A 57671-nucleotide genomic window follows, 5' to 3' on the forward strand; every position below is an offset into this window, starting at 1 on the left:
ATGATGTTGGCTTTGCAGTTTTTGTTTTTACGCTCGATACAAAGCAATAGGGTTGAACGCCAAAAATCCCCCAGTTAAAAATCAAAATAAATTAAAACTTTTTGGAGAAGGTCATGATATCAGCGACTTACAAAAAGCGAGAAGAATAGAATCAGGGCGATATCTTCTTCTCCCAACCCTCTTTTTAGATTCTTCAAAGCTTCGGTCAGATGGTTTTCAACTGTTTTAGGAGATATATTCAATTGGCTGGCGATTTCCTTTACCGAAATGCCCTCTTTTTTCTTTTTAACAGAATTTTTCATCCAAATTTTAAAACACTAATGAATAGCAGAATAAAAAAGCCTGGTCTCATTTTTCAACTAGCATATTTTATTTTTTTGAACTTGCACTGTTAATCGTTAAACTTCAATATTCATAGCTGCCACTTTTTTCAGGTGGTTCTCGTCCAATTCCAACCCAAAGCCTGGAGCAGGTTTTAAGGAATAATAGCCATTGACGTCTTTGGTGGTTGCGGAACTGATGACGCAATCTAGGTAGTCTTTAGAATCTTCCTCTTTCTCGATGGCTTCCACCCAAGTTGCACCGGCCCCTATGGCGATTTGCTGCCACGCTGTACAGGCTGGCCCGGCCAGACTATCATCACCAATCATTACTTTAGCGCCGATACGCTGTACTTTGTTTGCCAAAAGGGCGGTATGGCTAAAGCTCCCCATTGTTGAAGGATGTAGATTGACAATTCTTCCCATTCCTTGCTGGAGTGTTTTTATACCTTTCCAGGCTGGGCGCATAGGTTCATCGGGAATTAAGACTAACTCTCCCGTCATTTTTTGTAATTCTATCCATTCTTCCATAGTCAAACGTGCTGGATCTTCAATAGCATTCAGGCCATTATCTTTAAATTCATTTAAGATCGCAGCCAGCTCATCAAGCGATTTCCATTGTTTATAGCCCTCGTTTACATCGGACATAACCATGGACTTCGAGCCAAGTACCTCACGGATAATGCGCAATATTTTAAGGTCAATTTCCCTATCGCCGTACATTTTAAACTTCATGTGATGCGCTAAATTTTGCTCGATACTCTTTTCAGCCTCAGCCCTTACTTTTGCTTCATCTTTGTGTAAGATGCAATACAAACCAGGTACTGGCTCACGCTGAGTTAAACCCAATAATTCAATCGCAGGTTTTTGCTGTAACCTTCCGGCCAAATCCAATAAGCCCATATCCATTAATTCCAACTCTTTTAGCGACGTTTTAGTTCCTAAAACCTGCTGAGATTGCAATAGTTTTTGAGCATCAGCGACGGTTAGTCCTTTGAATTGCCTAATATACTCAACCCACGAGCGAAGGTCTTCATCGGGGTTGTTTCTGGAGGCTGGTATTTCTGACCAGCCATAATATTCTCCCGACGATATTTTCATAAATAGATGCTGCCGATTGAGCCAGGTACCAAATGAAAAATAACGAGGGATATTTATATCGTACCTGAAGAATTCAATCTTTGTGATTCTTTCGTTTAGTACTTCCTTTTTGTCATTGCTAATGCAAGATGATAGTAAAGAATAGGTCGCCCCTAGCACACCAAGGGCTGACATCTTTTTTATAAATGTTCTTCTGTCGCTATTCATAGTCATTTTTCATCAAATTGGCACTCAAACAATTTATTGTAAAACCCAATTACATTGATCAGAGTATTCCTTGTTTTTACTTTTTCCACGAACTTCAATTTCATTCTTACCATCATTAAGAATGACATTTTCCCACTCAAAGATTCCATAATCACCGGAAGTTTTCCCATAAGCTTTCCCGTTGATAAAAAGCTCAACTTCGGGACAATTGGAATACACTCTTACGTTTGTTTGTTTTTTTTCACGCACAACAAAACGACGTTCTGTTATGTAAACAAACTTATCATCAGGGTTCCAATTAGCCTTGTAGAAATAGAAAGCATCCTTTTTGATCTTACGATCAAATGTTACAAGGCCTTTATCATTTTTACCCACGACTTCGCCTTCCGAACGATGAGTTGCTCCAAAATCAAACATATTCCAAATGTAAGTGCCCCAAATATATGGGCGTTCATTGATGACCTTCCAATATTCTTCATGATAATGAGATTGCCACTCTTCGGGATGCCACCTACCAGGTGCTGTGGGTTTAATTAGTTGATTTTCGTGATGAAATGCACTGGCTCCGGCTCCATATTCGCTGAGTCCAATTTTAAAATCTGGTCGCTCTTTATGCAACTCATCCATCCAGGTACCAATATCAGAAGGAACACCTCGATACCATCCAAAATACCTATTCCATGCAATAAGGTCGGATATCTCGTGCAATTTATGGTCGCCGCTGTTACTTGCGGCCGTTGTTATTCTGGTTGGATCCTCGGCATGTGCCAAAGCCTTGAGTTCTTTCACATACTCAATAGGGTTATCACCTGTGGTATTTAACTCATTATACAAACCCCAAAAACAAATGGATGGATGGTTGTATTGTTGGCGAATCATTTCAATCAGTTGTTGTTTTCCATTCTCTTTAAAAGACTCCTGGTCCACAAAACCTTTATCGCGATAGCCACCGGGGCCTACAAAAGGGATCTCCGACCAGACAACAAAACCAGCATTATCAAGTATTTGATATACGTACGGATGATTGGGATAATGCGACAAACGGATTGAATTGACTCCCATCTCCTGCATCATCAATAAGTCTTCGTCGTGATGCTCTTTGCGTAAAGCATTACCAATTAATGGCCTGTCCTGATGACGACAAACGCCCTTCAGCAGTAGGTGCTCGCCGTTAAGGAAGAAACCATCATTTGCATCTACGTGGTAATACCTTAAACCCAAAGGCTGCGATATGTTATCCACTGTTTTCTTTTGATCCACGACCCACACTTCCACTTGGTACATAAATGGATCCGTTACACCATTCCACAAGTGTGGATTATTGATTGTAAACGGAATTATTAGCTCGCTCTGGTTTGCATTTAGATCAGCTAGCTTCTCGAATACCGTGTTTTCACCATTCTTAACCTTCAAACTAAGTTGAAGCCCTGAAATCTTTTTCGGATTTGAAATTTTCACCAAAGCTTCTACTTGCGCCTCTTCTTTTGTTACCTTTTTTTGAGTAAGATAAACACCTGATGAAGCATAATCCAATGGACTGATGATTGCTTGATCGGTAATCAGCAACTCAACATCACGATAGATACCACCATAAAAGTTAAAGTCACCTAAAAGCGGCATAATATCTAATTGTGGAGCATTATTAGCTCGTACCAAAATGGTATTGTTTTTTCCGTACTCCACCTTATCAGTAAGCTCAAAAATAAAAGCCGTATATCCACCTCGGTGTTCACCAATATGCTTTCCGTTGATAAATACATTGGCAATGGTGTTAACCCCATAAAATTTCAGGAATAAGCGTTTGCCTATCCATGCACTATCAATAAACAGTTCTTTTTCGTAGTTTCCCAATCCCCGGGAATAGTCGGGTTTACCTGAATTAACATCAGCAGCATTCCATGTATGAGGAATATCAATTCTTTCGTCCACATTCTTTTTAACCTCGTAACCGTATGTAAACTTCCAATTGTAGTTTAAAAGTTTGGTCTTTCGCTCTGCACTTAATGTAAATGCAATCAGAAGTAAAAGGCAAATAATCTTTACTTTTTTTAGTATCATTTTTAGATATTTTGAATTCAATTTCACCATGGATCATTCATTGATCTCAATAAATCAGCCAATTCAGTTTCCAATTTTTTATCAAACTCAGGATTCTCGCCCCAAAGGTTTTTCATTTGGTAAGGATCTTCTTTATCATTGAAGAGGTAATAAAACTTCTCCCCTTTATCATCTTTAACCACCGCGAAGGTGTAGTCGTCACTTCTAAAACCTCTTGCACCTGTATCGATATTCATTGGTTTAGTTCCAAAGTATAATTGTTTTGTCGGTCTTTCCACCGGCTTTTCAAAAAACACATTGGAATAGTCCTTACCCTCAACACCCTCAGGCACCTCATCACCTAAGCCCATTAAGCCCAGCATCGTAGGCATGTAATCAGGTACACTCAACATCAAATCATCTGTTTTGGCACTGATGCTTTTCGGATAGTGGACAATAAGCGGAATATCCATCGCCTCACGGAACCACACGTTTTTGTGCATCAATCCTTGACTGCCCAACATCTCACCATGATCAGCCGTGAATACAATGATTGTATTTTCATATAATCCAGATTCTTTCAAATGTTCAATTACTCGCCCTATCTGATCGTCAACACCATCGACACAGGCAAAATAATCAGGAGCCTGATTCAGCCTCGCATCAACACCACTATCCCCTTTTTTCCAGGTATGATTATCGGTAAACTCAACATTCGGACGATTCAACACATCTCTATAATCCATTCCTTCGTATTTTTCACGATACCTTTCAGGCACCTGATTAAAAGGCGTGTGAGGTGGATTAATCGACCAAAATAAAGCAAATGGTTTATCTTTCTCTCTTTGCTTTTCAGGATTGTCTAAGTATTTCATAATCACCTCTGCCTCATGCTCTGGTGACCATTGTCGTACAAAAATGGTATCTTCTATTCCGCCATCGGTATCCCAATAATACGGGTTATTATGGCGATTGTGTGTGCCGTAGGAATACCAAAACGAAAAACCGTGCCTGTCTTCAGGAGGACACCAGCTGTCCCACACCTTTTTCTCACCGGGAGCTGTTGGTGGCGGTCCATCTAAATGCCACTTACCAACATAACCGGCACTGTAACCATTCTGCACAAGTACATCGGAAAAGCATATTTCTTCTTTCTTCAGAAAATTACCATAGGCGGTGTTTGCTGAATTACAATTCTCAACAACCCCACTTGATAAAGGATATTTACCCGACATTAACATAGCCCTGTAAGGACTGCACAAAGGATGATTGGATACCGCCCGACTAAAGAATACACCTGTTTCAGCAAGTTTATCAATATTAGGTGTGTTTACGGGGTCTTCATTTAGAAACCCCAAAGATGCCCTTCGGTACTGATCAGCAAATATAAACAAGAGGTTGGGGCGCTCCTTATTTTCTGATTTCTTAACGGATTGGCTCGTACAAGAAAGCAATCCTAAAAGTGCAATTGAAAATATAACAAGTCTTTTTAATTTCATAATCAGCTTGGTTTTGTGCATTATTAATACAGTGTAAATAAAAAGTCGATGCTAATAGTCAGTGTGTATTATTTACTGATTCAAATTAATAATTGGTGAAATATTTATTTTGATTGATTTTTAAATTTTATAGTTGATTAAATTTATCGATTGCCAAAAGTACTATCGCTTCATCGTTTTGCCCGTTTTCGGCACCCTCTACGGCTATGGCTCCCCAACGCCAAGTTCTTTTGCCTTCATTACTGCTTGAACTACCATATATTTTGCAGCTTCAAGCGACAACGAACGATAGGAGATAAGTTTATTCATTAGGTATAAACTATTCATTTAACTTGATCAGCCGGACACCTTTAACTGACAGGTGAATCTCGTCACCTTTCACCGGCTCCAAATTCAGCATATCGTATCCACTATGCACTTTCCCCTGGCTATTGATCAATCGCACATCGACCTCATCGGATCTGAGGTTAACCAATAATAGTATTGAGTGGCCATCAAGGTTGGCGTAACGGCTCATGACGCCGAAGGCGTTTTGACCATTTTGGGTTTGCACAGTAACATGTAACTGGTCAGTTAAGGGCTGGATCAATTGTCCGAATTGCCTGTCCAGGTAGGGGGCGCTGGCATAATCAAGTACTGGAATGTCTTCAAGAAAGGCGATGCTTTCTTCCGGGTATGGAAATCCGTAGTCATCGTTTGTAATGCTTTGCCGGCCCATGCGAACCAATTGGACTCCTGCACGTTTTGCATGCCTGAGTACCGAGAGAGCATCGGGGCTGACAAACTGTACATCTGGGATAACTATCAGCTTACTGTCGTCGGGTATGCCACTATTAACAAGCATTTTTTCGGTAACGAAACCAACGGGAAAGCCATGAAAACAGCTCGCTTCGTAAGCTCGGTGAAGGTTTTCAATATGCTTTTGGTTCTGGATGTACGAAGGCTTGGATACGAAAATTCGGATGGGCCGGGCTAAAGGTTTTGCCAGTGCAGCAACTTCTTCAGAGAATCGATTCAACCGATTCATGGTTCGAAAATATTCGGCTGCAACTATCGGCTGGGTGGAGATGCTGCCGTAAAACCAGGACTTGAATACTTCACTTGGAAACGGATTAGGACCATAGCGTCGGTTCCAGTACCATACCATATTGGCCACCATACCGTGCAAATGTGCCATCCATAGAGAAGCGCGTGCATGGCCCGGATCAATGTCCGGAACACGAATCGGGTTGATCGAGAACGCGTGATATTCTAAGTCGATGATAGGCCGGTTGGGCTCAAGTGAGGTCAAATAATCATACAAAAACGATTGGCCCAACCAATGAAAACTGTAAAGCGACTCATCGTAGTTGAGAATGGCATTTTCAGCGTCCGGCTCAATCATTATTGCCATACGCGGCTCGGTAATCGGCAACGGTCGTGTATCCACACCGTGCAAGCTGATTGCGGTAGTCAACATTTCCCGGTCAATTCCATCGGTCACCGCAAAAGGTTTCGGTCCTAAACTGTTGTTGTCCTGTCCCTTCATATGGATCACAGCATCGGGGTCGTACCGGCGAATCTCTGAAGCAACAAATCCAAAGAATGAAGCGACGCGGTAATTGTGAAACGTAACGAGGTCGTACCATTCGCCAACGGAGTACTCCTGCGAAGGTTTGTTTTTTGGTGGTGCAGTCCGTTGGCCAGGATTATACTCCGGTTGCGTAGGTTTGTGTTTTGGTGGAGGAATCTGTTTAAAAGATTCGTAGTTCGTATTCCAGGCTTTGTTTAATGCAGCAATGGTTCCATGGCGTTCGGTCAACCAATCATGGAAAATAGCCATGGTATGTTCAGTCCATCCATTCATATCAAAGAAAGGTTCGTTGGCCATATCCCAACTCAACACTACCGGATGGTCGCAAACTTCCGAAACTATCTGCGACATCGCTTTTATGATAAGTTCACGTATACCTGGATGATCGAGGTCTATTGGCACACCATTACCGGAATGCTCGGTGATTCCCGGCCAAAGCTCTTCAAGTAATTTCTCATTACCGCCCCATCCCAGCCTCATGTCAGCCCTTAGACCCAGCCTTCCGAACTCGTCCAGCTCGTCTAACTTCTGGCGGATTATTGCCTGGTCGATGGAATCATACCCGGCAATTAGCGTTGTTACAGGAACACTCAACCCAACGATACCGACACCCATATCACGCATCTCAGACAGGAAACTTTTCGATGCCTCTTCATCTGCTTTAGTCCATTCCGGATAGAGCTCACTGTCAATCAAATTTCTGTCCAAAATGTTGAATCCACCGGGAAATACAACACGCCCATCAACTTTGAAGTTGCCATCTTCGAAAACCATATCACTCCAGCAGATCGGGTTCACACTTGAAACCGTTGCTTTTTTCTCTAGCCCCTGCATTGCCTGATCCAACAAAACCATTGCATCAGTTAACTCTCTGTTGATATGTTCTTGATAACGTTTATCACGTTGGTCTGAATTTAGTTTCTCCTGACCGGGCCAAAGGTCGTTGCTTGCCAGAGCATCTGTCGTGATTTCCGGATGTTTCAGTTCCCATTCAATGTAATCTGCAAAGTAGCTTGCTATGTTTAGGTTGATATCACCATCGGTTTTTGCAAAGTCCTCAGCCTGTTGCAAAACGACAGCAACAGTATCGATTTTTTGGCGCAATTCAGATAAGCGCTGTCCGAATCTGTCTGACTTAGTGGTAGAACAGCCGAAGATGGTAGCACTCAGAGTAAATAAAAACAACAGAAATTTAAAATTCTTAAATACAATATTGCTTTTAGCATTCTTTGTTTCTTTTAATGAGTTGTCATTTCTGAATCCCTGAAAAAACAAAACGACTTTTACTACTTCGAGTTTGAAAATAGGCTCCATGCTGTTTATATTTTCATTGTTCGGCACATAATTTATTCACTGCGTAAGCGTAAAGAGATTCAAAACTTCATCTTCATACTCTATGGCAATTGTCATGTGTGCTTGCCGTTAAAATCAGTAATCTCGTTTTGCGCGAAACCATCTTTGTGGATAGTTTTTCAAATCGGATATTTTCAGAAATAGATATGAAGTGAAGGGCAACAACATGGCGAGACTGTAACGCATGATATTGCTTTTCAATGACCTACAAATTATAATCTATATGAACAAATTACAAAAGGGTATTGGATAAAACGGTTGATTTTAACTTAGAGTCCTAATATTCTAAAATGTTGTAGGAGTTAACAAACCGGGACCAGAAAAAATCTGATCCCTGTTTAACTATCTAAACAATCTATAGATAAGCCTATTGTGGATATCCAGGATTTTGCACCAATGCATTACTACTTCTCTGGATCTCATCTGAAGGAATAGGCCATACATAATGAACCGCGGGATTAAATATTCTTACATTGCCAATTCCGTCAGGATTAAATCCAACAGTTTCATTTACTAATACTTTCAATCCCTGAACTTGGTAACCATTATTAATCTCAATCATACCACTACGTTTCATATCAAAGTATGTCCAGCCTTCAAAGCCAAGTTCACAAATACGCTCGCGATAAATATCATCCATGGTAATATTGCCGGCAGTGTATTTAGGTAGCAATTCAGAAGCTCTTGCTCTTACTTTATTAATGGTTTTATCCCATACATCCTGAGAAACACTTCCAACTCCATCACGCATAGCCACTGCTTCAGCATGGCAAAGTAAAATATCGGCATACCTAAATATCACATAATCAAGCGGACCGTCCCATTCTACGGAGTTTCCTGAACCCGGTATTACGTATTTTCGCATGTGCAGACCGGTAAAAGAATGGAGAGCACCGTTTAATTCATGCGGATAAACGATGTCATTGTCATTTAGATCGATAAAATGAGAACCAGGTCGTAAAATAGTATGATCCATCCTTGGATCTCTTCCTTCAAAATATTCATAAATCTCATTAGGGATTTTAGGTTCACCACTACTATTCAGTCCACCTTCGTTCACATAATCAACACCTTCCTGAGGATTTTCTACAATTCGCTCAAACTGATCAATAAACCAAAGTGTTGGCTGAATAAAAGACCACCCGCTACTTGCGCACGATGCATTAGCATAGAGCTTTTCGACATAGCTACCTTTCTCTGCATCGTTCATAAACACATGCTGTACGCTGAAGATTATTTCTTCGTTATTTTCATTCTCTAAACTAATAACATCTCCATAATCAGGCACCAAGTCGTAGTCTCCCAGGCTCATAATGTCTTCCGAAACGATTGCCGCCGTTGCCCAATCGCTTGCATATAAGGCTGCTTTTACTTTCAGGGCCATTGCAGCACCTTTAGTAGCTCTTCCCATTTCGGCATCAGCACGTCGAGGTAAATTAGCAATAGCAAATGTCAAGTCATCGTTAATCAACTTCAAAACTTCCGATTTAGGCGATCTCGGAGTGGAAGCGTCCTCCACTGTTGGCACATATGTTAATAATGGAACATCGCCAAACAGCTCAACAAGCCAGTAGTAGTTCATAGCTCGAAGAAACATGGCTTCGCCTTTCATAACATTTTTAACCTGATCTGTGTTTGATCCTGAAAATTCGATATCATCGATATGTGTAAGAAAATCGTTTGCTCTTACAACACCTCTATAACCAAGTGTCCATGCTGTCGAAAGATAGATATTTGATCCATCATGAACACCATCGCCAACGGGCCTAAGTCTGTGAGATTGACGCTCAAATCCAATGGGCGTAATATCAGCTAATACTCCCAGAGAAGCCCAGGAAGCACAGCCACGATAAGGGTTCGCGTCTGTAGGAGGCTGCAAAGCATCGTAAATAGCAATTAAGCCAGCTTGAGCATCTTTTTCATCGGTCCAAAAAGTGGCTGATGAAAGCTGATCTGACGGGTATTTATCCAGGAAGTCATCTCCACATGAATATGCAATTACCGAAAGCAACAGAAGTGTCAGCAAGTGTTTAATATTATTCATAGTTATTATTTTTTTAATTTTATTTAGGTTATATTAAAATCCAACATTTACACCAACTGTAATAGTACGCACGTTAGGAACAGACCTTACGTTATCTGTTTCAGGATCGAACCCCCATTCTTCGTTCGTAAATGTAAACAGGTTGTCAGCACTTACGTACACCCTAAATTTGGACAAGACGTCCGTTTTCAAAACCGAGTGAGTTAAATCGTAACCAAACTGCATGTTTTTAACTCTCAGGTAAGAAACATCTTTTACCCAAAAATCTGATTCCTGAATAATAAATTGTTGCGATTCATTTGCCATTCGTGGTAGAATTGCATTCGGGTTATCCGGAGTCCACTCATTGTCAACCCAACGTTGTGGAATCACCCCTTTATCTACCCAATTCATTGGTGTAATCATATAATCCCAGGTATTTCTGTCGCGTTTGGCAACCCCCTGGAAAAGCATGCTAAAATCGAATCCTTCGTAATTCAAGCCAATATTACCTCCAATGGTATATTGGGGAATTCTGTTACCAATAATCACCCGGTCTTCCGTTCCGATTATGCCATTACCTGCATCAGGAATTCCGTTTCCATCGGTATCTACTGTTAGCTGATCCTTAAATTCAAGATCGCCCAATTTTGTGTACGCTCTGTGTGTTGCCGCATTTACGAGCTGTTCCTCTGTTCTAAAAATGTCTACAACTTCGTATCCATAATAGGAATCGAAAGGATAGCCAATTTGCGTACCACCGGTAACAATATCAGCAAAATAATCAGTTACTTCGTTGTGTATTTGTGTTACGTTGGCCGACACGTTGTACTTCACTTTACCTATTTCTCCTCGGTAGCCAAGAGACAATTCAAAACCTTTATTCTCCATAGATGCCAGGTTAACAACAGGTTCCGTTTTTGCTCCCAGGAACTGAGGTATTGGAAGTTCGGTTAAGATTCCATCCGTTTTACGGACAAAGTAATCGAATGTAAAGGTTAACCTGCTGTCTAGCACTGCTCCATCAATACCGATATCAGTCGTTGTGGTTTCTTCCCACTTTATTTCTTCGTTTGTTAGCGCTGTTTGCGCAATGCCGGAATAAACCTGACCATTGAAAGAATAGTTTTGATTTAAGGCATAGGTTGATTGGTATGGGTAATTACCTATCCGGTTGTTACCTAATTTTCCCCACGAAGCTCTAAGTTTTAAATAATCCAGACCCTTCACATCGCTCATGAAATCTTCTTCGGTCATATTCCAACCAGCAGAAAATGAAGGGAAGTACCCCCATCGATTACCTTTTTTAAAGCGAGATGAACCATCAGCCCTAATATTAGCTTCGAACAGATATTTGTCTTTGTAGTTGTAGTTTACCCTTCCAAAATACGATTGCATGGACCATTCAGCTATTGTTCCTCCCCCTGATACTAACTCCAAACCGGCATTAATACCTTGTACCTCATTGTTCGGAAACTGTTGTCTTGTAACATTTATATTATCGGCTCTATACTGTAACGTTTCGTAACCTCCCATCACCTTTACACTATGATCATCAATGCTTTTATTGTATTCCAGCAATAAATTAGTGTTCACTTGAGAGTCCTGATATTGAGAGTTAGTTGCGCTTCTTCCAGAGTTTAATTCTATCTGAGCGATCTTTTGTTCAGTTCTAAAGTTCCAAACATCATATTGTTTGTTGAAACTACTGTTTAGTCCCTGATTAAAATCCAGTGCTACTTTTGCAGTAGCTTTCAAACCACTGATGATTTCCCATTCAGCAAAAACATCGCCCATTAGTCTGCGATCATTTTGCTCTCTAACCCGGTTTTCAATTTCAGCATATGGAGCTGCAATAGCCTGAACTGAACCACTTTGAGTTCCACCCCATCTTCCATCGGGATGCCTTACATTCGTAATTGATGGTGATGATTCAATTGATGTGTTTATAGCATTCGGAGAGAGGTTTGTCCACCTGAAGAATACATTTCCACCGAGCTTAACACCATCTAAAACCTCAGAAGAAAGGTTTGTTCGAAGACCATATCGTTGGATATTATTACCATGGGTTATACCATCCTGATCAAGGTAACTCAAAGAGAAACGATAAGTAGTTTTTTCGTTTCCACCACTGTAACCCAACGAATGATTCATAATTGGAGCAGCCCCACCATAAAGCTCTTCATTCCAGTCTACATTCGGATGATATAAAGGATCGTTGGGATTAGCTCTCCATTCCTGAATATCAGCTTGTGTAAAGTTCTGTTGGTTTGGTCTGATTCTATTAGCAATTTCCATGTAATCGGCAAAGTCGCTTACATAGTCAATTAACTTTGGAACACTTTGAGTTCCAAAATAAGCATTGTAAGTTAACTTGGGCTTGCCCGATGAACCACGTTTAGTAGTGATCAGAATTACACCATTTGCACCACGCGAACCGTAAATCGATGCCGATGCTGCATCTTTCAATACCGAAATGCTTTCAATATCGTTTGGATCAATATCGTTCATAATGCCAGTACCTTCCGAAGGCACACCATCAACAACAACCAAAGGATTTGAGTTATTCATTGTACCAACACCACGAATACGAATAGTTGCACCATCGCCCCCAGCTGTACCACCACTATTTTGAACGACAGAAACGCCGGCAGCCATTCCTGATAATCCGGCACTAATGTTTGTTACAGGACGAGTTGTCAATTCATTCGCACTTACTGAGCTTACCGCCCCGGTGAGGTTAACTTTCTTTTGAGTTCCATAACCAATGGCAACCACTTCTTCAAGTCCTATTGCATCGGCCAACAGGGTTACATTTATTGTCGTTTGGTCGCCTACCGCAATTTGCTTTGTTACCATTCCAACAAATGAAAACACCAACACGTCCTCGGCCTTGATTGATGACAAATTAAATTTCCCATCTAAATCTGTAATCGTTCCATGAGAAGTTCCCTTTATCACTACGGTAACTCCGGGAAGTGGCTCACCGGTATTGTCGGTAATCTTCCCTGAGACAGGTTTTTGCTGCTGCAAAACCGTTTCAACACTATTATCCGACTTTTCGGTTGTTAGTACAATCAAACGATCCTTTACCTGGTGTTTAACATTTGTTTCGGCAAACAGACCAGTCAAAATATCGTCAATCAATTTTTCGTTGACATCCACATCTACTTTCCGATCAACGTTTATCATTTTTTGGTTGAATAGAAAATAGTACTCGCTGTTACTCTCAATCTCATCGAGCACATCAATCACCCTGGCATTGTTCATCTTCAAGGTAAGCCGTGCTTGCTGGGCAAAGCTCATGCCCGCCCAAACCTGAGAAATACATAGGAATAGAAAAAAGGCACTTAATCGCATAATTTTCCAAGTTTTACATTTGACACCAGCGTTAATGGCATCACGGATGGATTTTTTTTTCATAAATTTGAATCGTTAAGTAGTTTGACAATTATTAGACTAATTCACGCTGCTTGATCATTCAGGAGAGTGCTCGTAACACTCTCCTGTTTATCTTTAAAAGGCTTCTAACCTCTCTTTGTCCAGGCTTATTATAAACTTTCGTTTTTCAACTATTTCGTTGTTTACCGTTGCACGTTTTTTTTCCTCAATGGCTAAAGGAGCCGTTTCGGCCAACAGCTTTAGCACCTCTTCCAGTGGCTCATCAATAAAGGTGGCCCGGAACGAATACGTTAGTAATTCCGCATCTCGTATCTCTATTTCTACATTATACCATCTTCCAATACGACTAGCGACCTGCAGCATATTTTCGTTGCGAAAAACAAGTTTACCTTCAGTCCATGAAACGTATTGTGCGGCTTCTACTTCATTTTTTCGGTATTGTCCGGTTTGGGTATTTAAAACCAGATTTTCATTGGGGCGAAGAACTTCCAGTTTATCTCCCTTCTGAGAGTAGATCTCCACTTTCCCTTCTTTTAAAATTATTTCTTCAGTGGTCTCGCTGTCGTATGCAATTACATTAAATTGCGTTCCAAGAACTTTCGTTGAAAAGTGGGACGTCTTAACTGTAAACGGATGTTCTTTGTCATGTGCGACATCAAAAAAGGCTTCTCCGGTTAAAACCACATTTCGATTTTTAGTGAAAATTGCCGGATACGCCAACGTTGAGCCACTATTTAAAAACCCGCTGGTTCCGTCCGGAAGGACAAACTTTGTGCGTACTCCAAGGGGGCATTGAATTTCAGCAATCGCAGTTTCCGAAACTGTTTTTTGGGATTGAAAATAGAGCAAGCTCAGAAAGGTAAGCACAAGTGGAACAATCAGAATCGCAGCGACTCGCTGAAATAACGCGATGAATCGTGTCTTTTTCGCAGGCCTGCTTTCCCGTTGAATCTGATGATGAATCCGTTCCAACACACGATCAATATTTTCGTCAGGAAGAACCTCAGCCTGGAAAGAAAACCAATGACTTTGAATTAGTTCTTTTCTTTCATCTTCCTTTCCGGCTTTTCCAAAAAAGGCTTTTATGGCTAAATAATCTTTTCTTGAGTATTTACCGACAAAGAATCGTTGTAATATTTCCGGATCAATATCCATGATGTTGACTTTGCAGTTTTTGTTTTTACGCTCGATACAAAGCAATAGGGTTGAACGCCAAAAATCCCCCAGTTAAAAATCAAAATAAATTAAAACTTTTCGGAGAAGGTCATGAAATCAGCGACTTACAAAAAGCGAAAAGAATAGAATCAGGGCGATATCTTCTTCTCCCAACCCTCTTTTTAGATTCTTCAAAGCTTCGGTCAGATGGTTTTCAACTGTTTTAGGAGATATATTCAATTGGCTGGCGATTTCCTTTACCGAAATGCCCTTTTTTTTTCTTTTTAACAGAATTTCTTTTTGCCGGGGAGGCAATTTCTGGATGAGGATTTCAACTTTATCCAGCAACATCTGATAATTTAAGCGCTCATTAGAATCATCATCAAAGGAAACTGTTTCGTCCAAAAGCTGATTGCGATATTGCTGTTTGCGATTTGTTTGCTCAAAAAGCTCGAGAATATGATGATAGGCTATCTTAAACAAGTAAGACTTAAAAGACAGTTCGACTTTTAGCTGTTTCCGCTTGCGCCAGATTTTGAGGAAAACCTCCTGCACCACCTCTTCCGCCTCTTCTCTCGACTTCAAATACCCGAAAGCAAAATGGAACAAGCGTTTTCCATATTCACGAAAAAGCATGTCAAACGCTTCTACATCATCGTTTTTCAATGCAGATAGAAGGACTTTTTCTGATATGTTAATTTGCTTCGTCAAATGGTTACTAATTTTATTTCATCACGATAGAATTTACTCATCTTTTGAACATCGGAAATCATGTTTACGCTTCATTTCTTACGACTTAATTTCGCGCAACCAACTCCTTAACTACTACCCATCCAATAAATTAGCGGGTACTACCATTGTTTTTTTCAATCGTAATACCCGTTACATATCAGTCAAATTGAACAGCCAAATCAATAACATGAAGTGGACTGGGTTTTCGAACCTCACCAGGTTCATCCTGCAACATGATGGATAAAATACCTTCCGATTTCCACCGATAGACATCTGCCAACATATCGTTCATAAACGGACCTTTAAACGAATATGCAAGGTGCCAGTCCTGCCAGTTATTTTTTGCCGTTGCTACAGCTACTATCAGATCCTGACTGCCGGAATTTTTACTTTTTCCCTCCTGATCGGTTGTACCGGCATAAATCATAATCAGGTTGTCATTTTCATCCGCTAATATCTTGGGACGATTACCAACCTTCCAAGGCATTTCGGTATGCTTCCATTCGCCATTTGTGTCGCGCCAATAGTGATGATACCTTTTGGCTTCAGACGGTCCCCAGCGGGTATCTCCCAACTTACTTCCTGCTGCTTCAATGGTCTCTTTCGTGCAATGGTACATCACGACATGTACCCGCCCTTTTGAGTCGACAACCTGTCCGTGATCATTCATCAATCCCAACACACGAGGAATTGACTGAACAACTATTCCGGGCGAATGAACATGCGGAATTTCCGTCAACAGCTGCCCGCCATTGTTTTTCCAGGTCAATCCGCCATCTTCACTATAAACATAGATTAAATCGTGATTTGCTCCCTGGCTATCTTCGCGCCAAACCCAGGTTACATGAAGGGTTCCATCGGCATCATAGTCATACCCATTCGGATAGGAACAACGCGAACTGCTTACGCCCAAAACATCCTCAAACGTTCCCTCCGCAGAATCAATTTGCCGGGTATTTTCCCACTTCCCGGTTTCGGCGTTGTAGTCGACCAACATTCGGTCGCCATTTCCCGAACCACGAACACGGTAGTTAAACTGAAGGTTGCCATCGGGCGTTGGCCAGAATTTAGGGTATGTAATTTTGATGGGCTTTCCATCCTCCAATTCTGATACGATTGGGCCAAATGAAGCAGCACTCCACTCGTGACTTTCGGGATTGGTTGCTAGCCCTTTTTTTGAAACCCGATAGTGCAATGGATGAACATGATGATCAAATGCCAGGTGAATGGTTCCATCGTTAGGACAAATCCCAAATGAAACAATATTGTGCGCGTCGTCGCTTTCAAAAAGATAATCGAAAAACCGGATAGTGCTCCATTCGCCTGTCGGAAGCTCTCTTCGCGATAAACAAACCCGCCGTTCGTGATTATAATAGGCCATGTATTGGTAGCCGTTGAAGGTAGCAATGGCGTCCTTTTGATAGGTTCTGCCATTAATGGCACTTGAAAACCTCCCATAAATCGTTAATGCTTTATCATCTACAGTAGAAATATTTTCCTGAGTAACTTTTACCTGCGCCATTAGAGGCTCAAAAAAGATCAGGAAAGCAAAAAACAGATACAAAATAAACTTCATTCGTTTCATCATTCTTTTTCGTTGAGATTGGTTCTTCTGAAAGTCGTTTTAAAAATCATTTGATGGAATTCAACCCTAAAAGCAGAAATGCCAGAGATCCGGGTCAATCAAAAGCAATTCCTGATTGGCGGCGGAAATAAAAATGGTCAATTGTACCTTTACCGGTAAGAATAAAACCAACCAATTCAGCGATTTCTCCGGGTTGAATAAGCTTTACCGAATCGATGTCGGGGCGCATTTCGCGAACCATTTCTGTATTCACGCCACCCGGCGGAATTAGGTGCACTTGTTATCAGTGCCACTTTGTTTTTTTCTTCGATCATCTCAATATTGCTGCGTGTTAACTCTTATCTAATCCACAAATAATTCGTCGATGTGCAGACCACTTTATCCGGTAGTCTTGAGTCTTATATTATTGGTTCCGGGTTTAAATGTGACTCTCGCACTTGCAAAACGCCACTCTCCCACGAACCGGTTGGCTAAAACTCGAAAGTTTCAAGTATTTCATCGTTTACAATAAAAATCATAGGTCGAGTGGTTTCAGTTCGTTTAGCTTTTATTGTTAGTGCCCCTAAAAACACCAATCCGATCAGCAATAATTTTCCTGATTCATTTGCAATACAAAACAATAAACGAGATCATTTTTTTTCAATTTGAATTGAATCACTCCCATCCCATTCATACCCCCACGCTTCCATGTACTCGGCTCCTGCAAGGAATTGATCCTTTCGCTCAACCAGCATCTTCTGCAATTTTACCTCCAAGTCAGCCTGCAGCTCTGTATATTCCGCCTTATTGCAAAGATTAGCGAGCTGATACGGATCCTTTTCATTATCGAAAAGCAACCACGGTCCATCTAAATCCTTGGCGTATGTATATCTCTCGGTGCGAATGCCACGAAATTCGCGACCACCTCGTTTGTATGACCATTGGTGGAATGGTACCGGACAGGTAATCAGTGCACCATCGACCTCCAAGTCTTCTTTCCCTGATAAGAAAGCCGTATAATCAAGTCCTTCAACTGATTCCGGTATTGGCAGATTACATAAACCAAGCAAAGTTGGCATAATATCAGGATAAGAAAATGGTTTGGTAATCTGTACTCCTCCTTTTAGTTTAGCCGGATATTTAAGAACAAACGGAACTTTTATTGATTCATCCCATGGTTTTTGCTTCTTTGTTTGGGCATGAGAGTTGAGCATATCGCCATGATCGGAGGTGAAAACAAAAATGGTGTTCTCTTCCAATCCCATCTTTCTGATTTCGGATTGCAACCGTTCAATACAATCGTCCAATGCTGTAATATGCGCGTAATAGCCCTTTAGCCATTCTTTTGTTTGCCCAGCTAGGCTATCCGGCACATTGGGGCGCAATTGAATATCCATATCATTGTACAAATCCCGATATTTTTGGGGAGCAGTTTCGTAAGGGGCATGAGGAGGACCCCATGACAGGAATAATGCGAACGGACCTTCTTGATGGTTTTTAATATATTGAATGGCATCCTCGGTTTGTGCTATCGCATCATAACCATCCCATTTATGTTTCACGTCGTTCTCATCGAAATAAACTGAATTGTTGTAGTTGTGCGTACATTCATGAACCTTCCAATAGTCGAATCCCTGACGGCGATCGGCTGAAACTGGCAACAGTCTCCCTTCAGTATTTGTCATTCCATGCGCATGGCCATTGATATGCCACTTACCGATATAGCCTGTTTGATAGCCATTATCCTTAAACACTTCGGCCACACAATATTCATCACTAGCAAGAGGCTTATCGTTGTAAAAAACACCGTGACTAAGCGGATATTTCCCGGTCATCAACGACGCACGGGCAGGTGCGCAGACCGGAATATTTGAAATCGCATTTTCAAAAACCAGCGCTTCCTTTGCCAATTGATCCAACCCTGGGGTCAGTACCTGAGTATTTCCGGCATAGCCTGAATCTTGTGCCCGCCACTGGTCGGCAAAAACAAATACTACATTGGGCTTTTTCTCCGCCTTACAACCATAGAAAATTGAAGTACCGACAAGCAACAACGTAAAAGCTTTTTGAAAATTCATCTTTATTGATCGTTTAGGTTTATTTATTTTGTCTCCGAAATAGTTTGCTGAATTGAAACAGCTTTCCCCTCAGCATCGGAATCAAGCCTCTGACCTCTAAATTCGAGGGTGTTACCATCTCCAACATACAAGGTAACAACGGTTTTGGAAACCGACTCTTCGGTACGCACAATACCAAATCGTCCTTCAAAATAGAGGCTGAGTTCTTTATTTGTGTAAGCTGCATCAGCTTGATCCTGACAGATGATATAATCGGTAATTACTGATTCCCCGACTTTGGAAATTACGGTGACTCCAACTACTTTCTGCCCATCTTTCAAGGCTTCGACGCTTTGTACGCTTGGGTTTTGATTCCCCGATGGTTCAAAAACTGAAACGTAAGGTTTTTCCCAGGCTTCACCCTGCTGACGAATGGCCAAAACCTGTGTCTTTTTATTTATATAACCATTTTTCGCTTCCCGAGTTGGTGGTGCGAGAGCTTTGGTGTATTCCCGTTCAATTCCCGCGGGTACAAACAGGTGCATGTACTTGTTGTCATAATCAATGTCGAAACGCACCCTAATGCCCTGAGCTGTAGCCTCTGTAACTTTCGTATTTTCAAAATATTTCCAGCCCGGCGAATGAACGGCATCACCAATATCAGTCCGATAACGGTCGGTTGCACAAAGCTCCAGTTCTTGTCCCTCAGTATCCAGAATCACTGTCTCATCGCCAAGGTTGTGGTAGATGTAATCATGAAAATTGTTTTCAGCCAGCGATTTTGACCGGAACAGATCAAAATAATAAGCCGTGGTCTGACTCGTTCTAATCGTACTCAGAGTGCGTTGCTGCACGCAATTATTAACCTCATCGTTTAAAGCCTGAGTGGCAAAACTGAATTGAGCGGAAATTGGGTCCTCCAGATGTTTTGGTTCGGCTGCAATATTAACCGCAGTATTTTGCCATACATTGGCTTTTCCTTTCCACGAGCCTTCATCGCGTCCGTGCGATGTACCATTTACAACAACGGTATTGTTTCCGGCATACAATCTGTAATAATGCTCGTGCAGTGGGATTTGCCGTTCGGCCACGGTTGCCGGCAAACCTGCATTGGGAGCCATTACATAACCAGCACCATACAGCTCCATCGATATTCCGGTCAGATGAGAATGGACGTAATGAGCACCACCAATAATACCGCACAAGCCATACAATTCATTATCTTTTTCGACATAATTGCGTTGTAAAGCGATCCCGGCATGTTCAACGATCACCGTTGGCTTCTGAAAATCGATATTTCCTTCAACTTGTTCTGGAATTGGGATGCCCCAAAACAAATCAAGCGCCTGAAAATTGTTAAACGTGGAGTTGTCAAGCTTCGGATTATATCCACCAACAACCCGGTATTTCTGGGCTAAAGCTACTTTTGCTTGTTGTTCCAATTGGCTATACCCCTTTCGTTTTGCAAGGTGCAACGTGTAGCGGTACAGATCTTCGGTGCCATCGTTGTTTCTTTTTGAATCACCGTAACGAACAAACCGTCTGTCGGGCATCCGTAGATTATCGAACAGAAAATTGCCTTCGAGAATTTCTTTGTATTCGCTGGTTACATTCATTTCCGGGTAATTACGGTCAACAATATTCAACACCATCGTAATTGCCGGCATAAAGCTGTAGCTGGTGGATTCGGGCCAAATACCCTGTTTCCCAAACATGGGCAAAATGGTCTGTTTAAATGAATTTTGATGCGCTGTTCCGCTTTCCCAAAATACCTTGAACAAACGCTCCCTTTCAGCATCATCTTCAATACACAAAATACCAAACAAAACACCTGGAGCTGTTAAAATTGGATGGTTTGAAATAAACTTGCCGTGTTTATCCGGTGCTCCGTATTCCTGCAGGGTATTTCCCACCATATTTGCAATCGCTTTTTGAGCTTTTGCATTATCAAACAAAACCCGGTCACCCAATTTTTTATTATAAACCGTTGCCCCATCGCGTTTTAAGTAATTGTATATAAAATCGTAGGCAAGGGCAAACGGCCCGTAAGTTGTTCTCGGATCGTAAAAAGCGTTCCCGCAAATCGTGGTTGTTTGGGGAGTTTTAGGCGCTATGGTATCGATATAAACAGCGAGAATATCAGCTGCGAACATGGCATACTTCTCATCATCAGTCAGAAAATAGAGCATCCCTGCATCCGAAGCTAGAGTAAGTATCCGGTTATGCTTTTGTGTGAGCAACGAGCCAGAGGCATCAGAATGCTGGTGATCATTTCTGGCAAACTCAGGAATTGAATCCAGGATGGCATTGGGGTTTGTTTGATGTTCCGCAAGTTCACCATCTACCCTTTGATGCAGTTGACGAACAATACTCTTTGCCCAATCGTTTTGCTCTACCAGATTTAAAACATGTTGTTTTTCAGCTTTTGTAACCCATATTGTCGGGTGTTCCTGCGCCTTTATCGACTCTGATATAATACTAAATACAAAAACGATGGCTAAAATATATTTTCTCATAACTTATTATTTCTCTGTAAGAACGAAAAGCACTCTATTGCCCCTCCTTTAAATACTGAATTTTGTATTTCCCGGAACCTAAAACAACAACCGACTGACCAATCGATTCTACCATGTGCTTCAGTTGGTAGGCTGTCCACGATTCTCCATTTATTTTTAAAGATTCTAATTCCTCAGCTGATAAAACAAGCCTTGCCTTTGTATTGAAAGGCACCTCCAGGTTCATTGAAAAGTTTGCATCTTCTATTTCCCAGCTGTTTCGAACCGCACCATAAGGCGTTGGAATATTGACGGTAGTTTGTGTTATCGCATCCGGAAAAATCGGATTCACCACAAACTCCTTGAAACCTGGTTTGTCGGATGATGATTTCACACCCCCAAGTGATTCGAAGAAATACGCTGCGAAACCACTATGCATCGGATGGTTTAGCGAGTTCGTGAGCCCATCCATATCGTCCCAGAAAAACTGTCGTTCGGGCCATGTGGTAAAACCGTAGTTCATCACATAAGTTTGGCTGGGAAAAGTTGGCGTTGTAAGAATTTCGTGGGCCAAATCAGCCTTTCCGTAGTTGCTCAAAACGGTATAAATGTAGCGGTTACCATGAATTCCGGTTGAATGGTGACCACCTTTTTCGGCAACAATGTCATATGCCAGTCCATTTACAACGCTTTCGATTTTATCTTCAGGAACCATTCCAAATTGCAATGCCATAACAGTAGCTGTCTGGCTTCCATACCAGTAGTGCCCGACAAGTGGTATACTTTTAAGGTATGCTTTATTAAAAGCATCGAATAATTCAGTTTTCTCCTTTTGCATTTTTAGTCTGAATTCAATATCGTCGCTCATTTCCGCGAATGCTTCCATAATTCCAAGGATATCGTAGAAATAAGCATTTGCCGAAACAACCGGATCGCATTCCATTGCTTCCGGGTTTTGTTTCCGGTCCCAACGTGGCGGACACCAATCTCCCATACCATTATCAATAATCCCTTCTTCATTTTTGAAGGTCAGATAATAATTGGTCAGTCCTTTCATATCATCATAGTAATCGAGCACAATAGAGGAATCGCCGGAATAAACGTAATTATACCAGGGCAAGTACATAGTGGCAACTCCCCAGTCGAGTTTCGCGATACTTGATGTTCGTTTTCCGGGAGCAATCATAGTCGGGACAAGGAATTTTTCGTCGGAGTTTTGACCTTTCTCCGGGCGCATTTGTGTCCGTATATCCTCCATGTATTTTTTGTAGAAATTGCCTAAGTCGTAGTTGTACAACGCATATTCGCAGAACGCGTGTGCATCGCCCAGCCAACCACATTTCTCACGGTGCGGACAATCTTCAGGGATACCATGCAGGTTATCGACAATCGTCCAACGGCTGATCGTATCCATTTTATTTAAAAGAGGATCGGAACACACAAAACTGCCTTTCTCAGCAACATCAGTCGCCACCAGAACTGCTTTAATTGAATTCGCATCGGGTTTTACCGAAAAACCGCTTACCTCGGCATAGCGAAACCCATGGTATGAAAACTTAGGCTCCCAGGTTTCGGGGCCACCACCTTTACAAATATATTGCAGGAGCTGTGGCATTCCGTTGGCGCCACCACCGGTTGAGCCGGGAAAAATGTTATCGCCGCTTTGTGTCAGTGCCTCAGTTGGTACTATTTCAATTAACTGTCCTTCCTTTTCGTTCACGGTAATCTGAACCCAGCCGGCGATGTTTTGTCCGAAATCTACGATCCATTTACCCGTATCAGGCGATTTAAATACGTAGGTTGGTTCAAGTTCCTTAAGCCTGCGGATTGGTGGCATTTCTTGTGCGCTAGCTTTTGTTACGTCAGGCGAAACAAGTTTAACTCCCTCCCATTTTTCATCGTTAAACCCGGCAGTATTCCAGCCTTGAATTTCGTATCGCGCATCGTAGGTATCTCCCCCGTAAACATTGTCGAAAACAATAGGGCCGGTAGATGCCCGCCAGTTTTCGTCACTGTAAAACTCGTCCTTAGAACCGTCAGCATAAGTAAGCTTAACTAAAAGCCGTGCTGCCGGAGCACCATACGACATATCACGTTCCGACTCCGGATCATTTTTCCAGGAAATTGTTTGACCGTAGAATCCGTTTCCAAGAATTACACCGATGGCGTTTTTCCCCTTTTTTAGCTGACTCGTTACATCGTAGGTTACATAGTAAGTTTGTTTATCGTAGTTGGAAGGTGCTGGATCCAGAACATGATCGCCTGTTTTTTCACCATTGATATACAACTCGTAATAGCCCAACCCACAAATGTAGGCTCGAGCACTTTCTATTTGTTTATCAGTCAACAACTCGTTACGAAAATAACCAACCGGTTGGCTTGTCACCATCAGCGGTTCATCCATTCCCCCTGTTTGATACCCGCGAAAACGATATTCGGACTGACGGTCATCTTTTTTGAGGCTGATCCACTTCGAGTTTCCCCAGCTGGCCTCTTCAAACAAACCTGTTTCGAAGCTATTCGCCGGAGACCAATCTGACGAGTTTCCCTTTTCGTCCCATATTTTCACTTTCCACCAATATTTTTGGGTTGAAAGCAATTCGAGGCCTCTATATTTCACATTGGCCGATTGACTACTACTAACTTTGCCTGAATTCCACAAGTCGGCATCTTTCTCGTTTAGCAAATCCGGATTCGAGGAAACCAGAATCTGATAGGCCGTTTGCGAACGATTGAATCCATCGGCTTTAACAACCCATGATAACAAAGGATGCTGCCCCTGAATGGCTATCGGATTCTGCTGTGAATTGCAAGTAAGCAACTCAAAATCAACACCTATACTATACACATGGCTCGTAACTACGAGTATTAAGAGTAATACAATTCTTTTCATTTTTATTTATCTTTGAGTTCCTCATCAGCCATACACAGGCCAACCCCTAAACACCTGATATAAGCGAACTTGAGTTAATTAAAACGTATAAACACTTTCCCATTTTCAATTTTATGCAAAGTTTCATCAAAGGCATTACACTTAAATGAATGGCGAGCAAGCTTCAAATCCGCCACCAGTTTTTCAACTCTCTTTTCAGCATCAGCTATTTGTTTATAATCCCATGTTTTCTCCTGTGTGAGATAGGGCAACATGTATTCGAAGCCTTTTTTGATACTTCTTCCATCCACACTTTCGGCATTCCAAAGGTCAACTCCCACTTTCTGACCCAAGCGAGCCAGGTATAAGAATCCATGCAAGTTCATCGCCGAATAAGAAAACGATTTTGTACGAGCCAGCTCCAAAGGTTGGCTGCCATCGGGCTCAATTTGGCTGAAAACTCGATTCATCGTGATGGTTGATAAATGCTCTTTCACCTCGTTAATTCTACCCAGGTAGGTCAGAACACTCAACAGTTGAGCGTCATAGTGCGTACCATGATTATTCTTTTTAACCGCCTCTGCTTTTCCATTTTCACTGTATTGCAGCCAATAGGCGTAGTAGGTCAGCCAATTATCCATTCCCTCCTTAGTCTGACTATCTAGCAAATTAGATCTGTCCAACAATTCCAGACATTTAATTACCTCAACAATATTCTCAAACTCGATAATGGCAAACTCCCGACCATCCGTTACTCCAGGAATACTCTGTCCGTAATTGATGTTCGGATTCATTTTTGTTTCTTCACTCAAAAACCAAGCATCAATTAGTTGCAGAGCTTTGTCTGCATAAACTTTATTTCCGGTGAAAAAAAAGGCATCGCGCAGAGTTTGTACGGCAGTAAAAAAGGCTTGCATCTCAACAAAATCTGCAAAATTATTCCTCGTTTCCGGATTTATTTCGCCATCCTTCCTGATATATGGCAGTCCGTTCGGCGAATCGGGATTCGGCCACCAATAAGGGCCGATGCTCATATAATCATGCTTATCGCCGCTGGGTGGAGTCCCCATTTTTTTGACCACCGAATACAACTCGCAACTCAATGTCGAATCAGCATTTTCAATCAATCGGTTAAAGTATATGGTTGTTTCTTCGTCATTATTCGAAAGAAGGACTCGTTTAGCTTCTAACTCCTGAAAATCAATCAACGTAATTTTCTCGTTTTGTAATTCCCGGTGACTACATATTCCGGTATGGGTTAATAAAACCACTAAAAAAAGAACAGTTCCTATTTTCAACATTCCATCCACATTTATACGATTATTACTTTCATTTTAGAATATGAAGAAATTTGGCGTCGCCCAAAAGCCCGGAACCTCGAATGTAGCCCAACCTGAAACATCCGGAATATCCTTTTCCGAGAAATGGTAGCCCGAGGAAGAACAATCACTCAAGCTTGCTTCGACCAATTTTCGACTCTCGTTCTTCTCTGCAAACTCGCCCCATGAGGGAGCTTCGGTTTGAACATGTAACAATATGTTCGTTAATATCAGCGAAAATAAAGCAATGCTTTTAGAGAAATTACCTTTCATACATTGTTTCTTACCCCTCACCAAACCTATGGACCAGCAAACGAAAGGTTTAAATAAGGCTGTTCATCATTTTGTATTTAATGATCATTCTCCTTTTTGTCAAAAATCAAATCACCACGGCAGCACAAGCTTTCTTACAGTCAAAAAAACATTCATTCACAATTAATGATCTGCTCCAATTACTTCAACCGGTTCACCATCAAAACCACTAGTCCGGGCTTTTTGCTCTACCCAATAAGGCTGGAAGGTGTACGACGACAGCGAATCCCACTTCGCATTAATCGTTGGCAAAAACGCTTTCAATACATCAATTTCATTTTTATAATCGGGATTACTTGCCTGGTTTGTAAATTCGTTCGGATCGCTTTTATGATCATACAACTCCTCACTTCCATCTTCATATTGAATGTAACGGAAATCATCGGCTTTTACCGCATGGTTATTCATGCCATACGTTGTAAGGGCAAATGCATCTTTATCGGGATTGCTTTCATTCATCGTTGCCACCAGGCTTTTTCCTTCATTTCGATCGTAAGACGGTAATCCGCATAATTCCAAAAGTGTTGGATAAATCGAGAGCATTTCGGCCGGTGAATCGATTACTTTTCCCTTGGGGAGACCGGGCGCAGCAAACAACAGGGGCGCATTTGTTGCCGATTCCCACAGGCCATGTTTGGCAAAAGTTCCCTTTTCGCCCAATCGGTAACCATGATCGGACCATAACACGATTACAGTATTATCGGCATATTCACTATTTTCAAGGGCATCCAATACCCGGCCAATCTCATAGTCCACATAGCTCACACAAGCCAGATATGCCTGAATAATTTTCTTCCATTCGCCACTTTCAATCGCCCATTCGGTCGATGGCATCATAGGCAGGTCGTTTATCTGAAGTGCCACAGAAGACACATCGTCCAAATCATCTGATTTATAGGGAGCCACTTCGATACCTTCAAGCGGGTGCATATCAAACCATTTCTGGGGAACATACAAGGGTACGTGAGGACGCAAAAACCCGACCCCCAGAAAGAATGGTTTATCATATTGGCGATTCAGACGTTCGATGGTCCAATCTGTCGATTGATGGTCGGGCATCAGCGAATCTGCTTCGGGGAAAGCCCCCCAGTCGGTGCTGGTTCGTCCGTAGTGTTTCTTGTCAGACGTTCCAAAACCGTCCCAAACAAAGCGTTTCTCAGGAAGTGGTCCAAAGCCTTTCACTCTTCCGCCCGATTCATCAAAGGTTCCGTCGGGTGCATGCGTGTGAAATAATTTACCAATACCCATGGTATGGTAACCATTGTTCCGAAAATATTCGGGAAGGAAAACAATGTCTTTAGTGGCCGGATTTTCAGATCGAATCTTTTCGTCACTGATCATTCCATAAATACCGGTTGTAGATGGGCGTAGCCCCGACATAATAGATGCCCTTGAAGGGCCGCATAACGGAGCCTGACATTGTGCATTGGTAAACAAAACACCTTTCGCTGCCAACCTGTCGATATTCGGAGTTTTTGTATTTGAATGCGCGTTGATACAGCCCAACCATGTATTTAAATCGTCCACCGCTATAAACAATACGTTGGGTTTTTGAGCAAGCTCATTCTTCGGAGCCGATTTACTTTGAGATCCGCATGCGCTAAATCCCAATACTCCCACTGCGACAAATGAGCAATTCAATATTGCTGTTCTCAATTTTTCTATTCGTTTTTTCATTGTCATATTTTTATGTCGGGGCCAACCTAAATTGAAGGATATATCAGTGATTTGAAACTTTGATAGGCGAATTGTTTATTTATGTTCTGATCGGATCACCGCAACTTGCAGAAATACAAATTCATTCCAAACGACGAGTTACATTGACCAACCAGAACACACTTACCAGTGTCAGCTACTAATTCAACTTTAGCTGGATAGAACTATTTTCCACCAATCATTTTATAAACTTCTGCTCCGGCACTTAAAAAAGCTCCTGTTCCGTAAACCTCTGTTTTATCGGGCCATGCTTTGCCTGGAGCAGCACCAATGGGTTGTACATATCCTAACATTCCGTCTTCGGTTACATAGCTGGTCATAGCCTTCCATCCTTTAAATACAGCATCCTGGTACGTACCTTCATCGAGAATACCGTTATTAATACCCCATGCCAGACCAAATACGAAAAATGAAGAACCACTGGTTTCAGGTGTTGGGTAAAACTCATCGCCTAACAAGCTCATTGCCCAATGACCTTCAGGTGTTTGAAGTTCCAGCAACCGTTTGGCCATTTTCTTGTAGATGGTTAAAAAATATTTGTATTCTTTGCTTTTCGGATCCAATTCAGGCATAATATTCGCGAGCCCAGCAAATACCCAACCATTTCCTCGTCCCCAGAAAATTTTGGTTCCGTTGTCGAGCTTGCCCATGTAGCTTTGGTCGCGGTAATACAAATTCTCTTTTTTATCGAATAAATAGTCGGTAGTTGCTTTATATTCCTTCATTAAAAAGTTAAGGTACATCTCGTCACCAGTTTCTTTGTACAGCATTGCCCAAACTGGTGGTGCCATAAATAAGGCATCACACCAACTCCAGCGATCATGCTTATAGTTCTCATTACCTACCCATTGCAACGATGTAACAGCAGGATGGAAATTAATATACCGCAACTGTTCCTTAGTTGGGGCAATCATTTTCTCATCGCCATACTTACGATAAAGTTCCATGTACATTTGCCCAACCGTATGGTCATCGGCGTGATACATACGTGTATACAATTTCCATTCTTGTTCTTCACCTATTTGCTTCATCCACTCCCAATACGTATCATCACCGGCCATTTTCGCCCATTTTGCCATCCCTATGTACAATGCGCCATTGGTCCAGGCTAACGGATGATGTGGTTCTTTGCGTCCGCTATACGCATCGGTAAAGTGCTCGATTTGCCAGTCGGCAACTCGTTTCATATCCTTTTTTACATCCTCAGGCTTTATTGGCTGGGCGTATGAAAAAAAGGTTATCGAGACTAAAGTCAATACTAAAAAAAATGTTCTCATAGTTTTAATTTTAAAAGCGTTATTCTTTTTATATCCAAGGCATTACATTGCACAATGACTTCGATTTTGTTGTTTTACGTTTTTGTGTGTTGGTATGAGGAATGGAGCAGAAACAGATCCGCTCCATTCATTTTATAATTAACTGGTCTTGTGTTCTTTGTTTGAGATAAGAAACTAACTCTACCGAATTAACTCTTACTCAATAGTAACCACGAAAGGAAAAACCCGTTGATCGTAGTCGGCCGAATCGTAACCATGATTGGTTGCAACAACATTTAGTGTAAATGTTCCTGCCTCAGGATATTTGTACAAAGTTGCCCATCCAATCTCGGAGTTTAAATTAGTTTTTAAACCTTGTGCACGCAACAATCCATAATCGCTATAGTAATTACTTTTTACCAATACTTGGTTTCCATTAATATCAATAGAATCAGTAACGTTATCGGCCATTTTCATAACTTGGCGTTCCCCTCCCGGCCAAATTACAACAATATCAGCAGTACTTTCCACTGCTATGGTGTAAGATACTCCTTTGATGGGATTAGTTACCTCTTCGTATTTATTGTTTTCGTTAAGTGTATAAAACTTCACTCCTTCTACAGTAGGAGGTGCAATGTCTTCCTTCAGGCATGATACAAATGCTGCTGACAGCAGTAGTAGCACCAATGATATATTTTTTATTCTTTTCATTGTCATAATCTTTAGTTGTGCTGTTAATATCCAGAATTCTGCGCTAATGTCTGATCCTTTTCAATTTCGCTTACAGGAATTGGGAATAGCAACTGATACTCCTCGATCGGTTCATTCTGCACGGCATAATCTTCACCTGTTACAGTCATCAGCGCTTCAGAAATAATCTCGATGGCTTTTCCGGTACGCTTCAAGTCAAAGAACCGATGACCTTCAAAAGCAAGTTCCATGCGTCTTTCATGCAGAATGGCATAGATATCTAAATCGAAATCGGCAGCAAGGCGGGGCATATTCGAACGTTCGCGAACATCACTGACATAACCAATTGCTTCGTCTTTCTTATTGTTATTCATTAAACATTCGGCATACATCAGCAAGGCATCTGCATAGCGATATACCATGAAGTTATAGTCTGTACCAACATTTTTCTGGGCAACCATACCAGCGCGATCGGGAGCCATTTTAATTGGGAATGCCTGATATTCAGGAGTTGCTCCTGCAACATAGCCAGAATCTACGGTTAAGTTCAAACGTTCAAAATCACCATATTCTGTAAATTCCTGAAGGAGGTCGTGCGAAACCATATACGATCCGCCCAGGTAGGTAGTACCAATCGTGTAGGCGATGTCATTAGTCATCATTCGGAAAAACCAAGAAGGCTGACCAGCTGCAACATTATAATTTACTTCGAAAATAGATTCGACGTTGAATTTTTTCGTGTCAGAAAAAACATCGGTAAGACTAGGCATCAAAGCATAAGTTCCAGCGGCTTTGTCAACAATTAATTTTTTCAATGTTGATTCAGCAGCACCGTAATCATTCATTTCCATTTGTGCCTTTGCCAAGCCCATCAATGCACTCCCTTTTGTTGCCCGGGCTTCTTCTCCGTTCAGTTGAGTAGCGCCTTTTTTGAAACACATATCAAATGCATTCTCAAAATCAGGAATTATTACCTCGTTGTAAATTTCTGCAACAGAAGCACGACCTATTCCAAAAGCTTCTGATGGTGAGCCAAACTTTGCAGTAACCTTTGGAACCGGGCCATAGGTACGCACTAAGTTCATGTAAGCGAGCGCGCGTAAAAAATAACATTCACCGATCATTGCATTTACCTCTTCGGCGTCATCGTCATTATTCGCTCCGAACGTGGTAAGCACCTCCAATAATGTATTGCAACGATAAATAAGCAAGTAATTTTCTGTCCAAATGGAAGCGGCTGATTGCGCATTCGTCTTTTTAAAGATATGGTATCGATCAGTCATCTGACGGTCTTTTGCATCATCCGAAGCCATTTCGATAAACTGCATCATTCCGTCATGTGCATAGATCGATTGAAGTACTTTGTAACACCCTGCCAAACCGGTTTTTAGTTCGGTAACATTATTATAGTACACCGTGGGCGACAAAGTGTCCTCGGGTGCTTTGTCCAAAAAGTCGTCGCATCCAAATAGCGACACTAAGAACATTAAAATCAATATATGGAATTTATTTTTCTTCATGATTATTCAGATTAAAAGTCAACATTTACACCAAGAGAAATAGTTCTTGGGAGAGGGTAATCTCCGGCATTGTCAACACCTTGTGAAAGAGCAGAGTCTCCTTGATAGTTACCCATAGGGTTGTATCCCGGATACTTTGAATATAACCAGACATTGTCAACATTTACGTAAATCCTTGCATTCGAAATCGAAACTTTTTGTGTTAAACTCCGAGGCAGAGTATATCCCAATGAAATATTTTCAAGCAACACATAAGTTGCATCGAACAATAAACCACCGGAGATGTCACTCGCATCATATGACTTCCGGTTTGGTGCCGGATATTTTGCATCTGGTCGGTCTTCTCTCCAATAATTATTAAAGTAGTCATAGGTAGTATTTGCTCTACCTTGAGCTCTGAACATAGCAATACCGTAATTTCCAGTCATCAATTTTTGCCCCCCTTGACGTCCTGTAAATTTGAATGCGAAATCAAATCCTTTGTATGAAAAAGTATTGGTTAATCCCCAAATAAAATCCGGAGTAGCATTTCCCAGAACGGTTTTGTCGGAGCTATCCAATACACCATCGCCGTTTACATCAGCCACTTTAGGAGAACCTGGTTGCGAACGGTTTTCCCAAGAACTTTGGCTCGCATTAAAAATCGGATTCGATTTAACATCTTCCCAGTCTCTAAAGGCACCTAACGAATAAGTTCCCCACAGACCAGCTAACGGACGACCTTCAGTTGTATAACCAGAGTTATCCACGATTGGGCGCTTATCATTACCGATATCTGTAACAAGGTTTCTATAGTACGATAGGGTCGCGGTTGTATTCCACGTAAATTTGCCTACCAAATTCCGTGTGCTAAGCAGATATTCAAACCCTTGGTTTGTCATTGACCCCAGGTTCAATTTTACACTACCAAACCCTGTAATAGATGGCAATGGAAGATTAAACAACATATCTTCTGTTTTTCTGTTGAAATAATCTACGGAAAGACTAATTCGTCCGTCATAAAATGACACATCGGTACCTATACTTAGATCTTTTGTTGTTTCCCATCCCAAAAAATCATTCGGAATTTTATTATCGTAATAAGCGGCAGTCGTTGTCGCCCCGCTTCCAAACACATAAGAGCTTGTACCTAAAGTTGCAAGTGCCAAATAGTTTGTAATACCTGAGTTCCCAATTTTCCCCCAACCGGCACGCAGTTTCATATCGCTCACAATTGAAGAAAGCGGACTAAAAAATTTCTCATCAGATATACGCCATGCAGTTGAAAATGACGGGAAAACTGCCCATTTATTCTCGGAACCAAATTTTGAAGAACCATCGCGACGTATCGAAGCTGTTAGGTAATATTTGCCGGCATAATTATAACTTGCTCGGGCAAAAGTACCAATCATGCTTTCGCTCGATCTGTTTGTACGCGCGTCGTTTTGCTGATCCTTAATTGTAGCTCCCTGGTTTAGCGTATTGATAATGTCTTGCGGAAAATCCCATTTTTCAATGTAGGCCGATTTATCGTTTGTTTCCTCCATAGACATACCCACCATTGCAGATAAAGAGTGATTTCCGAAATCGCGCCCATAAGTTAAAAATGACTGGATATCCCAATACTCACGAGTACTACTATCGTAAATTCCACGATTGGGCTGTGTTGCGGTTGAACTTGTTGGAACATAACTTGGCAGATAAAAATTACGTTCACGGGTACGGTAATCGTAGTGAAACGATGTTTTCCATAGCAAACCTTTCATCAGGTTTATATCTGCATATAGTTTCGAGGTTAAACGTGCCGTCTTTCTGTTATCGGTGACCGCAGCTGTAGTTAGCGGGTTAGCAAGGAAAGCAACGTTCCAATCCCAGGGACTATCCAACTCCATCCCTGTGCGAAAGAATGTTCCGTCGGCGTTATGTGTTGGGAATATAGGTCCAAGCTGTGCGGCAACCAATAGTGGATTGTTACTTCCGTTGGTAGAAGTAGAATTATAAAGAACATCTGTTTTTTCGAGCGTTGGTGCCAGGTTTAGACCGATCTTTAACCAGTTGTTCACTTTCTTTTCTATGTTCGAACGGAATCCAAAACGGTCGTAACCGGTATTCGTAATCATCCCGTCATTCGTATACACTCCACCGGATACGTAATAGGTCACATCTTCAGTACCCCCCGAAAAAGAAATTTGCGCGTCGGTTACATTTCCTGTACCAAAAAATTCTCCTTGCCAATCGGTGTCATAAGGCATCGCATAAGTCGTATCCGATACAGTAATCCACCGGTAATGCTTGCTGGTTGGACTTTGCATGGCTGAAGCATGGCGGGAATACTGACTCCAGTTTGCTATACGGGTTTCATTGTCATCAGAGCGCGACCACAATGGCACATTAGGATTATCAGTCCCCAGGTTCGGATCTTCAACCACATAAGCATTTGCCCTTGAGTCTTCATAATACTGCAAATAATCTTCACGATTCAGGGTATTGTACTCACGTAACACATTTTGAATCCCGTAACTAACCGAGACACTTACTTTCCCCTTCCCTTTTTTACCGCTTTTAGTTGTAATTAAAATTACACCGTTGGCCGCTCGAGTACCATAAATCGCACTCGACGCTGCATCTTTCAATATCTCAACCGATTCAATATCGTCGGGATTGATAAAGTTAATTGGCGATTCGTCTTTATTAAATCCTTCGGGTAAAGGCTGGCCGTCGACAACATACAAAGGTGCATTTGAAGCATTTACCGACCCCACGCCACGAATAGTAATATTACTACCACCTCCGGGAGCCCCATTTGTTTGCGAAATAGATACCCCGGCAACATTACCACTAATACCTTGGGCAAAGTTTGACACCGGCCGGTCGCGATAAGTTTCTGAACTAACCGATGAAATAGCTGACGAAACATCGCGTTTTTTCTGAGTACCATACCCAATGGCTACAACTTCTTCAAGGCCTACTGCATCGGTTTTTAGTTGAATATTGATAACCGTTTTTCCCTGAATAGCAATTTCCTGCTGAAGCATTCCGACAAAAGAAATAACCAGCGTTTCATCGCCTTTTAATCCGGCAAGGCTGAAATTACCATCAATGTCGGTTAAACTTCCGGCAAACGAGCCCTTTATCGTAATCGTGGCTCCAGGGAGAGGTGCACCGGTATCGTCGATAACGGTACCCGATACTTTGTGGCTCTGTTCTTGAACAGACTCCGATTCCGTTTCGATGGCATTGGCAATTACACTCGGCCCATCATCGGCTGCATAAGCCGTTACACCTAATAATAGGCCAAGGCAGGTTAGATTTGCAAATCGCAAAAACTGAGAGAAAGGCAAAAGCCATGCTCTCGCATTCATTCGCTTTTTTTTCATTGATTTTAATTTAGTTAGGAATAGTTAGTTTATTATTAGTGAATCAATTAGTGTCTAGTTTCGATTTTAGTAATATCATTTCCATAAAATAGTAGTCGGCGTAAACCAATGGCACATCCACCTCCTGTTGTTCCGGTTTTGATCCGGTTGAATGCTTGAGCAAAAATCCATTGTATTTTTGGGGAGCGACAAGAAATTGATCGCTTGTAAGACTTTCATAGATCCTGTTTGCAGCATTCAAATACATATCTCTGTTTTCAGAAAATGTGCTTAGCTCGAAAAGTGCCGAGCCTATAATTGCAGCTGCTGAAGCATCATAAGGTTCATCCGGAATATTGGGAGCATTTAGATCCCAATAGGGGATCAAATTTTCAGGTAGGTTGGGATGTTTTAAAATGTACGAAGCAATATTCTCTGCTTGTTTTAAAAATTTCTTATTGCCGGTTTCCCGATACACCATCGTGAAACCATAAAGCGCCCAGGCTTGACCACGTGCCCAAGCACTATCATCCGAATAGCCGTGCCGTGACTGTTTTTGCTGTACCGCTCCTGTTTCAGTGTCAAAATCAACCACATGATACGACGAAAAGTCTTCGCGAAAATGATGTTGCATGGTTGTTTCCGCATGTTTAATCGCAATCTCACGGTACATGGCATTACCAGTCTCGTTAGCTGCCCAAAAAAGAAGCTCCAGGTTCATCACATTATCAATAATGACCGGAAAATCCCATTTTTCCGTACTATGACTCCAGGAACGAATGCAACCTATATTGGGCCTAAAACGATCGGCCAGCGCTTTAGCTGACTGAATCAAAACTTCCCGATACTGAGGTTCGTTTGTAACGTTCCATGCTCTGCCAAAACTGCAATACATTTTAAAACCGATATCGTGAGTTTGGCCATTCCATTTTTCATTTTCCAGAGGAAGTGTAAACTCCACCGCTTTTTCTTTCCAATAAGGATCGGAAGTTAATTCGTACATCATCCAAAGTTCACCCGGGAAAAAGCCGCTGGTCCAATCGGTTGAAGGAACCATAACAAAACGACCATCAACGAACGACCTTGGAGAAACAAGCACATCTGTACGGGCATCAGTACACATCTCTATGGTAGTTTTCAGATTGCATTCAATCTGTTCAATCGTTGCAGAAAGCTCTTTCGTAGAATTAACTTTGCTGCAAGCCAAAAGAACGAACAGTGGCAGGAAAAATGGCAGGATTTGTTTAGGCTTTTTCATTCTAACGTGACATAGTTGATCGTCAAAGTCAAAGCTATAAACTAGATCACGCTATTATTTTCACTATTGTAGTATTTTCACAATTATTGTGTCAACTTTTCACTATTGTGTCAGACTTGAGACAATAGTTGCACAGCCTCTTGAATAAGTATTCGTATTTTTGAAAATAAAATACCAAAGGAGTGCTATGAAAAAGTTACTATTGATACCAACCTTATTTTTGATTTTCATTTTCACTAATAATGAAGGTGTTGCTCAAATAAACGATATCCGCTTTCGCCAGGTATCACCACCGGGAGGATTTACGCTTAAGGAAATTCTATGTATTGCTCAGGATGACCTCGGATACATTTGGATGGGGACCAGCCAGGGGCTTATTAAATACGATTCAAATACGACCAAATGGTTTGTTTCGTCACTAAATGATTCAACCAGTTTGCCCAGCGATCTGATCAACAATATTTTTTGTGATTCGAACAACCAATTATGGCTGGCAACTGACGATGGCTTGTGTATTTTTAATCGGGAACAACAAACCTTTAAAAAAATTGAATACACTTATGAAGACGGAACGAAAAGCAAAAATAGGGTTTTGGCCATTCTAAAAACTGAAGATGATAACCTTCTTATAATTGACGAATCTTATTTTGGAATTTTGGATCTAAACACCCATCAATTCACACGGGCTGCAGGAGATGAAATAATCAATCCATCGAAACTATACAAAGACAATTCAAATCGAATCTGGATTGGAAGCCAGAGCGGAAATGTTTTTCGCTATTCCCCATCTGAAAATGAAATAACCAAGGTGCTTTCAACAAATGCAAAAGTGAATAGTATTTATTCTGAAAACAACCGAATTTATATCGGGACAGAAGGCTCAGGAGCGAAACTATACAATACGAATGGCGAGTTTACGAAGCAAATTTCGCTGGGCAACACCAAAACAACTCCTTTTCTTGATGATGTAAGGGTGATTAAAAAGGACACTTACGGAAGAATCTGGTATGGGACCCAAAATGGTTTGTATATGGATGACGGAAGTAAAATAGTAAACTTTAAGCCCGACGATTATCCAGGTCTACCACATACAAGTACATTCGAGATTTTTGAAGACAAAAATGGTGGTCTATGGTTTGGCACCTGGTCGGGAGGGGTCGCTTTAGTTCATCACTCTGACAATAATTTCATTACACTCAGGCACAGTTTATTTCGTAACTCGATTAGCGACAGCAAAGTAACTGCATTTTTGCAAACCAACGAAAATGAATTATTGATTGGCACTGAAGTAGGCGGTTTAAATTCATTAGACCTAAACACCGGAAAATTTGACATTGTCCCGTTGTCTCAAACAAAAAAAATAGCAAATATAAAATCGTTAGCCAAAGACAACCGTGGCGGTATTTGGGTTGGGACTTTTAGACAGGGATTATTTTACCAGCCAAAAGGAAGTAGCGAATTTAAACAATTTAGTAAAGGACCGAATGATGGCAATCATATCTCCTCTTCAAGTGTATTTTCGTTATGTGCCGTAGATTCCGGCGTATGGATTGGAACTTTTTTAGGTGGAATTGACTTTTACCATTACAACTCTAAAACAATTCAGAAGTGTTTCCAAAATAACAGCAGCAACATCAATTTTTCAAATCATGTAATAAATAGCATCTTAAGCGATTCAAAATCCAACTTGTGGTTAGGTACGGTTTCCGGAATTTTGTTTAAAATCCATATCCCGTCCGGAAGCATCTCCCAATATGCACCAAACGAATTACTTTTTCGAAATGGATCAAATTATTACCTGTATCAACTAGTAAACCACTCAATTTATCATCTGTGGGAACATAGTTCCGGAAATATCTGGTGTGGAACCAATAATGAAGGAATTTCGATTTTCAACCCGGAGTCAAACAGTTTTTCATCCTTTGACCTTAATGGTCTTGTTACGAATGAGAATGTATATGGAATTCTTGAGGATCAGAAAAAAACACTATGGATTACCACGAACGTCGGTTTGATTTCCTATGATCAGGAAACGAATTCGACACGCCAATTTGTTTATTCAGATGGGATACAAAGTGATTTGTTTTGTCCCAACGCGATTTACCAAGACAGCCGAAAGAATTTATACTTTGGTGGCCCAAATGGCTTAACTAAAATAAATCCGGTTACTCTAAAAATAAATTCCCGAAAACCAAAGACCATTATTGACGAATTGACGACTACAAACAACAAGTCAATTTATCCTGTTTATTCGAATAATCTCGAAATTAGCCCTATTGAATTAGATCCCGAAGAAACAACGTTTAGGATTAGTTTCTCTGCCGATAATTATTTATTGCCCGAAAAAAACAAGTACAAGTATCGCCTTATCAATTACTATGATGAATGGATTGACAATCAAAATGACGGAACAGTTTTGTTTACAAACCTCGATGCCGGCGATTACATCTTTGAAGTCATCGCTTGTAATAACGATGGCATATGGAGCGATACCCCGACCAGATTGCATTTAAAAATAAAAAATTACTGGTATCAATCTGCTTCAGCATACCTCATCTATTTTATCCTTCTTTCCGGCTTACTGTATTTTGTCGGACGGTTCTACTTTGAAAGAATAAAGCTAAAACGAGCCGTATTGCTCGAAAAAAACCAACGCGAAAACGAGGAGCAAGTACACGAGATGAAACTGAAATTTTTCACCAACATCTCACACGAATTCAGAACGCCTCTTACGCTCATTTCATGGCCACTGCAACGTATTTTAAGTGCCGATAATATTACCGGAGAGCAACGTGAGGAACTGGAAGTGGCCAATCGAAATTCAAACCGATTGCTCCAGCTAATCAATCAAATCATTGATTTAAGGAAGCTTGAAACAGAAAAGAGCAAGTTAAACATCTCCAAAATTGATATTATCCATTTTACAAAAGAGTTGCAAAAAGGTTTTTCTCTTGAAACAAAATCGAGAGGAATCGATTTTCAATTTGAATCGTCCTATTCCGCGCTTGAAATAGAAGCTGACGTTGAAAAACTCGATACCATTTTGTACAACCTTCTATCAAACGCGTACAAATATGTTTCTGAAAAAGGGCAAATTAAAGTTACGATATCCAAAAAAATTAGCAACACAAACAAGTCCTATTCAAACCAATTGAGTTTCGGTGAAATACGGGTTGATGATTTCATTGAAATCGCCATCGAAGATACCGGCACCGGAATTGACAATGAAGATTTAGTTAAGATTTTCACCCGATTTGAACAAGGAAAACAAACGAAACAAAAGGACTCAGATCGAATTACTGGTAGTGGTATTGGTTTAGCGATATGCAAAGACTATACGCTGCTGCACCATGGGAAAATTTCGGTACAGAGTGATTTAGGTAAAGGCTCTCGGTTTACAGTACTATTACCATCGAAACAAAAAGCACAAAAGGTCCTTTTTGAAAGTCACCAAACGGTTACCAACTTAAATCTCGACGAAAATTTAGCGGTTCAAACGCCAATCGACACCAATCAGGATAAGAAGAGCCAAATATTGGTGGTTGAAGACAATACCGACTTTAGTAAACTTATTGACAACCACTTAAAACAGTACTACCAGATCCGATGCGCATCAAACGGTAACGAAGCGCTCAAAATTCTAAAATCGCACACTATCGATTTGATTGTTTCAGACGTAATGATGCCCGAAATGGACGGATTTGAACTATGCAGTATTGTAAAAACGCAACTGGAAACAAGCCACATTCCGGTTATTTTACTAACGGCCTTGTCATCTTCCGAAAATTTAATTGCCGGGTTGGATAAAGGAGCCGATGCGTACTTAACAAAACCATTCAATGAAACCATTCTGGTAAAACAGATAGAGAATGTACTGAAACAACGCAGACTGTTGAAGGACAATTTTAGCAAACAATTTATTTCTCAGAAAACAGTTGAGGTAAGTAGTATTGATAACTTTTTCCTTAATCGGGTTCGTTCAGCTGTTGAAAAAAATATTTCTGCCGAAGATTTCAACATGGACTCGTTGGCTGAAGAGCTAGTGATTAGCCGAAGCAATCTGCATCGAAAGATCAAAGCACTTTCCGGTGTCACGACCTCTGAGTTTGTAAACCTGGTACGAATTAAAAAAGCGGTTGAATTGGTTACCGCGAATAATTATCGCTTTAACGAAGTGGCCTATCAGGTTGGATTTAGCAGCCAATCATACTTTAACCGCTGTTTTAAGAAAGTATATAACATGACCCCAAAAGAGTATTTTGAAAAGGAAGAAACCGCCCACAAACAATCGTTGAAACAAACTAAATCGTAAAAACTTGATCAACCATGAAAATGCGGTTCGAATAATCTGAACCATTCTTCAACCTGTTTAATGCGAGTGAATGGGCGATCAAACACACAGATAAAACAGCGGCGAACTACAGGGCATTGATATCGTCCCTGAAAAAACAGTTCTGAAAATGTAAAAGACAAGATGTGTAGCCCGGGACAATCTCCCGGACGTTACATCTTGTCTTCTTTTTACTTACAATTTTTTATAAATCTCAATGCCATTCAATACTGGCTCACCAATAATCTTCTTGAAGTTTATGAGTAAAGGTTGCCCTTCGCCGACACTTACTTCTGATTTAATTTTCACTGCCCGGTATTCGCCGTACTGACCCAGCAAATCAATTTTATCGATCACTGTTTTGTCGTTCATTAACACCGAAAACGTGCGATTAGTAATCCTGGCCACCTCTTCGGATTCGTCAGTTAAATCGTACGGCAAATGTTTGGCTTTTGTACCTTCCAACTCAGCAAAGTGCAGTTTTACTTCGTATACCCCGGCAGGTACATCAAAACGGTACTGCTCAATACCAACCAATTGTGTTTGATAAAGCGGATCGTTTTTAGTTCCTAAAATGGTTTGTTTTGCTCCGTATGGTTGCTGTACGTTTTTTTCGGGTCTCACATACGGTTGCCCCCCAATATGTCCCCAGCTACCCTGGGTATAGGCTTTATCGAACATCCACGCCTGATCAATTTTATCATCGTAGAAGAAGCGTTTGTCCCCCACATTGATGGATATGCCGGTTTCTGGAAAGTCCGTTAAAGAGAGAGGAAGTACATTAATACGGATTGACGAGAAATCTTCCAGATAAGTATCATTCGTACTTTTAGCGACTAATTTATTGATCCCATTTACGAAAGGCACATCAAAAACAACAATCACACTATCTGCTTTTTTCACACCAAGGCTCTTGCCATTCACGATCAACTCAATCTCATTCTGGTTGGTGAAAACTTGCACCGGCATGGTTGAAATACCTGAGCCGGCTTTATCTTCAACATAAGTACGCTGCCCCCATGTTTTAGTACCAATGGCCATAAACGGTTCTTTTAACAACGAAGCCTGATAGTAATAAAACACATCTTTAGGAGCCCGGTCTAAACCAACCAATCCTTTGTTATTGATGCTTTGCACCGCATCGACACGCCCTTCTGAATTAAAGTCGGCATAATTCCAAACATTGGCTCCGGCGATATACGGAGTTTCCATGAAAAACTTCACATAGTGATTGTGGTACATTACAGCATACTCCTGAGAAAAATCGAAACGAGTAGGCTCCAGCGTATGAAGACGAGGATCAACTCCTGCGCCATACTCCGTAATAATCATCGGCTTTTTTACTGCCGCGTGAAACGACTCCAGTTTCGGCTGAAGGTTGTCATATCCCCGGCCATACCATCCATCGTAGATGTTCCATCCTACAATCATTGGCACTTCCGTTAATCCGGCTTGCTGATAGCGTTCCAAGCTGCCATGATTAGGGATCATAGTGTATCGGTAAGGATCTTCAGCACGGGTCATGTCCTCAATTTTTTGTGCAAGATCCAAAACGTAGTCCGTGTAAACATTGTAACGGGCTTTATCGTCGGTAAAGCGAGGATGAAGAAGCACTTCATTCATATACGCCCAAATAATCAGACTCGGATGATTGAAGTTCTGACGAATCATCTCAAGCTGAGCGCTCAAGCAATTCTTTGTAAATTCTTCTGATTCGGTTACGGTATCAACAATCGGAGTTTCAACGGTAGTAATAATGCCTAAACGGTCGCACATTTCCAGTATCGCCGGATCCTGAGGATAGTGTGCAATTCTCAAAAAGTTACTTCCCATCGCTTTCATGCGCAAAATATCCTCTACATGAATATGGTCAGGAACGGCATTGCTAATATCCTTAAAATCCTGATGACGGTTGGTTCCGATCAGCTTTAAGTGCTTACCATTCAGAAAGAAACCATTTTCGACATCAAATTTGAACCAGCGGAAACCTAACGAATTGATCGACTCATCAATTCGTTGATTTGTCTTGGCATCATAGATTTGGCAAACCACTTTGTATAGCTTCGGAGAATCCGGCGACCACAACTCAGGATTCGCTACCGGAGTCAGTTCTACCTGAAATTCATTCGCACCAACCTCCAACACTAACGAACTCGTTTTTTCCTGCACTAATTCTTGACTCGGACCGTAAACTTTTGTTAGCAGTTTTACTTTTTTGGTCGAAGCTTCATCGTTTTTAATTCTTACTTTCAGGTTTACATCTCCACTTTCTTCCGATACATTTGGTGTTGTAACAAATACCCCATTGGCCGCATAATCTTCTATATTGAAATGAATTTTTTCGGTTACTACAAGGTTTACATCGCGATACATCCCACCGAAAAAAGTGAAATCGGCATGTAAACTCGGCCAATCGGCATTGTAGGAATTGTCGGCTTTTACCACCACATTAAAGGTTGTAAATTCTGATGTCTGATCAAAATCAATGTGTTTGGACACAGGCACCACAAAACGGGTAAATCCGCCCACATGCTCGCGAACCAGTTGCTTGTTGATATAAACATCAGCTTTTGTTGCGACACCTTCAAAAAACAGGAACATCTGTTTGTCTTTAAAAGCAGTCGGAACTCTTACCTCTTTCGTATACCAACCTGCACCACGATAAAAGCCTTCGTTTTCGTCGGTCACATCCTCAACATTCCAGGTATGTGGAATATCGACCAACTCAGCTATATCCTGTTGGTCTAAAAACTGGCTGACATTAGTAATACTGCTGTCTTTGATAAAATGCCATGATTCGTTAATAGTATACTTTAGCTGTTCGCTTCCCCTACTCTGGAATACTGTAAATAACACGATCGCAATGATCAACAAACTCTTTTGCATGATAGATTCTTTTTATTGTTTTTGTTTTTCGCTTCAGTTTTAATTGTACTTCGACACAAATTTGTAGGTCCCCGGTTTTGCCAACAACTCAAAGCCATTGCCACTTTTAGAGACCAATTGTAGATTCGGTTGATCAACAAAAGCGCTTCCGTTTAACAGCAGATTTTCGCTTGGATTCGCCGGGATTGTAATTTTAGCTGTTGTATTTGGTGGGACTATTGCCTCGAGTTCAAAAGTGCCGTTTTCCAACTTCCAACTTGAGCTTATTTTGCCATACGGCGAATTATAACTTGCGCTTACAGAGCGAAGAGGACCGCCCGGCATTGGCGCAATTTCAATTTCTTTATAACCGGCTTTTACGGGTTTAATTCCGGCAATTCGTTCGTACATCCATTGTCCGATCGCACCGTAGGCGTAATGGTTGAACGAGTTCATGCCATCTTTATGAAAACCATCTTTAATCGTGTAACTATCCCAACGTTCCCACATGGTAGTAGCTCCATTATTGATGGAATAAAACCACGAAGGATAGGTTTCTTTAAAAAGAATGGCGTACATCAAGTCAATTTCACCGGCCTTATCCAGCACAAAAGGAAGTATTGGTGTTCCTAAAAAGCCTGTTTGCAAGTGTCCGTCACACGCTTCAATAACACGTTTTAAATGCGCTATTGCTTTGGGCACATTTTCTTCCGACAACAATCCAAACTCTACTGCCAGCAAGTAGGCAGTCTGCGTTTCTTTTGTAATCGTTGTGCGCCCTTCGGCATCGAAAAATTTATTTTCAAAAGCTTCTTTAATCGCTTTGTGTAACGACTGCAATTCTTTGGCCTCTTCTGTTTTGCCTAACACGAGTGCAGAGCGCATGGTTAATTCTACGGCACGTGCAAAATAAGCAGTATTAGCCAAATCGGGCGGTGTATCTCCTCTACGTGTCATTCTATAGTTTTCCCGTGGTGTAGAATAAGGCTGCAACCAATCACAAAAAGAGGCGATTTTAGGGATGTAGTCATTATTCTCTACTCTTGACTCATAAAAACCAATCCATTTCTTCATGGTTTCGTAGTTATCTTTCAACACACTTACATCACCCGTTCTAAAGTACATTTCCCACGGTACAATAACACAAACATCGCCCCATCCTGAAGAGACACCACCATGGAGCACATCGGGAATTACGTTTGGAATGCTTCCATCTTCACGCTGTTCTTCTCGCACATTCTGAAGGTATCCGGCCCAAAACGCGTACATATCGGCATTATATATTGAAGTTGGGGCAATTACCTGTGCATCACCAGTCCAGCCGAGGCGTTCGTCGCGCTGCGGACAATCCGTTGGGACATCGAAAAAGTTACTCCGCAAACCCCAGCTAATATTGCTTTGTAATTGATTCAGTTTTTCGTGAGAAGAGGTAAATGTTCCGTTCATTTCAAAATCGGAATGTTGGACTACCGCTTGTACCCAATCTTTTGTTGGTTTCGCGTCGGGGTCATATCCACTTAATTCGATATACTGGTAGCCATGAAAGGTAAAAGTGGGCCTCCATTCGATCACGCCATCAGCAGCTGCCACGAAATAATCGGTGGATAGCGCACTACGATAGTTATCAGTATATATTGTTCCATCGGTATTTAGCATCTCAGCAAAACGTATGGTCAAGGTATCTCCTTTTTTCATGGGCACTTTTACCAATGGAACGCCCACATTATTTTGCTTAAAATTAAATATCGGCTTGCCTTCCACAGGTTCAGTAAGCTCCTGTACCGAAAGCACTTGCTGATCAGTTACCCCCTGATAGCGTTTTGGAAGTAATAAAACGGTATCGGCAATGGCTTGTTCTGAAACTAAAAACCAGGTTGAGTCATCATAGCCATTTTTGTTCCAATCACCCAATTCATAATTCGCATCGTAGGTTTCGCCATCGTAAATTTTCGCAACACGAATAGGTCCTTGATTGGTTACTTTCCAACTAGTATCTGAAACAATGATTTGCGTACCATCGGCATTTTGAATTTCCAACTGGTATAATAGAGCTGGGGTATGTTCAATCGTTTTGGGGGTACTACGCAAATTGATTCGTCCGGATCGCCAACCTTCGGCAACAACAGCAGCAAGGGTATTCTCGCCTTCCTGCAATAGTTCAGTCACATCGTAGGTAAGCGTACTAATGCTTTGATTTGGAGTCCAGCCCGGAGACATTACATCGGTGCCTACTTTTTTGCCGTTGATATACGCTTCGTACACCCCTTTGGCTGTGATATACAGGCGGGCACGTTGCACCTCCGATTTCACGTTCACTTCTTTGCGCATGTACTGCGGACGAAACAGCACTGAACCGCGCTCGTCAATTTCGGTTAGCTGCTCAGTTGGCATACTGATCCATTTCCCTTGCCAATCGGAGTTATTCAAAAGCCCGAGTTCGAAATGAGCCGTTTCGCTCCATTGAGATTCCTCTCCATTGTTATCCCAAAACTTTACCTGCCAGTATCCTTTTTGTTTCGATAACAATTTTTCGCCACCATACTTTACAAACAGAGTTTGGTCTGTTTCTACTCTCCCACTTTCCCATAAATCGGCCTTATTAGGAAGTAGTTCCGGCGAACTTGCGACCACAATTGAATAGGCACTTTGCGCCTGAACATCTGCAGGAAGTTTCCATGAGAAGGTCGGACTGCTATCGTAAAATCCTATTGGATTTGTTAAGCCTTCGCTTATCGTTAACTCGCCAGGAACGAAAGACCCATTATTCATCTTACACGAAACAATGAATAAAAGCACTAGTGCCCATATGAAATTACTTTTCCCGATTGCTTTTTTTGTCATTACTATTTTTCCTTTATTAATATTTTGTACAAAAACACTACTTCACCAATTTTATAACCTGGTTATTTACATGCAGTAAATAAATTCCCTTTGGGTAGTTCGCCAGATCAAACTCATTACCAATACCTTCTTTTATCTTCAGTCCGTTCAGGTTGTAGATCTTGAAGTTTGAAAAACCTGATATGTTGTATTTTCCGGATTGTGAAGGATTCGGATACACATAGGTTTCCTCACCAGACTTCAGATCATTGACAGACGTTGTGAAAGGAAATTCATAAGCATAGTTCAATGTATATTCACTTAAAGCCTTACCATCGCTATCAGCATTTAGCACGGTGCCATCGAACGTAAGCTGCTGCCCTTTACCAATGTATAGTGAAACGTTGGTTTGGTCGCCTTTGACTTCTATACGCACAATTGCAAACCGCCCTGCGAATGAAATACTCAAAGAACTAAGATTGATCGTCTCATCCTCCGTATCATTTGCAATGATACAATCCGTTATTTGGGCACCGTTCACTTCGGAAACAACCTTGGCCCCTACAACCTTTTCATTCTGAATGATATTGGAAATTGATTGAATTGTACTTGACGAACTGGCAGCAGGCTCATAAACGGCAACAAAAGGTTTGTCCCATGCCGCACCGGCCTGACGAACAGTTATTACCGGCGTTTTCTTTTGGTCGTAGCCATTCAGAGCTCCTTTTGTATAAGGCGCCAGTGCGGTTGCATATTCACGCTTAACGCCCGATGGCATTAAAGCATGCATATATTTATTTCCGGTATTTAAAATAAACGTTGCCTTAACTGCCTGATCTGTTTCAGTCGATGAGTTTACACTCTCGAAAAATGTCCATCCGGTTACCGACTCCGTTAAATCGGTGGAATATTTGTCAGAAGTACTTAACGGAACATCTGTATTATCGGCAAATTTTAATTCTACCGCATCGGCGATATTATGGTAGATATAGTCGTGATAACTGTTGGTTGTTTTTCCCTTCGATCTGACCATATCAAAATAGTATCCGGTTGTCTCACTCGTACGCACAATGCTATTGGTGCGCTGTTGCAAACAATCGTTAAACGAGTCGTCGAGATATTGGGTTGAAAAAGAGAAATTCGTTGAAACCGGAGTCTCTTCTGCTTTCGGTTCGTAAGCTAACAAACTCACATTCGCCACCTTGGACAACCAATTTGTTCCTCCCCTTTTTCCTGAGCCATTAGCGATAACCGTATTGTGTGCCGCATGACGCACTCTGTAATTTTCGTGCTCGTCGGTACCATAAGTACCACTTCCACTTTCGGCACCGAACACTTGTCCCTTGCCATACAGTTCTAAATCAATACCGGTTGAATGGGTGTGCACATAAGCAGCTCCCCCGGAATAATACATCATTCCATCTTGCACAACATCCGAGGTGTTGTAATTCCGCTGAACAACAATTCCGGCGTGTTTCAGAATGTAGCTAGATTCAATCTGAGGAGCGACAGCAACCTCTGAATCATCAATATTTTCGCCCCACAAAAGCTGTAGTGGACTATGAAACTGAAGTCGATCCGTTTCGATTAAAGGTGTGTAGCCACCGCTTTTATCGTAGTAGTATTTTAGGTTTTGTTTTGCTAATTGCGTATAAGCAGGTAAGTTTTTTCTGGATGCGATTTTTAAAATCCAGCGGTAACCATCATTCATTTCACTTTCAGTCCCTGTATCACCAAAACGCATAAGTTCATCCGATGGATAAAACCAGTTTGCATAACCAATAAATCCGTCAAGAATGCTCAGGTTATTATCGATTACGTTCAAATCCGGATTGTAGCGATCAATCACATTCATCGACTGAATCACTAATTCATGCGAGGTTTTGGCATAACCAAACGTTTCGGGCCACACACCATTTTCGGTAAAGTTACTCAGCGTCCAGGCATAAGCATCAAAACGTTCGGTTGTGTTATTATAGAATCGATCAAAATATTGGTCTCGTCTGGTATCATCAGCAATCATTAAAAGATTATACAATGCGCCATTTCCGGCTAAAACAGAATGATTACTATTGGGAGCTTTTATACTCATAAACACAATATCGGCTAAATTGGCAACCGTAGTTTGCGCTGTCGCATCATTAAACTGCATTCTTGTTTTATCCGAAAGATCATAAATCGTATTGCCCGAATTATTTACATAGTCATACAAGAAATCATATGCTAAGGCGATTCTCGGAAATAGTGCTCTCGACTCCAGCCAACCATCGTCAAACATCAATCCATCAGTGCCTTCCTGATATTTTTGCACAGGCTGAACAGCTAGGTATTTCATGTAGTGGCTCAAGATATCGGCAGCATACTGCGCATAGCTGTCATCCAGAGTCAAATAATACAAAATGGCTGCTTCTGTCATTGATGAAAGAATATCTGTATGTGCTGTCCGATCAGCATACAGCCCCGGGATCGCAGGTATTGTATTCAAAATAGCCTCCGGATCTGAGACATGAGCATTCTTTTTGGCATCAACACGAGACTTCAGCTGAGTATAAAGCCCGCTGGCCCAGCTGTATTGATGGATATTGTCAACAATCTTTTGTCGCTCCGGAAAAGAAGCCCAAATGAACGGGTGGGTCAAATTCAGATATTCTGACGGTGTAGTTGGTAAACTTATCGTAGGTGGAGTAACTTCGACTGTTGACATATCGGTAAATTCGATGTTATCGAAATCAAAGACACCTGTTCCGGAGGCTGAGGTCGCTTGAATTTTAAACCCACTAATCTCTCCTTTCGCATCGGTATTCTTTAGTGAAAAATCGTCAATCCCTTTAGTTGTTCCAACCCAAACATCCATTTTACCATTGGCTACATTTTCAAAACTCCCATCGGGAGCGGTATAGTTTTTATCACTGCCCGAATTATTTACGATGAAAGTAATTGTTTGCTTCCCCGTAAAAATTCCGGAACTTGGCGCCCCTCCTATATTATCGATCGTAGACACTTTAAACTCGCCGGAACCAGTTTGTGCCTGAATACCAAATCTACTCGCAAAATCGGATGAAGAACCGGAAGAGGCACTCGAAAAACCTGAACCAACAAATACACTAAACAGCGGATTCTGTGTTCCTGTCTGGTAGTTACGTACTTCAAAATCGAGCTTTAATTGTACAACTGTTGGATTTGTCGCGAATGTAAAGTTACGGTTGACATAGATACTCCCGGTACCAGTTCTGTTAAATCTCAATGCGCCATTTTCAATGCTTGATGTAACAGCAGTTCCATTAGGCGAAATCGCATCAAATTGGCCCGAATTCGGTATTGAACTAACATAGTCTGAAACATTTGTTGAAGAGCTAAAATCCTGTTCAAAGAGTTGAGCTTTTGATGTTAAAAAAATACTTAACAGTACCGACAATAGTATAATTCTTTTCATATGATTGGTTTATAGTTAGGTCTTACGACATTGTAACATGATTCAACGACTCGCTAAAATCAAGAATTCGCCCTAGACTTTTCAGCGGATTCGAACATTTCGGGAACGATACCACCTTCAGCTCAATTCACTCATATACAAGTGCATTAAAAGAACGACTCGAGCTTTTCGTGATGGTTTGTTTCCAATTTGTTCGGATAATAGGGTTGCTTTTTATTATTTGTTTAAGTTCATTGCACGATCCCCATGCATAATCTATTTTAAACTATTTCAATACGAATCTCAAGCTGCTTCTCATCATCCTTAAAAAATGCCAGTATTGGCAAAGCTTCGGCTCCGGGAACCATATTAAAAGTGCGCGACTTAGGCATTTCCTTAACTTTCAGTGGCACATTTGCCATTACACGTACCATGCCTTCAGGTTTCTGAATGGTGATTTCGTATTCACTTACCTGCGATACTTTTTCTCCGGTTGGAGATATAATTGGTAACACAAAGGCCGTTTGCTCGTTTATATCTTGTGATGTTTTGGCCGTAATCTGCATCTCTTTTGCTGAACACGTGTAGCTTATCGAAAAGTCTGAAGCCGTACTTCCGACCACTTCTCGCGCTTCGTTTTTAAGCTGAGTACTTGCCACCAAGGTAATTTCGTCATCGTTATCGGCAGCATCGATCGTGGCGGCTAAATCAAATAGGTTGGTGTACCATACGTCGTCTTTATAGGTCTCCAATCTTGGCGTTAAGGCAATATCTTCTCCCGGAGCTTCTTGCTGATTGTAGACTTCGCCCAGTTTATAAACCGCCATGCTTGCCGCACAAAGTAACCCAACCTTGTTGTGGTATAATAGGGACAACGAACCTCCGGTTGCCTGCTGCAAACCCTTTTGAATTGAATAGATGGCATCGTAACCTGCAACGGTACCTCGCCAATCGCCACGAGCAAAAAGTGAAGTATCAATTTCCTTGAAATATTTTACGCCATCAGCCGCTGTTCGAGGCAACGGTGTCTGTGTATTTATTTCAGGAAGATGATCCCAATGATCGAGCAAACCTGCTAAAGGCTTTGCGTGCTCAAAGGTGTGGTGTATACAAGGTTTTACACCATGCGATACGTAATGAAGCCCACCGTGTAACAAGCCATCGGCAGTACAGCGCTTTAGCAGCTCCGTATATTTTACAGCCGCAGTCCCGAAAGCAGGATTTCGATCGGACAACAATACTAGCCCTTGCTGGCTTCCATCGCAGGTTCGGCTTCCCCAATAGGTCCATTTAAACATGCGTGTTCCCCATCCGTTATCCCAACCACCGTCAGGCAGCATAAATTCCAGGTGCGTATTCATCGATTTGGTAACCAGTTGTAACAGCTCTTCATCATTTTCCTGGAGCGCGTACATTACCAAACTGTTCAGAGTTTCTTCCACATTATAACCTAAATCAATGCCCGGAAGACCTTTACTGCTTAATCGTTGTCTGTCGGGCTGAATTTCACCATATAAAAAAGCATTCGTATTTGTAAAATATGCTTTTACTTCAGCCGCTAGTTTTTTACTTCGCTCAATGTATTTTGGTTCGTTTAGCACCCTTCCCAACAAATGAAAAACATAAGTACAAGAAGCTCCATAGTTTATGTTGGAGATATCTACCGCTGTAAACTTCTGATAGGTAAATTCGGCAGCCCTTCTAAGTCGATCCATCCATCGTGCACGACGTTGCTCGTCCAATAAATCGCCATGGTATTTTAAGGCTTCGGCAAGAAAAACTGCACCAAAAGCGGTGATGCCGTCCCATGAATTTGGCTTCAGTTCATTTGTCCAGGCGCCGTCAGCGCGAGTGACGTTTTCACTCCATTCAAACACAGCGATTCCCGCATCGAGGTATTTTTTTTCTCCTGTTGCTTTCGCCATGTAAAGGAATGGGTAAACCGCATCAAAGCATCGGGTATGCACCACATCACAGGCCGGACATTTTAGCATTCCGTGTACCGTAGGGTCAGCGGGATTTATGACCTGAACTTTGATCATGCCATCGCACCAGTCTTTTAGTAAATCGAACGTTAGTTTTTTAAACTCTGTTGAATGTTCTCCATCCACTTTATCAAGTGATAAACTCATCATAGGAACCAACGAAAGCCCCATGCCTGACAGGGCTGACAGTTGTATAAAATTTCTTCGTTTCATTTTTACTATTTAATCAATTTGGATCATAGGCATCCCCAAAGACAGGAACTTCAACAAACAGCAGGTATACCTATGGTAAGCTCAAATAAGTGATATCATTTTTGACTTTAGAAGTCGGGCTAATTCAAAGCAACATTTTCGGTCGAAATTTGGCTTTTCTCTTTCTTCACACCTTTTCTAAAGTGGCAACTAAAAAGACAATCTGCAGGACAAAACAAAGGACACAGCCTTTGACCGTAATTCGCTCTCAATTGTGATTGATTTTGGTAGAATATGGTGATCGGCTATCCCCATTAAAAACAACTCGACAACCATTTTAAGTTTCTGTCGACTTCGGATTGCAGGAATACGAGTTGCGCTGCGAATGCGATCAACAGCATGCGGCAGCATTTTATCAAAGTTTGGCATTACAATGAAGGTGAATTAGTTAGACTCACACCAAAATTAAGACACACCAAAGATCACTCTTAACACTATTGTGTTATTACTGTCAGTATTGTTCCAATATTGTCGTATTTTTTCTACGAACAGGTAACATTTCAATAAGCCTCAAAAAAGTGAGTTCCCCTTTTTAGAACAATGAAATTCAGAAGCAAAAAACGAGATTACCGGTATCTGCAGAGCCAAGCCAATACCCCTGAAACTAAAAAAAGGGTTCAGCTAAAAAATAGCTGAACCCTCCATAGATCTCATTGCTCACTTCTTTGAAACAAGATCCTGTTTACACCCATTTAACCAGGGTGTATAAAAGTTGTATTATCCCAAAAACTTCTTGCGCAACTCTTCAACCTGCTCATCATTAATTGGGAACAATTTGCCCAATGAAGAGCCCATAACCAGCGATTTTGCACTGAACTCAGCAACTTCCAAACGGTCGAAAGTTCCAAGTAGTTTATCACCGGTTACAATTACTGAATCGTTGTTTATAAGAACTGCAGGTGTACTTTCCGAAATAGTATTCAGAATAACCTCTGAACCTGTAAAGTGTGAGCCGAATGGCACATTAGGAACATCTTGCAGGAAGATCCAGCTTTCCGGGATTGTGCGAACATCGAATTTCTCATTCGTCACACTGTATGCCATCAGATAAGGCGTTTGAGTCAAAATGATTGAATTGATGTGTGGATTGCGTTTGTAAATTTCCTGATGCAACCAAGTCGAACGACTAGGAACTTTTCCCGGTTCGCGTTTTCCACCTTTAATCTGAACGATATCGTCATTCTCCATATCCCAACGCGATACTTTCGGAGGAGTAATCAGGAAATCATCTCCTCTCCAACGAACTGAAACTGTTCCGTATGAGCTGATCATCAAGCCCTGAGCACAAGCACGGTGAACAATCTTCTTAATTTCTTCGCGAATAGCACGCTCATCAGAAGGGCGTTCAACAGTTTCCATTTCTGGCAACAAGAGAGGAATTTGAGCTTCAAACTCCTCAATTTGCTCATCTGTCAAATAGTTCGGAGTACCTATTTGGCTACCGTAAATGATGGTGCGGCAACAGAATTCCAAGGTTTCAAAACGCTGGAAAGCATCAACCAAATCGGAACCACCAATTACAGTACCGTGGTTTTCCATGATCACTCCGTTGAATCCTTTCTTAAATTCGTCAGCAATCACGTCACCCAATTCCTGACTACCAGGCAATGCGTAAGGTGCGTAACCGATATCGCCACAAATGTATTTCGCCTGAGGAATAACATTTGTATTCGGAATTTGACGAACAATACTCAATGAAACCAATGCCGGCGGGTGTGCGTGAATAACCGCTTTAATTTCGGGGCGGCATTCATAAATCGCTTTATGGAAAGGGAATTCAGAAGATGGCTTGTGACGCCCTTCAACCGTTCCATCCTTACGAACGCGTACAATATCGGAGGCACGCAAAGTTCCCTTGTCGATTGCCGATGGAGTAACCCAGATGTCACCGTTTTCATCGACAATTGAAATATTTCCTCCGGAAGTAGTTGTCAGACCACTTCTGTAAATCTTATCAATGATCATCGTGATCTGGTCACGCGGATGCATTAATTTGGTATCTAACTTTCTCATTTCTAACTAAATTTATATGGTATACTAATAAGCTGCTTCGTAAATTTTCACTGTCTCCTCTAAATTCACCGGACGTGGATTGCCACCGGTACAAACATCGGCAAGGGCTTTATTCGCCATGGTTTCGAAGTCTTCCGGTTTTGCACCCAACTCTTTCAATCCGGAAGGAATACCGACATCAGTCGAAAGCTTTTTAATGGCTTCGATAGCCGCTTTATTTGCTTCTTCAAGTGTCATTCCGGTCGTATCAACACCTAAGGCTTCAGCAATATCGCGGAATTTATCGCCACATACCGGAGCGTTAAACTCTTCAACGTAAGGAAGCAGTACAGCGTTACAAACACCGTGAGGTAAATCGTAAACAGCCCCCAATTGGTGAGCCATAGAGTGTACATAACCTAAACCACAGTTCGAGAATGCTTGTCCGGCAATAAATTGGGCCCAAGCCATTTTGTTTCGGGCGTCCAGGTTTTGACCATCGTTTACAGCGTCCCGTAAACTTTCGCCAATAAGTTTAATGGCTTTTAGTGCCAGCGTATCCGACCAATCATAAGCGCCTGCTGTTACATAAGCTTCAACCGCGTGAGTTAACGCATCCATCCCGGTTGCAGCAGTTAGGCCTTTAGGCATATTCACCATTAAAACCGGATCGTTAACGGCGATATCAACCAGACAATTCTTATCAACCATTACCATTTTCACTTTGCGTTGTTCGTCGGTGATGACGTAGTTGATAGTAATTTCGCTGGCTGTTCCGGCTGTCGTGTTGATTGCAATCAACGGAGCCGATTTTTTAGCTGATTTATGAATTCCTTCATACGCTTCGATGTTTCCACCGTTGGTAGCCAGAATAGCAATCGCTTTTCCGCAGTCCTGTGGTGAACCTCCACCCAACGTGATAATTGCATCGCAATTGTTATCCTGGTAGACCTTTAAGCCATCGTTAACATTCTTTACTGTTGGGTTTTGTTTTACCTGATCAAAGATCAAGTATTTTAAACCGGCTTCTTTCAGAATATCTTCAACTTTAGCTGCCAGCCCTATTTGAACCAAGATAGAGTCGGTAACAAATAAAACCTGTTTGTACGAACTATTTTTCAAATCCTCTTTGAGCTCTTGCAAGGCATTTGGGCCAACCAGGCTTAAAGGGGGTAAATAAATGCGTTTTGCGGTTTCCATTTTGAATTTTGAATTTGTGTTTTTTATCGTATTTCTTAATCTAGTGTCAATTTAATCTCCGGCTTGAATCCAACCACATCGGCCACTACCAAAGCGGCCCCCAATGCGCTGGCATTATCAATCTCGGAGGTAATAATTTCTTTTTGGGTAAAATATTCTTTCAGCAAGTGAATGTAAATCGGGTTACGGGCGAAACCTCCCGAAATATACAAGTTGCTGGTTGAATCGTTTTGAGGGATGACCAGGTTGATTGAGGTGATGCACAAATCTGTCAAATCAATCATCAACTTTGTATAGGCCTCTTTGTAGCTTGCAAAAATGCTCAGATCAACCGATTTAAGGCCAGCTTCAAAGCTTTCTTTACCGGCCGGAAAGAATACCGATTTTGATCCGAAACTCTCTTTTTGGCGGGCCAGCAGGCTTTCATCGCACTTCACATACTTAAAGTATGCGGCTTCGGTTTTAAAGTGATCAGCCAGTTTTTCGGCCCACACTTCGTGGAAATGCCCCATGAACAAACGCGACGATTTCACTTGTTGTTTATCCGGGCTCAAAAAGCAAAGACAATCCTGTTCCAGCTGACTTGCCGTTAACGGCTCGCTGTTGAACGGGTTCATTGTAATACACCATGTTCCGGTTGACACCAGAATAAAAGGTTCTTCGCTTCCCTTCAGATAGGGAACCAACGAAGACGAACTATCGTGGATACCGGTTCCGACCAACACGTTTTTGCCTCCGATTTCACTTTCGAAAACAACATCGTTGGTTACCGGCTGGGGTAATTCAATTTTTTGATCTGCAATCCAAGGGTGATAAGCCATTTGATCGTAGTCCCACATAAAGGTGTGGCAACCGATTGAAGTTGGCTCAGAAACCACTTTGCCATTCAAGGTATAGGCTAAATATTGCGGAAAGTGCAGGATTGATGCGGCCTTTGCAAATAGCTCCGGCTTTTCCTGTTTCATCCAGAGCATTTGAATGCCCGAATTCAGCAACAGACCCAATGCAGGGCTTGCTGTACAGCGGCAAAATTCGTCTTTGCCTCCATAGTTTTCAAATAAGTTTTCAGAAATACTTGCCGGTACCTCTTTCAGGTAATTGTAAACCGGAGTCAGGCGCTTGCCTTGTTCATCCAAAAACATTAGCGAAGCACCATAGGTTGAAAAGTTTACCGCACTCAAATCGTACTCTCCGGCTTCAACAATTCGGGTTAGCTCCGCTTTAATCCAGTCTGTAATCCGGTCAATATCATCACATTCAAAACCATCTTCATCGGTAATGACCGGGAATTTTTGTTCGTGTTGAAAAACCAGCTTTAAGCTTTGGTCAAACAGTAACACTTTCTTGTTGGTTTTTCCGATATCAAATACTGCAATAACTTTTTTCATGGGATCGTTTTCGGGGGTTAGCTTTGGTTTTTAATTCGTAGAAAAACAAAAGTTACCGGTTCTGTTGCAGAACCGGTAACTCTCAAATCTGTCATTATCGTTTACTTAAAACTTCTTTTTCGTATTGCTGAATCTCAGCAATGTAATCTGCTCCAACCGGAACTCCTTCCTGCAAACAGTAGTAATCCCAGATTGCAGCGAAAGGCATGGTTTTCAGCTCTTCCAATGTTGCAAGGCGCTCGAAATTCTGGCCCGCTTCTTCCATTTTAATCAACGATTTAGTTGGCTCCAACATAGCAATCAAGAATGCTTTTTGAGCGGCACGTGTACCAACAACGTAAGCACCGATACGATTAATGGAAGCATCGAAGAAATCTAACCCTACATTTACACGGCTCATGAAATTGTTGCGTACGATTTCAGAAGCAATCAATTGAACTTCTTCGTTCAGTGTTACTACGTGGTCAGAGTCCCAACGAATCGGACGAGTTACGTGCAACAATACTTCGTCGACAAACTGAAGGCAAGAAGAAATTTTATCGCCAACAACCTCTGTTGGGTGGAAGTGACCATTATCCAAACAAATCATTTTGTTGTTCTTGATCGCATATCCGAGATAGTAGTCGTGAGAACCGACAGTCATTGACTCAGCACCAATACCGAATACTTTACTCTCAACGGCATCTTTCATGTTCTCTTTAGGGTACTCCGTAGCAAAACCTTCGTCAAGAGATTTTGTTAATTGAGCACGCATTCCGTTACGGTCAACAGGTGTATCTTTTGATCCATCTGGAATCCAGGTATTCAGTACACAAGGAGATCCGAGTTGCTTACCGATTTCGTTTGCGATTTCGCGAGAACGCTTCAAGTGTTCTACCCAAAACTTGCGTACTTGTTCATCTTTTGATGATAGTGTAAAACCACTGTCGGCTTTAGGGTGAGAGAAGAACGAACCATTGAAATCCATGCCAATTCCCATTTTTTTACACCAGTCAATCCATCCCTGGAATTGCTTAACACTAATGGCGTCGCGATCGACTGCACCACCAGAAAAATCGCCATATAGAGCATGTACGTTTACACGTTGCTTACCCGGCAACATTGACATAACTTTTTCCAGGTCAGCCGTAATCTCAGCCATACTGCGAGCCTTACCCGGGTAATTACCGGTAGCTTGAATACCTCCGGACAATTGACCATCAGGATTCTCAGTACCTGATACGTCGTCGGTTTGCCAGCAGTGCAAAGAAATGGCCAATTCGCCCATTTTTTTCAATGCTGCTTCTGTGTCAACTCCAATAGCCGCGTATTGTTCTTTCGCTATTTCGTAAGCTTTTTTGATTAATTCGCTCATAATAAATAGTTTATTAAAATTATTATTGATATTAGTTTCTTACTTATTCCATATAAAATACTTCGTCAAGAGCTACTGACACCGGAGAGTTGTCAGGGTTGGCTTTCATTACATCCTTCATGTAAGCCCACCATTTTTGAACGATTTCGGTCTTTCCGAGATCCTGAGAACCACCGTCCCCGCTCACTTTCTGAAAAGCGAACAAGATGTTTGTTTCTTCATCTAAAAAGATAGAGTATTCGCTTACCCCGGCTTCTTTTAAAAGCTGTTTTAGCTC

The 57671-nt window shown here is 41.5% G+C and carries 32 protein-coding genes (1 of these 32 running past the window's edge); 1 reads left to right on the forward strand and 31 read right to left on the reverse strand.

Going from position 1 to position 57671, the window contains the following annotated elements:
• Nucleotides 1-119 precede the first annotated feature (119 nt).
• The 22 genes from ABZD21_RS11185 to ABZD21_RS11290 all read right to left on the reverse strand — a co-directional run bounded on the left by ABZD21_RS11185 (nt 120) and on the right by ABZD21_RS11290 (nt 35796).
• Nucleotides 120-302, reverse strand: a complete 183-nt coding sequence (locus tag ABZD21_RS11185) for an RNA polymerase sigma factor (protein ID WP_372775075.1) — start codon at nt 300-302, stop codon at nt 120-122.
• Nucleotides 303-398: 96 nt separating this feature from the next.
• Entirely contained in the window at nt 399-1634 is a 1236-nt protein-coding gene (locus tag ABZD21_RS11190) for an enolase C-terminal domain-like protein (protein ID WP_372775076.1), read from the reverse strand.
• A gap of 27 nt (nt 1635-1661) precedes the next feature.
• The gene (locus ABZD21_RS11195; protein ID WP_372775077.1) at nt 1662-3686 is read right to left on the reverse strand and encodes a glycoside hydrolase family 2 TIM barrel-domain containing protein; all 2025 of its coding nucleotides are present in this window, start codon (nt 3684-3686) and stop codon (nt 1662-1664) included.
• A 23-nt stretch (nt 3687-3709) separates the two neighbouring features.
• On the reverse strand, nt 3710-5164 hold the full coding sequence (locus tag ABZD21_RS11200; protein ID WP_372775078.1) for a sulfatase: 1455 nt from the start codon (nt 5162-5164) through the stop codon (nt 3710-3712).
• 319 nt (nt 5165-5483) lie between these two features.
• Nucleotides 5484-8051 (reverse strand): beta-galactosidase, encoded by a 2568-nt coding sequence (locus ABZD21_RS11205; RefSeq protein WP_372775079.1) that lies wholly within the window; start codon nt 8049-8051, stop codon nt 5484-5486.
• 406 nt (nt 8052-8457) lie between these two features.
• Nucleotides 8458-10134, reverse strand: coding sequence for a RagB/SusD family nutrient uptake outer membrane protein (locus ABZD21_RS11210; RefSeq protein WP_372775080.1), 1677 nt, complete (start codon nt 10132-10134; stop codon nt 8458-8460).
• 33 nt (nt 10135-10167) lie between these two features.
• Nucleotides 10168-13536, reverse strand: a complete 3369-nt coding sequence (locus ABZD21_RS11215; RefSeq protein WP_372775081.1) for a TonB-dependent receptor — start codon at nt 13534-13536, stop codon at nt 10168-10170.
• 93 nt (nt 13537-13629) lie between these two features.
• Nucleotides 13630-14670, reverse strand: coding sequence for a FecR family protein (locus tag ABZD21_RS11220; protein ID WP_372775082.1), 1041 nt, complete (start codon nt 14668-14670; stop codon nt 13630-13632).
• A 117-nt stretch (nt 14671-14787) separates the two neighbouring features.
• Nucleotides 14788-15381: an RNA polymerase sigma factor gene (locus ABZD21_RS11225; RefSeq protein WP_372775083.1), complete on the reverse strand. Its 594-nt coding sequence runs from the start codon at nt 15379-15381 to the stop codon at nt 14788-14790.
• A 178-nt stretch (nt 15382-15559) separates the two neighbouring features.
• Entirely contained in the window at nt 15560-16990 is a 1431-nt protein-coding gene (locus ABZD21_RS11230; RefSeq protein ID WP_372775084.1) for a BNR repeat-containing protein, read from the reverse strand.
• A 91-nt stretch (nt 16991-17081) separates the two neighbouring features.
• Complete coding sequence (locus ABZD21_RS11235; RefSeq protein WP_372775085.1) at nt 17082-17264, reverse strand: hypothetical protein; 183 nt, start codon at nt 17262-17264, stop codon at nt 17082-17084.
• A 352-nt stretch (nt 17265-17616) separates the two neighbouring features.
• Nucleotides 17617-19044: a sulfatase gene (locus tag ABZD21_RS11240; protein ID WP_372775086.1), complete on the reverse strand. Its 1428-nt coding sequence runs from the start codon at nt 19042-19044 to the stop codon at nt 17617-17619.
• A 23-nt stretch (nt 19045-19067) separates the two neighbouring features.
• Nucleotides 19068-21539 carry a hypothetical protein gene (locus tag ABZD21_RS11245; protein ID WP_372775087.1) on the reverse strand — a complete coding sequence of 824 codons (2472 nt, stop codon included), beginning with the start codon at nt 21537-21539 and terminating at the stop codon, nt 19068-19070.
• A gap of 34 nt (nt 21540-21573) precedes the next feature.
• The gene (locus tag ABZD21_RS11250; protein WP_372775088.1) at nt 21574-24411 is read right to left on the reverse strand and encodes a family 78 glycoside hydrolase catalytic domain; all 2838 of its coding nucleotides are present in this window, start codon (nt 24409-24411) and stop codon (nt 21574-21576) included.
• Nucleotides 24412-24485: 74 nt separating this feature from the next.
• Entirely contained in the window at nt 24486-25691 is a 1206-nt protein-coding gene (locus tag ABZD21_RS11255; protein WP_372775089.1) for an alginate lyase family protein, read from the reverse strand.
• A gap of 33 nt (nt 25692-25724) precedes the next feature.
• Nucleotides 25725-25982 carry a hypothetical protein gene (locus ABZD21_RS11260; protein ID WP_372775090.1) on the reverse strand — a complete coding sequence of 86 codons (258 nt, stop codon included), beginning with the start codon at nt 25980-25982 and terminating at the stop codon, nt 25725-25727.
• Between the two features lie 162 nt (nt 25983-26144).
• Entirely contained in the window at nt 26145-27698 is a 1554-nt protein-coding gene (locus tag ABZD21_RS11265; RefSeq protein WP_372775091.1) for a sulfatase, read from the reverse strand.
• 203 nt (nt 27699-27901) lie between these two features.
• Nucleotides 27902-29014: a glycoside hydrolase family 105 protein gene (locus tag ABZD21_RS11270; RefSeq protein ID WP_372775092.1), complete on the reverse strand. Its 1113-nt coding sequence runs from the start codon at nt 29012-29014 to the stop codon at nt 27902-27904.
• A gap of 195 nt (nt 29015-29209) precedes the next feature.
• Nucleotides 29210-29704: a hypothetical protein gene (locus ABZD21_RS11275; protein ID WP_372775093.1), complete on the reverse strand. Its 495-nt coding sequence runs from the start codon at nt 29702-29704 to the stop codon at nt 29210-29212.
• A 23-nt stretch (nt 29705-29727) separates the two neighbouring features.
• Complete coding sequence (locus ABZD21_RS11280) at nt 29728-31203, reverse strand: RagB/SusD family nutrient uptake outer membrane protein (protein WP_372775094.1); 1476 nt, start codon at nt 31201-31203, stop codon at nt 29728-29730.
• Nucleotides 31204-31214: 11 nt separating this feature from the next.
• Nucleotides 31215-34559: a SusC/RagA family TonB-linked outer membrane protein gene (locus tag ABZD21_RS11285; RefSeq protein WP_372775095.1), complete on the reverse strand. Its 3345-nt coding sequence runs from the start codon at nt 34557-34559 to the stop codon at nt 31215-31217.
• A 43-nt stretch (nt 34560-34602) separates the two neighbouring features.
• Entirely contained in the window at nt 34603-35796 is a 1194-nt protein-coding gene (locus tag ABZD21_RS11290; protein ID WP_372775096.1) for a glycoside hydrolase family 88 protein, read from the reverse strand.
• A gap of 187 nt (nt 35797-35983) precedes the next feature.
• On the opposite strand from ABZD21_RS11290, the gene ABZD21_RS11295 reads away from it, so the two are divergent.
• Nucleotides 35984-40108, forward strand: a complete 4125-nt coding sequence (locus ABZD21_RS11295) for a two-component regulator propeller domain-containing protein (protein ID WP_372775097.1) — start codon at nt 35984-35986, stop codon at nt 40106-40108.
• Nucleotides 40109-40321: 213 nt separating this feature from the next.
• Here the strand turns inward: ABZD21_RS11295 and ABZD21_RS11300 are convergent, their stop codons facing one another.
• The 9 genes from ABZD21_RS11300 to rhaM all read right to left on the reverse strand — a co-directional run.
• The gene (locus ABZD21_RS11300; protein ID WP_372775098.1) at nt 40322-43012 is read right to left on the reverse strand and encodes a glycoside hydrolase family 2 TIM barrel-domain containing protein; all 2691 of its coding nucleotides are present in this window, start codon (nt 43010-43012) and stop codon (nt 40322-40324) included.
• A gap of 39 nt (nt 43013-43051) precedes the next feature.
• Complete coding sequence (locus tag ABZD21_RS11305) at nt 43052-45832, reverse strand: family 78 glycoside hydrolase catalytic domain (protein WP_372775099.1); 2781 nt, start codon at nt 45830-45832, stop codon at nt 43052-43054.
• Between the two features lie 37 nt (nt 45833-45869).
• Nucleotides 45870-49244, reverse strand: coding sequence for a T9SS type A sorting domain-containing protein (locus tag ABZD21_RS11310; protein ID WP_372775100.1), 3375 nt, complete (start codon nt 49242-49244; stop codon nt 45870-45872).
• Nucleotides 49245-49504: 260 nt separating this feature from the next.
• Entirely contained in the window at nt 49505-51421 is a 1917-nt protein-coding gene (locus tag ABZD21_RS11315; protein WP_372775101.1) for a hypothetical protein, read from the reverse strand.
• A gap of 756 nt (nt 51422-52177) precedes the next feature.
• A complete protein-coding gene (locus ABZD21_RS11320; protein ID WP_372775102.1) occupies nt 52178-53473 on the reverse strand; it encodes a class II aldolase/adducin family protein in 1296 nt (431 codons plus the stop codon).
• A 24-nt stretch (nt 53474-53497) separates the two neighbouring features.
• Nucleotides 53498-54652: an iron-containing alcohol dehydrogenase gene (locus tag ABZD21_RS11325; RefSeq protein WP_372775103.1), complete on the reverse strand. Its 1155-nt coding sequence runs from the start codon at nt 54650-54652 to the stop codon at nt 53498-53500.
• Between the two features lie 35 nt (nt 54653-54687).
• On the reverse strand, nt 54688-56040 hold the full coding sequence (locus tag ABZD21_RS11330) for an FGGY-family carbohydrate kinase (protein WP_372775104.1): 1353 nt from the start codon (nt 56038-56040) through the stop codon (nt 54688-54690).
• Between the two features lie 94 nt (nt 56041-56134).
• Entirely contained in the window at nt 56135-57394 is a 1260-nt protein-coding gene (locus tag ABZD21_RS11335) for an L-rhamnose isomerase (RefSeq protein WP_372775105.1), read from the reverse strand.
• A gap of 43 nt (nt 57395-57437) precedes the next feature.
• Nucleotides 57438-57671, reverse strand: partial view of an L-rhamnose mutarotase gene (gene rhaM / locus ABZD21_RS11340; RefSeq protein WP_372775106.1) — the 3' portion only. The gene runs 81 nt beyond the window's last position; the window shows 234 of its 315 coding nt (coding positions 82-315); its start codon lies off the right edge, out of view; its stop codon occupies nt 57438-57440.

The sequence above is a fragment of the Mangrovibacterium sp. genome, assembly GCF_041596335.1.
In the GTDB taxonomy this organism is placed as follows: domain Bacteria; phylum Bacteroidota; class Bacteroidia; order Bacteroidales; family Prolixibacteraceae; genus Mangrovibacterium.

Coding starts and splice junctions, on each gene's coding strand:
- ABZD21_RS11305 (WP_372775099.1), bottom strand. CDS start 45,832: ATGACAAAAAAAGCAATCGGGAAAAGTAATTTCATATGGGCACTAGTG.
- ABZD21_RS11335 (WP_372775105.1), bottom strand. CDS start 57,394: ATGAGCGAATTAATCAAAAAAGCTTACGAAATAGCGAAAGAACAATAC.
- ABZD21_RS11320 (WP_372775102.1), bottom strand. CDS start 53,473: ATGAGAAAGTTAGATACCAAATTAATGCATCCGCGTGACCAGATCACG.
- ABZD21_RS11290 (WP_372775096.1), bottom strand. CDS start 35,796: ATGAAAAAGCCTAAACAAATCCTGCCATTTTTCCTGCCACTGTTCGTT.
- ABZD21_RS11330 (WP_372775104.1), bottom strand. CDS start 56,040: ATGAAAAAAGTTATTGCAGTATTTGATATCGGAAAAACCAACAAGAAA.
- ABZD21_RS11260 (WP_372775090.1), bottom strand. CDS start 25,982: ATGAAAGGTAATTTCTCTAAAAGCATTGCTTTATTTTCGCTGATATTA.
- ABZD21_RS11300 (WP_372775098.1), bottom strand. CDS start 43,012: ATGCAAAAGAGTTTGTTGATCATTGCGATCGTGTTATTTACAGTATTC.
- ABZD21_RS11285 (WP_372775095.1), bottom strand. CDS start 34,559: ATGAAAAAAAAGCGAATGAATGCGAGAGCATGGCTTTTGCCTTTCTCT.
- ABZD21_RS11315 (WP_372775101.1), bottom strand. CDS start 51,421: ATGAAACGAAGAAATTTTATACAACTGTCAGCCCTGTCAGGCATGGGG.
- ABZD21_RS11195 (WP_372775077.1), bottom strand. CDS start 3,686: ATGATACTAAAAAAAGTAAAGATTATTTGCCTTTTACTTCTGATTGCA.
- ABZD21_RS11270 (WP_372775092.1), bottom strand. CDS start 29,014: ATGAGAACATTTTTTTTAGTATTGACTTTAGTCTCGATAACCTTTTTT.
- ABZD21_RS11255 (WP_372775089.1), bottom strand. CDS start 25,691: ATGTTGAAAATAGGAACTGTTCTTTTTTTAGTGGTTTTATTAACCCAT.
- ABZD21_RS11210 (WP_372775080.1), bottom strand. CDS start 10,134: ATGAATAATATTAAACACTTGCTGACACTTCTGTTGCTTTCGGTAATT.
- ABZD21_RS11325 (WP_372775103.1), bottom strand. CDS start 54,652: ATGGAAACCGCAAAACGCATTTATTTACCCCCTTTAAGCCTGGTTGGC.
- ABZD21_RS11190 (WP_372775076.1), bottom strand. CDS start 1,634: ATGACTATGAATAGCGACAGAAGAACATTTATAAAAAAGATGTCAGCC.
- ABZD21_RS11295 (WP_372775097.1), top strand. CDS start 35,984: ATGAAAAAGTTACTATTGATACCAACCTTATTTTTGATTTTCATTTTC.
- ABZD21_RS11265 (WP_372775091.1), bottom strand. CDS start 27,698: ATGAAAAAACGAATAGAAAAATTGAGAACAGCAATATTGAATTGCTCA.
- ABZD21_RS11220 (WP_372775082.1), bottom strand. CDS start 14,670: ATGGATATTGATCCGGAAATATTACAACGATTCTTTGTCGGTAAATAC.
- ABZD21_RS11215 (WP_372775081.1), bottom strand. CDS start 13,536: ATGAAAAAAAAATCCATCCGTGATGCCATTAACGCTGGTGTCAAATGT.
- ABZD21_RS11280 (WP_372775094.1), bottom strand. CDS start 31,203: ATGAAGAAAAATAAATTCCATATATTGATTTTAATGTTCTTAGTGTCG.
- ABZD21_RS11250 (WP_372775088.1), bottom strand. CDS start 24,411: ATGAAAAGAATTGTATTACTCTTAATACTCGTAGTTACGAGCCATGTG.
- ABZD21_RS11310 (WP_372775100.1), bottom strand. CDS start 49,244: ATGAAAAGAATTATACTATTGTCGGTACTGTTAAGTATTTTTTTAACA.
- ABZD21_RS11230 (WP_372775084.1), bottom strand. CDS start 16,990: ATGATGAAACGAATGAAGTTTATTTTGTATCTGTTTTTTGCTTTCCTG.
- ABZD21_RS11185 (WP_372775075.1), bottom strand. CDS start 302: ATGAAAAATTCTGTTAAAAAGAAAAAAGAGGGCATTTCGGTAAAGGAA.
- ABZD21_RS11240 (WP_372775086.1), bottom strand. CDS start 19,044: ATGAATTTTCAAAAAGCTTTTACGTTGTTGCTTGTCGGTACTTCAATT.
- ABZD21_RS11205 (WP_372775079.1), bottom strand. CDS start 8,051: ATGGAGCCTATTTTCAAACTCGAAGTAGTAAAAGTCGTTTTGTTTTTT.
- ABZD21_RS11275 (WP_372775093.1), bottom strand. CDS start 29,704: ATGAAAAGAATAAAAAATATATCATTGGTGCTACTACTGCTGTCAGCA.
- ABZD21_RS11200 (WP_372775078.1), bottom strand. CDS start 5,164: ATGAAATTAAAAAGACTTGTTATATTTTCAATTGCACTTTTAGGATTG.
- ABZD21_RS11245 (WP_372775087.1), bottom strand. CDS start 21,539: ATGAGAAAATATATTTTAGCCATCGTTTTTGTATTTAGTATTATATCA.